Annotated in this window: 45 protein-coding genes (1 of these 45 running past the window's edge); 21 read left to right on the forward strand and 24 right to left on the reverse strand. The window is 68.3% G+C overall.

Going from position 1 to position 57,671, the window contains the following annotated elements; translation table 11 throughout:
- Window positions 1–56: 56 nt before the first annotated feature.
- The gene (locus ACWDR4_RS24820; RefSeq protein ID WP_450411734.1) at window positions 57–1,349 is read right to left on the reverse strand and encodes a helix-turn-helix domain-containing protein; all 1,293 of its coding nucleotides are present in this window, start codon (window positions 1,347–1,349) and stop codon (window positions 57–59) included.
- 377 nt (window positions 1,350–1,726) lie between these two features.
- Window positions 1,727–2,023, reverse strand: a complete 297-nt coding sequence (locus ACWDR4_RS24825; RefSeq protein ID WP_450411736.1) for a hypothetical protein — start codon at window positions 2,021–2,023, stop codon at window positions 1,727–1,729.
- A gap of 382 nt (window positions 2,024–2,405) precedes the next feature.
- Between ACWDR4_RS24825 and ACWDR4_RS24830 the strand changes: the two genes are divergently transcribed.
- Window positions 2,406–2,933, forward strand: a complete 528-nt coding sequence (locus tag ACWDR4_RS24830; protein ID WP_105974383.1) for a universal stress protein — start codon at window positions 2,406–2,408, stop codon at window positions 2,931–2,933.
- A 326-nt stretch (window positions 2,934–3,259) separates the two neighbouring features.
- Here the strand turns inward: ACWDR4_RS24830 and glmS are convergent, their stop codons facing one another.
- Complete coding sequence (gene glmS, locus ACWDR4_RS24835; protein ID WP_450411738.1) at window positions 3,260–5,077, reverse strand: glutamine--fructose-6-phosphate transaminase (isomerizing); 1,818 nt, start codon at window positions 5,075–5,077, stop codon at window positions 3,260–3,262.
- 17 nt (window positions 5,078–5,094) lie between these two features.
- A complete protein-coding gene (locus ACWDR4_RS24840) occupies window positions 5,095–5,352 on the reverse strand; it encodes a hypothetical protein (protein WP_450411740.1) in 258 nt (85 codons plus the stop codon).
- Between the two features lie 164 nt (window positions 5,353–5,516).
- Between ACWDR4_RS24840 and ACWDR4_RS24845 the strand changes: the two genes are divergently transcribed.
- Window positions 5,517–7,088, forward strand: coding sequence for a purple acid phosphatase family protein (locus ACWDR4_RS24845; protein WP_450411891.1), 1,572 nt, complete (start codon window positions 5,517–5,519; stop codon window positions 7,086–7,088).
- Window positions 7,089–7,170: 82 nt separating this feature from the next.
- On the opposite strand, the gene ACWDR4_RS24850 is transcribed toward ACWDR4_RS24845, so the two are convergent.
- The 8 genes from ACWDR4_RS24850 to ACWDR4_RS24885 form a co-directional block, all read right to left on the reverse strand.
- Complete coding sequence (locus ACWDR4_RS24850) at window positions 7,171–8,064, reverse strand: DUF4429 domain-containing protein (RefSeq protein WP_450411741.1); 894 nt, start codon at window positions 8,062–8,064, stop codon at window positions 7,171–7,173.
- A gap of 101 nt (window positions 8,065–8,165) precedes the next feature.
- Window positions 8,166–9,944, reverse strand: a complete 1,779-nt coding sequence (locus ACWDR4_RS24855; RefSeq protein ID WP_450411743.1) for an IucA/IucC family protein — start codon at window positions 9,942–9,944, stop codon at window positions 8,166–8,168.
- Window positions 9,941–10,501, reverse strand: coding sequence for a GNAT family N-acetyltransferase (locus ACWDR4_RS24860; protein WP_450411893.1), 561 nt, complete (start codon window positions 10,499–10,501; stop codon window positions 9,941–9,943). Before ACWDR4_RS24860 ends, ACWDR4_RS24855 begins: the two co-directional genes overlap by 4 nt.
- A 5-nt stretch (window positions 10,502–10,506) precedes the next feature.
- A complete protein-coding gene (locus ACWDR4_RS24865) occupies window positions 10,507–11,796 on the reverse strand; it encodes a lysine N(6)-hydroxylase/L-ornithine N(5)-oxygenase family protein (RefSeq protein ID WP_450411745.1) in 1,290 nt (429 codons plus the stop codon).
- Between the two features lie 10 nt (window positions 11,797–11,806).
- Window positions 11,807–13,294, reverse strand: coding sequence for a lysine decarboxylase DesA (desA, locus tag ACWDR4_RS24870; protein WP_450411747.1), 1,488 nt, complete (start codon window positions 13,292–13,294; stop codon window positions 11,807–11,809).
- Window positions 13,295–13,472: 178 nt separating this feature from the next.
- Window positions 13,473–14,351 (reverse strand): siderophore-interacting protein, encoded by an 879-nt coding sequence (locus ACWDR4_RS24875; RefSeq protein WP_450411748.1) that lies wholly within the window; start codon window positions 14,349–14,351, stop codon window positions 13,473–13,475.
- A gap of 136 nt (window positions 14,352–14,487) precedes the next feature.
- Entirely contained in the window at window positions 14,488–15,549 is a 1,062-nt protein-coding gene (locus ACWDR4_RS24880) for an ABC transporter substrate-binding protein (RefSeq protein WP_450411750.1), read from the reverse strand.
- Window positions 15,550–15,915: 366 nt separating this feature from the next.
- Complete coding sequence (locus ACWDR4_RS24885) at window positions 15,916–17,172, reverse strand: glycosyl hydrolase family 28-related protein (protein ID WP_450411752.1); 1,257 nt, start codon at window positions 17,170–17,172, stop codon at window positions 15,916–15,918.
- A 121-nt stretch (window positions 17,173–17,293) separates the two neighbouring features.
- On the opposite strand from ACWDR4_RS24885, the gene ACWDR4_RS24890 reads away from it, so the two are divergent.
- From ACWDR4_RS24890 to ACWDR4_RS24905, 4 genes are all read left to right on the forward strand, one after another.
- A complete protein-coding gene (locus ACWDR4_RS24890; protein ID WP_450411754.1) occupies window positions 17,294–17,647 on the forward strand; it encodes an SCO4225 family membrane protein in 354 nt (117 codons plus the stop codon).
- A gap of 391 nt (window positions 17,648–18,038) precedes the next feature.
- Window positions 18,039–21,671 (forward strand): LamG-like jellyroll fold domain-containing protein, encoded by a 3,633-nt coding sequence (locus tag ACWDR4_RS24895; RefSeq protein ID WP_450411756.1) that lies wholly within the window; start codon window positions 18,039–18,041, stop codon window positions 21,669–21,671.
- A gap of 78 nt (window positions 21,672–21,749) precedes the next feature.
- Window positions 21,750–28,370: an RHS repeat-associated core domain-containing protein gene (locus ACWDR4_RS24900; RefSeq protein WP_450411758.1), complete on the forward strand. Its 6,621-nt coding sequence runs from the start codon at window positions 21,750–21,752 to the stop codon at window positions 28,368–28,370.
- Window positions 28,360–28,728: an SCO4402 family protein gene (locus ACWDR4_RS24905; RefSeq protein WP_450411760.1), complete on the forward strand. Its 369-nt coding sequence runs from the start codon at window positions 28,360–28,362 to the stop codon at window positions 28,726–28,728. Before ACWDR4_RS24900 ends, ACWDR4_RS24905 begins: the two co-directional genes overlap by 11 nt.
- Before the next feature lie 543 nt (window positions 28,729–29,271).
- Here ACWDR4_RS24905 and ACWDR4_RS24910 read toward each other — a convergent pair.
- On the reverse strand, window positions 29,272–30,162 hold the full coding sequence (locus ACWDR4_RS24910) for a hypothetical protein (protein ID WP_450411761.1): 891 nt from the start codon (window positions 30,160–30,162) through the stop codon (window positions 29,272–29,274).
- 266 nt (window positions 30,163–30,428) lie between these two features.
- Here ACWDR4_RS24910 and ACWDR4_RS24915 point away from each other — a divergent pair, with 266 nt between their 5' ends.
- Both ACWDR4_RS24915 and ACWDR4_RS24920 read left to right on the forward strand, forming a co-directional pair.
- Entirely contained in the window at window positions 30,429–31,589 is a 1,161-nt protein-coding gene (locus ACWDR4_RS24915) for a polyprenyl synthetase family protein (RefSeq protein WP_450411763.1), read from the forward strand.
- Window positions 31,586–32,257, forward strand: a complete 672-nt coding sequence (locus tag ACWDR4_RS24920; RefSeq protein WP_450411765.1) for a biliverdin-producing heme oxygenase — start codon at window positions 31,586–31,588, stop codon at window positions 32,255–32,257. Before ACWDR4_RS24915 ends, ACWDR4_RS24920 begins: the two co-directional genes overlap by 4 nt.
- Here ACWDR4_RS24920 and ACWDR4_RS24925 read toward each other — a convergent pair.
- The 4 genes from ACWDR4_RS24925 to ACWDR4_RS24940 are packed head-to-tail and all read right to left on the reverse strand — an operon-like array spanning window position 32,214 to window position 37,932.
- Entirely contained in the window at window positions 32,214–33,386 is a 1,173-nt protein-coding gene (locus ACWDR4_RS24925; protein ID WP_450411767.1) for an acyl-CoA dehydrogenase family protein, read from the reverse strand. The genes ACWDR4_RS24920 and ACWDR4_RS24925 overlap by 44 nt on opposite strands.
- Window positions 33,387–33,392: 6 nt before the next feature.
- Window positions 33,393–34,352 (reverse strand): hydroxymethylglutaryl-CoA lyase, encoded by a 960-nt coding sequence (locus tag ACWDR4_RS24930; RefSeq protein ID WP_450411769.1) that lies wholly within the window; start codon window positions 34,350–34,352, stop codon window positions 33,393–33,395.
- The gene (locus ACWDR4_RS24935) at window positions 34,349–36,301 is read right to left on the reverse strand and encodes an acetyl/propionyl/methylcrotonyl-CoA carboxylase subunit alpha (protein ID WP_450411771.1); all 1,953 of its coding nucleotides are present in this window, start codon (window positions 36,299–36,301) and stop codon (window positions 34,349–34,351) included. Before ACWDR4_RS24935 ends, ACWDR4_RS24930 begins: the two co-directional genes overlap by 4 nt.
- A 14-nt stretch (window positions 36,302–36,315) precedes the next feature.
- The gene (locus ACWDR4_RS24940; protein WP_450411773.1) at window positions 36,316–37,932 is read right to left on the reverse strand and encodes a carboxyl transferase domain-containing protein; all 1,617 of its coding nucleotides are present in this window, start codon (window positions 37,930–37,932) and stop codon (window positions 36,316–36,318) included.
- A 143-nt stretch (window positions 37,933–38,075) separates the two neighbouring features.
- Here ACWDR4_RS24940 and ACWDR4_RS24945 point away from each other — a divergent pair, with 143 nt between their 5' ends.
- From ACWDR4_RS24945 to tesB, 3 genes are all read left to right on the forward strand, one after another.
- Window positions 38,076–38,675, forward strand: a complete 600-nt coding sequence (locus ACWDR4_RS24945; protein WP_450411775.1) for an SACE_7040 family transcriptional regulator — start codon at window positions 38,076–38,078, stop codon at window positions 38,673–38,675.
- Between the two features lie 97 nt (window positions 38,676–38,772).
- A complete protein-coding gene (locus ACWDR4_RS24950) occupies window positions 38,773–39,930 on the forward strand; it encodes an acyl-CoA dehydrogenase family protein (protein WP_450411777.1) in 1,158 nt (385 codons plus the stop codon).
- Window positions 39,931–40,020: 90 nt separating this feature from the next.
- Window positions 40,021–40,902: an acyl-CoA thioesterase II gene (gene tesB, locus ACWDR4_RS24955; RefSeq protein ID WP_450411779.1), complete on the forward strand. Its 882-nt coding sequence runs from the start codon at window positions 40,021–40,023 to the stop codon at window positions 40,900–40,902.
- Between the two features lie 10 nt (window positions 40,903–40,912).
- Here tesB and ACWDR4_RS24960 read toward each other — a convergent pair whose 3' ends face one another.
- Together ACWDR4_RS24960 and ACWDR4_RS24965 are read right to left on the reverse strand one after the other, a co-directional pair.
- Entirely contained in the window at window positions 40,913–41,755 is an 843-nt protein-coding gene (locus ACWDR4_RS24960) for a phosphatase (RefSeq protein WP_450411780.1), read from the reverse strand.
- 95 nt (window positions 41,756–41,850) lie between these two features.
- Window positions 41,851–43,341, reverse strand: a complete 1,491-nt coding sequence (locus tag ACWDR4_RS24965; RefSeq protein ID WP_450411782.1) for a PucR family transcriptional regulator — start codon at window positions 43,339–43,341, stop codon at window positions 41,851–41,853.
- Between the two features lie 129 nt (window positions 43,342–43,470).
- On the opposite strand from ACWDR4_RS24965, the gene speB reads away from it, so the two are divergent.
- Both speB and ACWDR4_RS24975 read left to right on the forward strand, forming a co-directional pair.
- Entirely contained in the window at window positions 43,471–44,499 is a 1,029-nt protein-coding gene (speB, locus tag ACWDR4_RS24970; RefSeq protein WP_450411783.1) for an agmatinase, read from the forward strand.
- On the forward strand, window positions 44,496–46,181 hold the full coding sequence (locus ACWDR4_RS24975) for a thiamine pyrophosphate-binding protein (RefSeq protein WP_450411785.1): 1,686 nt from the start codon (window positions 44,496–44,498) through the stop codon (window positions 46,179–46,181). Before speB ends, ACWDR4_RS24975 begins: the two co-directional genes overlap by 4 nt.
- Before the next feature lie 10 nt (window positions 46,182–46,191).
- Here ACWDR4_RS24975 and ACWDR4_RS24980 read toward each other — a convergent pair whose 3' ends face one another.
- Both ACWDR4_RS24980 and ACWDR4_RS24985 read right to left on the reverse strand, forming a co-directional pair.
- Window positions 46,192–46,404, reverse strand: coding sequence for a hypothetical protein (locus tag ACWDR4_RS24980; RefSeq protein ID WP_450411787.1), 213 nt, complete (start codon window positions 46,402–46,404; stop codon window positions 46,192–46,194).
- 72 nt (window positions 46,405–46,476) lie between these two features.
- Window positions 46,477–46,899 carry an ATP-binding protein gene (locus ACWDR4_RS24985; RefSeq protein WP_450411789.1) on the reverse strand — a complete coding sequence of 141 codons (423 nt, stop codon included), beginning with the start codon at window positions 46,897–46,899 and terminating at the stop codon, window positions 46,477–46,479.
- A 162-nt stretch (window positions 46,900–47,061) separates the two neighbouring features.
- Between ACWDR4_RS24985 and ACWDR4_RS24990 the strand changes: the two genes are divergently transcribed.
- From ACWDR4_RS24990 to ACWDR4_RS25010, 5 genes are all read left to right on the forward strand, one after another.
- Window positions 47,062–47,934, forward strand: a complete 873-nt coding sequence (locus tag ACWDR4_RS24990) for a helix-turn-helix domain-containing protein (protein WP_450411791.1) — start codon at window positions 47,062–47,064, stop codon at window positions 47,932–47,934.
- A gap of 12 nt (window positions 47,935–47,946) precedes the next feature.
- Window positions 47,947–48,147: a DUF397 domain-containing protein gene (locus ACWDR4_RS24995; RefSeq protein WP_450411793.1), complete on the forward strand. Its 201-nt coding sequence runs from the start codon at window positions 47,947–47,949 to the stop codon at window positions 48,145–48,147.
- A gap of 202 nt (window positions 48,148–48,349) precedes the next feature.
- A complete protein-coding gene (locus ACWDR4_RS25000) occupies window positions 48,350–48,784 on the forward strand; it encodes an NUDIX domain-containing protein (protein ID WP_450411795.1) in 435 nt (144 codons plus the stop codon).
- A 96-nt stretch (window positions 48,785–48,880) separates the two neighbouring features.
- Window positions 48,881–49,573, forward strand: a complete 693-nt coding sequence (locus ACWDR4_RS25005; protein ID WP_450411797.1) for a hypothetical protein — start codon at window positions 48,881–48,883, stop codon at window positions 49,571–49,573.
- Window positions 49,574–49,668: 95 nt separating this feature from the next.
- Window positions 49,669–50,271 carry a hypothetical protein gene (locus ACWDR4_RS25010; RefSeq protein WP_450411798.1) on the forward strand — a complete coding sequence of 201 codons (603 nt, stop codon included), beginning with the start codon at window positions 49,669–49,671 and terminating at the stop codon, window positions 50,269–50,271.
- 35 nt (window positions 50,272–50,306) lie between these two features.
- Here ACWDR4_RS25010 and ACWDR4_RS25015 read toward each other — a convergent pair whose 3' ends face one another.
- Complete coding sequence (locus ACWDR4_RS25015; RefSeq protein ID WP_450411799.1) at window positions 50,307–51,191, reverse strand: LysR family transcriptional regulator; 885 nt, start codon at window positions 51,189–51,191, stop codon at window positions 50,307–50,309.
- A 152-nt stretch (window positions 51,192–51,343) separates the two neighbouring features.
- Between ACWDR4_RS25015 and ACWDR4_RS25020 the strand changes: the two genes are divergently transcribed.
- Window positions 51,344–52,456 carry a M20 family metallopeptidase gene (locus tag ACWDR4_RS25020; protein WP_450411895.1) on the forward strand — a complete coding sequence of 371 codons (1,113 nt, stop codon included), beginning with the start codon at window positions 51,344–51,346 and terminating at the stop codon, window positions 52,454–52,456.
- A gap of 132 nt (window positions 52,457–52,588) precedes the next feature.
- On the opposite strand, the gene ACWDR4_RS25025 is transcribed toward ACWDR4_RS25020, so the two are convergent.
- On the reverse strand, window positions 52,589–53,398 hold the full coding sequence (locus ACWDR4_RS25025; protein ID WP_450411801.1) for an endonuclease I family protein: 810 nt from the start codon (window positions 53,396–53,398) through the stop codon (window positions 52,589–52,591).
- Between the two features lie 245 nt (window positions 53,399–53,643).
- Window positions 53,644–55,938: an ArnT family glycosyltransferase gene (locus ACWDR4_RS25030; protein ID WP_450411802.1), complete on the reverse strand. Its 2,295-nt coding sequence runs from the start codon at window positions 55,936–55,938 to the stop codon at window positions 53,644–53,646.
- 207 nt (window positions 55,939–56,145) lie between these two features.
- On the opposite strand from ACWDR4_RS25030, the gene ACWDR4_RS25035 reads away from it, so the two are divergent.
- On the forward strand, window positions 56,146–57,045 hold the full coding sequence (locus ACWDR4_RS25035; protein WP_450411804.1) for a serine hydrolase: 900 nt from the start codon (window positions 56,146–56,148) through the stop codon (window positions 57,043–57,045).
- A 51-nt stretch (window positions 57,046–57,096) separates the two neighbouring features.
- Window positions 57,097–57,671 carry the 5' portion of an esterase-like activity of phytase family protein gene (locus tag ACWDR4_RS25040; protein WP_450411806.1) on the forward strand. It continues 478 nt past the right edge of the window, so 575 of the gene's 1,053 nt are visible here — the first part of the coding sequence; it begins with the start codon at window positions 57,097–57,099; its stop codon lies off the right edge, out of view.

The following is a 57,671-nucleotide window of genomic DNA, read 5'->3' on the forward strand; positions in this document are numbered from 1 at the left end:
GGGACGGGCCGGGGTACCTGACCCCGGCCCGTCCCACGTTCACAAGTCGCGGACCCTTACGAGCCGCTCCGCTGCCCTGGCAGACTGCTCGCCCGGCTCCCGACATACGGGTCCCGCGCATGCTCCGCCGACAACCCGACCGCGCTGGCCGCAGCCGCCGTACGACGCGCCTGGATCGGGACCGGGCTCTCCGAGTGCGGGGCACGGTCGTGGCCGTGACCCGGGCCGTGCCCGTGTCCCTGGCCGGCCGTGGTCGGCGTACCCATGCCGCCGCCGGGGCCACCCTGCGCCCCACCCACCGCACCGTCCGGATCCTGCACCCGCTCACCCTGCGGCCTGCGCGCCCGGTACGCCGCGCGGTACGCGGCCGGGGACGAGCCCAGCTGGCGGCGGAAGTGGCCGCGCAGAGCCACCGGCGAACGGAAGCCGCAGCGGCCCGCGACCTCGTCCACCGAGTAGTCCGACGTCTCCAGCAGGCGCTGGGCCTGGAGGACGCGTTGCGTGATCAGCCACTGCAGAGGCGCGCTGCCCGTCAACGAGCGGAACCGGCGGTCGAACGTCCGACGGCTCATGTACGCCCTCGCCGCCAGCGTCTCCACGTCGAACTGTTCGTGGAGGTGCTCCAGCGCCCAGGCGACGACCTCGGCGAGCGGGTCGGCGCCGATCTCCTCTGGTAAAGACCGATCGAGGTAGCGCTCCTGGCCGCCCGATCGGCGCGGCGGGACCACCAGTCGGCGGGCCAGCGCACCGGCCGCCTCGTTGCCGTGATCCGTCCGCACGATGTGGAGACAGAGATCGATACCCGCGGCGGTGCCCGCACTTGTCAGTACGTCCCCGTCGTCCACGAAGAGTTCCCGTGGGTCGACGTGCACGGACGGATAGCGCTTCGCCAGTGTCGGCGCGTACATCCAGTGTGTCGTCGCCGGGCGGCCGTCCAGCAGGCCCGCCGCCGCGAGGACGAACGCGCTTGTGCACAGGCCTACGATCCGCGCACCCTCTTCGTGCGCCCGGCGCAGTGCGTCGAGCGCCTCCTCAGGTGGCGGCGCGGTGATCGAACGCCAGGCGGGCACGACGACCGTGCCTGCCCGAGCGATCGCCTCCAGGCCGTTCGGCGCGGTCAGTTCCAGCCCGCCGGTGGTTCGCAGCGGGCCGTCCTCTCCGGCGCACACCAGCAGTCGGTAGCGCGGCACTCCGGCATCCTGGCGGTCGATCCCGAACACCGAAAGTGGTATGGAACTCTCGAAGATGGGGCCGCCGCTGAACAGCAGCACCGCGACGATCTCCTTGCGGCGTCGCCCGGAAAGTTTCCGGGCCGCGGCTTCCGGCGCGGCAGTGGAGTCGTGGCTCATACTGCTAAGCCCCCCTCGGTGGTCGCGGCTCCTCGGTTGTGTCGCTCCTGCACGTTTCCCCTCGGTCCTGCACGAGTCCCCCGCCGTAGACAGTCAAGATCGAATCTACTGTGTCGCATGATGCCGAGGTGACCAGTTCGGTACCCGGCAGATTGTCGACTTGGCAACTTGGCGTAAAGCATTCGATCACGAAGCGTTGCACTCGTGGGCCGTGCAGGGAAGTGCGCCTCGTCGTAGTGGCCAATCCGCGTAGGGTGCGCGGGCCCGTCTGGACCCTTTCAGTGCAGGTGGAACAGGGGTTTGGGGGTTGTTCGGCCAAGGGATGTGCGGTGGCCGGAAGTTGGCTGAAAAGCATCGGGCGCGTGCGCGAAAACAGGTCAGTCGACCGGTGTAGTTCCGCCGGAGTGTCGACCGCCGCGCTGGGTAGTCGAATGGGTTCGGCTGTGCCGCCCCCGGTGCGCGGCGCTCTCCTCGGCCGGCGTCCGGGCCGCGCCGCGCTCGGACTGCCGCAGCAGCACCCGGCACACCCCTGTCACGGCCGCCAGCCCCAGCGCCGTACCGGCCGCGCCGCCCAGCGAGGTGCCGTAGAGGACGAGCACCACGGGGACCAGGACGCAGCTGAAGGCCGCCCAGCGGACGAGGTCGCTCGCGGAGTCCTGCGTCGGTGAGGTCATGACTGCTCCCTGTGACGGTGGGTCACCGGGTTCAACGCTTGTTCGAGCAGTCGGTCACTGGTCGATCGCCGGCCGGTCACTGGCCGATCGCCGACCAAGGGTGTCCGGAAGACGTGCGTGATCGTGATCGACGTAGGCGAGAAGTACGCGAACCCTGTGGAAACAGCCTGTACGTGGCAGCAACCATTGCGTTACGGGCACCCCCTCGTGCATGCTCCCTGGAACCCCGTCCGGGGCCTGTGCGAGCTATGGGCTAAGGAGGCGTGCCGCCGTACCCTTGGGGGTATGGGGTTGGGAAGATGATTCCCGGACACAGCTCCGACGCACACTGTCGTCCCACATCACGTCGTCCCATCACGAGGATCAAAACGCCGAGACACCCATGGCCGGTCACGAATTCCTGGATCCCGCGGACCGCAAGCGCCCCGTCGCCGATCACACGGCGGCCGAGCCCTTGGCGGCGGAAGAATCACGTCAGTCCTGCGACCCCGCGTTCAAGCACGGTGTCGTCGTCGGTTTTGACGGCTCGACGTCGAGTGAGCGCGCCCTCGCCTACTCCATCGGCATGGCCCACCGCTCCGGTTCGGGCCTGATCATCGTGCATGTCGCCAACCGGCTGCCCACCACGGTGTGGGCCGGCTGCGAGCCACCTGTCTTCGTCGACGTGCCCGACCACCGGACCGAGGTCCTCGGGCTCGAACTCGCCTGCGCGGACTATCTGGCCGAAGTGCCCTGGATCCTTGTCGAGCGTGGCGGCGACATCTGCCACGAACTCGAAGAGGTGGGGCGGGAGTACGAGGCCGACGCGATCGTCGTCGGCTCGACCCACGGGATCGTCGGCCGGATCTTCGGGTCGGTGGCGGGGCGGTTGGCCAAGCGGGCGCAGCGGCCGGTCGTCGTCATCCCGTAACTCCCGCTCCGATTACCCCCTTTGGCCTCCGCTCCTTCCGGTGGGACGTGCAAATCTACTTGCGCGTAGATGTGTTTGTGCGCTTGTGAAGGGCATATACCGGTCACCGCACAAGCTGGTTCTTCCGCGGCGTGCTGCCGGCCGGGGTGTGACGGCCACCGGTTAGCTGCGCAGGCTGGGGGTTTGGGCGGCCCTCGGTCATATGGCGAACCCCCCGTGGTTGGTGGCAACACGGGGGGTTCGTTTCTGTTCGTTGGCCTCTGCGGGTGCGTGGGGGCTGGTCGCGCAGTTCCTCGCGCCCCTTTGGGGAGCGTCCCTCTGAACGTCTATTCCACCGTTACCGACTTCGCCAGGTTCCTCGGCTTGTCGATGTCCCGGCCCAGGGCCAATGCCGTGTGGTATGCCAGGAGTTGGAGGGGGATGCCCATCAGGATCGGGTCCAGTTCGTCCTCGTTCTTCGGGACGACGATCGTCTGGTCGGCCTTCTCCTGGTGCTGGTGGGCCACCGCGAGGATGGGGCCGCTGCGGGCCTTGATCTCCTCCAGGGCGGCGCGGTTCTTCTCCAGGAGGTCGTCGTTCGGGACGATCGCGACCGTGGGGAGGGCCGGCTCGATGAGGGCCAGCGGGCCGTGCTTCAACTCCGAGGCGGGGTAGGCCTCGGCGTGGATGTACGAGACCTCCTTGAGCTTCAGCGAGGCCTCGCGGGCCACCGGATAGCCCCGTACGCGGCCGATGAAGAGCATCGAGCGGGCCTCGGCGTACTGCTCGGCCAGCTTCTTGATCCCCTCCTCCTGGTCCAGGATCTCGGTGATCTGTCCGGGCAGCCTGCGCAGGCCCTCGATGATCCGCTTGCCGTCCCGGACGGAGAGGTCGCGGGTGCGGCCGAGATGCAGGGCCAACAGGGCGAAGGCGACCGTGGTGTTGGTGAAGCACTTGGTCGAGACGACGCAGACCTCGGGGCCCGCGTGCACGTACATCCCGCCGTCCGCCTCGCGGGCGATCGCCGAACCGACCACGTTCACGATGCCCAGCACCCGCGCGCCCTTGCGCTTCAGCTCCTGTACGGCGGCCAGCACGTCGTACGTCTCACCGGACTGGGAGACGGCGACGTAGAGGGTGTCGGGGTCGACGACCGCGTTGCGGTACCGGAATTCGGAGGCCGGCTCGGCGTCGGCGGGGATACGGGCCAGCTCCTCGATCATCTGGGCGCCGATCATGCCCGCGTGGTACGAGGTGCCGCAGCCGAGGATCTTCACGCGCCGCACGGCACGCGCCTCGCGGGCGTCCAGGTTGAGGCCGCCGAGGTGGACCGTGGAGAAGCGGTCGTCGATCCGGCCGCGCAGGACGCGGTCGACGGCGTCGGCCTGCTCGTGGATCTCCTTGTGCATGTACGTGTCGTGGCCGCCCATGTCGTACGACTCGGCCTCCCACTCCACGGTGGTCGGCTCCGCCGTGGTGCTGGTGCCCTCCGTCGTGTACGTGCGGAAGTCGTCGGCCTTCAGCGTGGCCATCTCGCCGTCGTCCAACGTCACTATCTGCCGCGTGTGGGTGACCAGCGCGGCGACGTCCGAGGCGACGAACATCTCCTTCTCGCCGATGCCCAGGACGACCGGCGAGCCGTTGCGCGCGACCACGATCCGGTCGGTGAAGTCGGCGTGCATGACGGCGATGCCGTACGTGCCCTCGACGATCCTGAGCGCCTGGCGGACCTTCTCCTCCAGGGTCTCCGCCTGGGAGCGGGCGATGAGGTGGGTGAGGACCTCGGTGTCCGTCTCGGAGAGGAACTCGACGCCGTCGGCTTCGAGCTTCTTGCGCAGGTCGGAGGCGTTGTCGATGATCCCGTTGTGGACGACGGCGACCTTGTTGTCGGCCGACATGTGCGGGTGCGCGTTGTGGTCGGAGGGGGCGCCGTGCGTGGCCCAACGGGTGTGGGCGATGCCGGTGGTGCCGGCGAAGCGCTTGGGGACCTTGGCCTCCAGGTCCCGGACCCGGCCCTTGGCCTTGACCATCTTCAGGCCCGCCGCCTTCGGCGAGGTGACGACGATGCCCGCCGAGTCGTAGCCGCGGTACTCCAGGCGCTGAAGGCCTTCGAGGAGCAGCGGCGCCACGTCACGCCTGCCGATGTATCCGACAATTCCGCACATATATGGGTACCTGGTCCCTAGCCGTAGACGATGCGGCGCAGCTGGCGGAGGGTCAGCTCCGGTGGTGCGACCGCGCGGTATTTCAGGTCCGCCTCGATCCGGTCGAAGATCGTCGCGTTCACCAGGCCCTGGCCCTGGAGTTCGCGGTGGCGGCGACGGACATATTCCTCGGTTGTCTCGTCGAAGTAGGCGAGAACGTCCTGAATCACCCGGAGCGCCTCACCCCGTGCGAGGGGTGTGGTACGCGTCAGATGATCAACGAGTTCGTCGTGCACTCGACGATCCTGAGGTAAAGCGCTGGCAATCGCAAGAATCCTGCCCGATATCGGGCAACGGTCTGTTGAAACTCTTATGGGACCCTGTTCGGGGCCTGTTCATCCTGTGTCCTGCGTAGCGATGGCTGCCCAGAGCACCTTTTTCAGCCATGGACACTCCTCGCATGGGCGTACCGGAGCAGCTCGCCGCGCGCATGAGCATGGCCGAGCAGCACGAGTACCTTCGCGCCAAGTTCTCGCGGCGCACGATGATCAGAAGCGGCGCCGTCACCGTGGGCGCCGTCGCGGGCGGTGCGTTCGTGCCGGGCGCAGCCCAGGCCGCCACGCGGACCTCCGTACCGACACAGACGTACAAGCAGCCCGAGAAGGTCGACGGCGCGCTCGTCGCCCCCTTCGGCCGGCACCTCGCCTGGGGCAACGACCCCCGCACGGAGATCACCGTCTCCTGGCAGGTCCCGGTCGCGGTGAAGAAGCCCTTCATCCGGATCGGCGCCCACCCCTGGGACCTCTCCCACAGGATCGACGCCGAGATCCGCACCCTCTACACCCCGGCCGGCGTCGGCGTCAGCGCCGACCACACCCAGTACTACGTGCACGCCAAGCTCACCCACCTGCGCCCCGGCAGGACGTACTACTACGGCGTCGGCCACGCGGGCTTCGACCCGGCCGAGGCGCATCTGCTGGGCACCCTCGGCACCTTCACCACCGCGCCCGTGCACAAGGAGCCGTTCACCTTCACGGCCTTCGGCGACGAAGGCGTCGGCTACCACGGCCTCGCCAACAACAGCCTGCTGCTCGGCCAGAACCCGGCCTTCCACCTGCACGCCGGCGACATCTGCTACGCCGACCCGTCCGGCTCGGGCCAGACCTCGGACACCGGCTTCGACTCGCGCATCTGGGACCAGTTCCTCGCGCAGACCGAGTCGGTCGCCAAGTCCGTCCCGTGGATGCCGGCCTACGGCAACCACGACATGGAGGCCTGGTACTCGCCCAACGGCTACGGCGGCGAGGACGCCCGCTGGAACCTCCCCGACAACGGCCCGGACCCCAAGAACCTCCCGGGCGTGTACTCCTTCGTCTACGGCAACACGGCGGTCATCTCGCTGGACGCCAACGATATTTCGTACGAGATCCCCGCCAACCTCGGCATCTCCGGTGGCACGCAGACCAAGTGGCTGGAGGCGCAGCTCAAGAAGTTCCGTGCCTCGAAGGACGTCGACTTCGTCGTGATCTTCTTCCACCACTGCGCCTACTGCACCTCCACCGCGCACGCCTCGGAGGGGGGCGTGCGCCAGGAGTGGGTGCCGCTGTTCGAGAAGTACACGGTCGACCTGGTCATCAACGGCCACAACCACCAGTACGAGCGCACGGACGTCATCAAGGCGGGCAAGGTCACCAAGAAGCTCCCGATCGGCGGGACTTCGTACCCCGAGACCGACGGTGTCGTCTACGTGACGGCGGGCGCGGCGGGCCGCAGCCTGTACGCGTTCACCGCCCCGCAGTCCTACGAGGGCCACGAGAACGAGGTCGACTCGGTCGCCTCCTTCATCAACACCAAGGACGGCAAGGTCAACGAGACGGTCACCTGGTCGCGCGTGCGCTACCTCGACTACTCGTTCCTGCGCGTCGACGTCACCCCCGCCTCCCGGGGCCGCCTCGCCACGCTGACCGTGCGGGGCATCGCGGAGATGGGCGAGGAGGTCGACCGCTTCACGGTCGCGCGCCGCGTACGCTGAGCGTGCGCGTATGCCCCGAAGGCAGGGCGTACGACACCAACAGGCGGTTCTTCGGCGCGAGTTGCATGTCTTTCATGTGGCTCTACATGCGCCGGAGGACCGCCTGTTTGGCGAGGGCGAACTCCTCGTCCGTGAGTACGCCCGACTGATGCAGTTCGCCGAGTTCACGGAGTCGGCGGAGCTGGGCGTCGTGGTCGTGTTCGGCGGGCGGTGCGTTGTCGGGTGTTGATGGTGCCGCTGCGGCAAGTTCCTTCGGTGGTACGTCCGTTGCGGGCGCCGTCGGATGCGGCAGGCGGGCCTGGACGGCCGCCGCGACCAGGGCCATCAGCGGGTCCTTCTTGAACCCCCACAGCTCGACGGAGTTGGGGTCGTACTTCGGCGGGGCCTTGGTCGGCGCGTGCCGCACACCGAAGCGGAGATAGCCGTTCTCCAGGCCCACCGCCGGATGCCACTCCACGGCCGCGATGTCGGCGACGGCCAGGGAACGGGGGCCGGCGGCGGCCTTCGCGTCCTCCGTCTTCCAGTTCCACTCCAGCCGGACGTGCTCACCGTCGAAGGTCGCGGTGCCGTCCCCGGCCGACACGGACAGCGGTACGGCGGGGCCGGGCAGCAGATAGCGGTCGACGGCGCCGGCCGGCACCTCGTCGAGCAGCAGCGCGTTGCGGACCTCGTCCACGAAGTACTCGGCGACGCCGTACCGGTCGGACTCGACGTTCAGCAGATACGGGTCGTTGGGCTCCGCCAGCTTGCCGCCGGTCGCCTGGAGCAGTGGGTCGGCGCCGTCGCGCAGCCGGATCCTCAACCGCCCCGACTTTCTGCCCTGTTCGAAGGAGACACCGGCCAACGAGTGGAGGGGGACGGCGAGTTCGCCCAGGGTCTTGCGGAGCAGGCTGACGTTCTTGTCACGTCCAGGGGTGAGCCGGAGGGCGTCGCCGTCGAAGACCCACGTGCCGTCCTTCTGGATGATTTCCGCCATGACGGCAATTGTTCCCGATACGTACGACGACGGGCACCTCGGAGGACCGTACTCCGAGGTGCCCGTCTGTATGGGGGGCGGGTGTTGCGGTGTCGCTACCGCTACAGACCCGCGATGGGGTTTTTCAGGTTGCCGACGAGCTGGAGGGCGCCGGCCGGGTCCGCGAGGTCCACCATCTGCTCGTTGTTGCGCAGTTGGAGGCGGTTGAGGCAGGACAGGGAGAACTCGGGCGCGAACATGTCGTACTGCTTGAACTTGTCGGCGAGTTCGGGGGTGGCCGCCTGGTAGTCGTGGACGGTGTCGGCGACCGTCCGCCAGAAGTCGTCCTCCTCCAGGACGCCTTCGGTGGCGAGGTTCGCGGCCAGGAAGCGGAAGAAGCAGTCGAAGACGTCCGTGAAGATGGACAGGAGCTTCTTCTCCTCCGGGACGTCCACGCGCAGCCGTTCGACCGTCGGCGGCAGGACCGCGTCCGGGTCCATGACGGCGATCTCCTCGGCGATGTCCTTGTAGATCGCGCGCTGCACGGAGCCGTCCTTGAGGACGAGGATGACGTTCTCGCCGTGCGGCATGTAGACGAGGTCGTAGGCGTAGAAGCTGTGCAGGAGCGGGGTGAAGTAGGCCCGGAGGTAGCCGCGCAGCCACTCCTTCGGGTTCAGGCCCGACTGCTCGATGAGCGCCGAGGCGAAGGAGCGCCCCTCGTGGTCGACATGGACGAGCGAGGCCATGGTGGCCAGCGACTCGCCGTCCCCGAGGGACGACACCGGGCTCTCGCGCCAGAGCGCGGCCAGCATCTTGCGGTACGGGGAGTAGCGGTCGGTGGCGGCCTCGTACTCCAGGTGGCGGTAGCCGACGGCCGCGCGCTCACGGATGATCGACAGGCCCGTGGACTTCAACACCGGGTCGTTGTCGATGAGTTGGGCCAGCCAGTCGTTGATGGCCGGGGTCGCCTCCATGTAGGCGGCCGAAAGCCCGCGCATGAAGCCCATGTTGAGGACCGAGAGAGCCGTTTTGACGTAGTGCTTCTCGGGGTTGGACCGGTTGAAGAAGGTCCGGATGGACTGCTGGGCGAGATACTCGTCGTCGCCCTCGCCCAGGCAGACCAGATGCTGCTGGGCGATCTCGGCTGCGAAGGTGACGGTGAGCTTGTTCCACCACTGCCACGGGTGCACCGGGATGAAGAGGTACTGGGCGGGGTCGAGGCCCTGGTCGCTGAGCTTCGTACGGAAGCGGACGACCGTCTCCTGCCCCAACTCCGCGCGCAGGAAGGCCTCGTACTCGATGCCGACGCCCGCCGTGAAGGCGGCGCGCGAGCGGTGCGCGGCCAGCCACACCAGCCGGACCGGGCTCGCGGTCTCGGGTGCGTACGAGAGGTACTCGTGCACGCCGAAGCCGAGCCGTCCGTTGTTGGCGACGAAGCAGGGGTGGCCCTCGGTCATCCCGGTCTCGATCGCCTGGAAGTCGCTTCCGACGAGGTCGGCGACGGGGATCTGCGGCTTGGTGAGTTTGTAGCAGGTGCCGGAGAGGGTGGAGGAGATCTCCTCCAGATAGACCGGGAGGACCTCGTCGCTCAGGCCGAGTGATTTCTTCAGCTCGATGAAGAAGTCGAGGGCGGAGAGCGGGAGTTCGGCCCCGTCGCGGTGCCGGGAGATGGAGTCGGCGTCGACCTGCCAGTGGTCGAGGGCGTGACGTACGGCGGTGAAGCGGTAGCGGGTCAGACCGTCGTCGCCGAGTACGGCGTAGCTGTCCTCCCTGCCCTTCTCGGGCTCGGGGGTGATGAGCCGCTCGTGGGCGAACTCGGCGAGGGCTTTGCGGATCAGGAGGCGGTTGGCCTGTGCCCAGCGCTCGGGGGACAGGTGCGCCACGGCGTCGGACAGGGTCATATCGCTACTCCTCGGGCTGCCGCACGGGCGGTCAGGAACTGTTCGCGGGTGCAGAAGCTCAACAGCGCCCGCTTCTCCGGCTTCTGGATCTCGCGCTCGGCCACGAAGCCGACGGCCTCGTTCAGCGCGTGGACGGCCTTGTTGGTGACGTCGGGCTCGACGACGACCCGGCGGGTGCGCGGGTCGGCGAACAGCTCGTCCATCACGGCCGTGATGACGGCCCGGGTGAAGCCGTGCACGGGTGTGTCGGTCGCCGGCACCAGGAAGTGCATGCCGACATCGCCGGGCTGCGGCTCGTACAGGCCGACCAGTTCGCGGTGGACGGGGTCGTACTTCTCCATCAGGAAGGCGGGTACGCCGTCCCGGAGGCCGAGGAGAGCGTGGTGGTGCTCGTCGGCGGCGACGTCCATGTAGGCACGCTCGACGTCTTCGAGTCTGGCGTCCTGCATCATCCAGAAGGCCGACTTGGGGTGCGTGACCCAGGTGTGCAGCAGCTCGGCGTCCTTGAGGGGGTCGAGCGGCCGGAGGGAGAGATTCATGGATGTCGCAGAGGTCATGGAGGTCATACGGCGAACTCCTGGAAGGCGATGGTCTTCTCGACCGGGTAGTACTCGCTGCCGAGCAGCTCGCCGATGATGAAGCTGTTGCGGTACGCGCCCATGCCCAGGTCGGGCGAGGTGATCGAGTGGGTGTGGACTCCGGCGTTCTGGAGGAAGACCCCGCGTCCGGTGGTGTCGATCGCGTAGTTGCGGCCGATGTCGAAGTTGCCCTGGGTGTCGTAGCGCAGCCGGTCGCGCACCGGCTTCAGGAACTCCGGCTCGGCGTACTTGTAGCCCGTGGCCAGGATCAGGCCCTGGGTGTCCAGGGTGTACTCCTTCTCCTGCTCCTCCTGACGCAGACCGAGCGTGTACGTCCCGCTCCCGCTCTCGTAACTCACGCTGTTGAGCGCGGAGTTGGTGAGGAGCCGGGTGGGGACCGGGCCGCCGAGGTTCTTCTGGTAGAGCAGGTCGAAGATCTCGTTGATCAGCTCGCCGTCGATGCCCTTGAACAGGCCCTTCTGGTCCTGCGTGAGGCGGTAACGGGTCCGCTCGGGCAGCGCGCGGAAGTAGTCGATGTACTCCGGGGAGGTCATCTCCAGCGTCAGCTTGGTGTATTCGAGCGGGAAGAAACGCGGCGAACGCGTCACCCAGTTGAGCCGGTAGCCGTGGACGTCGATCTCGCTGAGGAGGTCGTAGTAGATCTCGGCGGCCGACTGACCACTGCCGACGAGCGTGATCGACTCCTTGGCCTGCAACTCCCGCTTGTGCCGCATGTACTGGGAGTTGTGGATGAAGTCGCCGTCCAGGTCGGCGCACGCGTCCGGGATGTACGGGGGAGTGCCGGTGCCGAGGACGAGCTTGCGGGCCCGGTAGAGGTCACCGGCGACCGTACGGACGACGTACAGCTCGTCCTCGTCCTGGTAAGTCACCTCGGCGACCGTCGTGTTGAAGCGGGCGCTCGTCAACTTGTTGGCGGCCCAGCGGCAGTAGTCGTCGTACTCGACTCGCAGCGGATAGAAGTTCTCGCGGATGTAGAACGAGTACAACCGCCCCGATTCCTTCAGGTAGTTGAGGAAGGAGTAGGGGGAGGTCGGGTCGGCGAGGGTGACCAGGTCCGACATGAACGGCGTCTGGAGATGGGCGCCGTCGAGGAACATCCCCGAGTGCCACTCGAAGTCGGGCTTCGACTCCAGGAAGACGCCGTCGAGTTCGTCGATCGGCTCGGTGAGGCAGGCGAGGCCGAGGTTGAAGGGGCCGAGACCGATCCCGACGAAGTCGTAGGTCCTGTTGCGGGCTTCAGCAGTCTTCTTCATGGCTGCGGCTTCAGGAAGCGACGGAGACGACGGAAACGGCGCGGTCAACGGATTCTCCCAGGTACTGCTCGGCATGGCCGGCGATCAGATCGAGTACGGCGGCTATGTCGTCCGTCGTGGTCTCGGGGTTGAGCAGGGTGAACTTGAGGTAGTGGCGGGCGCCGACCTTCGTCCCCGCGACCACGGCCGCACCGGAGGCGAACAGGGCCTTGCGGGCGTACAGGTTGGCGCGGTCGATCTCCGAGGGGTCGGTGACGGCGGCGGGGATGTAGCGGAAGACGAGGGTGGAGAGGGAGGGCTCGACGACGACGTCGTAGCGCGGGTCGGCGGCGAGCAGCTCCCAGCCCTCCTGGGCCAGGTCGCATACCTCGTCGAAGAGTTGGCCGATGCCGTCGGCGCCCATCACGCGCAGGGTCATCCACAGCTTGAGGGCGTCGAAGCGGCGGGTCGTCTGGAGGGACTTGTCGACCTGGTTGGGAATGCGCTCCTGCACCATGCGACGCGGGTTGAGGTACTCCGCGTGGTAGGTGGCGTGGCGGAGCGTGGCCGAGTCGCGGACCAGCAGGGCGCTCGAACTCACCGGCTGGAAGAAGGACTTGTGGTAGTCGACGGTGACCGAGTCGGCGCGCTCGATGCCGGTGAGGAGGTCGCGGCGCTTGACCGAGGCGAGCAGTCCGCAGCCGTACGCGGCGTCGACGTGCATCCAAGTGCCGTACTGGGCACAGAGTTCGGCGATCTCGGGCAGCGGGTCGATGGACCCGAAGTCGGTCGTACCGGCGGTGGCGACGACGGCCATGGGGACGAGCCCGGCGCGCTTGCAGCGCTCCAACTCATGGGCGAGCGCCACGGTTTGCATCCGCTTGTCGTGGTCGACGGGGATGGACACGACCGAATCGGCGCTCAGCCCGAGCAGTTTCGCGGACTTCTTCACGCTGAAGTGGCTGACGTCGGAGGCGAAGATGCGCAGTTTGGCGAACGAGGCTGGATACTCCCACCCTGCCCGCCCTGGCTTCGCCTCCTCGCGGGCCAGCAGCAGCGCCTGGAGGTTGGACTGGCTGCCGCCGCTGGTGAAGATGCCGTCGGCGGCGGGGCCGAGGCCGATGCGCTCGTTCGTCCAGTCGATCAGTTTGCGCTCGATGAGGGTGCCGCCGGCCGACTGGTCCCAGGTGTCCAGGGAGGAGTTGACGGCGGAGAGGATCGCCTCGCCGAGCACCGCCGGTATGACGACCGGGCAGTTGAGGTGGGCGAGGTAGCGCGGGTGGTGGAAGTAGATCGCGTCCCGCAGATAGACCTCTTCGAGCTCGTCGAGGGCGGCGGCCTCGTCGAGGAGGGGCCGGTCCAGGTCGATCCGGTCGATGTGGGGGGCGAGGGCGTCGACCGTGACGCCGGTGAACGGACGGTCCGTGGTGGCGAGTCTGGCCGCCACCCGCTCGACTCCTTCGGTCACGGAGCGGCGGTACCGCTCCGCGGTCGTGTCATTGAGCAGGTGCGAGCGCATCGGGGGAGCCTCCGGGGGGACAGAGAGGGCAGGTGCAGGTTCGCCATGTCGAACGGATCAACGGATCAGTCGAACGGATCCAACGATCCAACGTGTGGAACTTAGGTTAGCCTAACCTAAGTTGGATTCCTGTGCGATCCTGCCCCACCCGTCACAGCTGTGATCTGGGCCTCCGCCGTCATTCGGACTGCTCGCGCAACTGCTCCTCGCTGAGCCCGCGCCGCCAGTACCCGACGAAGGTGACGGCCCGACGGTCGATGCCACGCTCACGCACGAGATGCCGGCGCAGCTCCTTCACGACGGACGACTCGCCCGCGATCCAGGCGTACGGCCGCTCGGCGGACGGGAGTTGGGTGCCTCGGATCGCCTCCAGGGCCGTGGGCGCACCTGTTCCTCCGCTTCCTCCGCCCGCGCCGCGCACCAGCCAGGTGATCTCGGCGTCGGCGGCGGTCACCAGATCCTGGATGTCCCCGGCGTGCCCGGCCTCCAGCCAGACCTGGGCCCGGGTGCCGGCGGGCAGCGCTTCGAGGATCGCGGAGGCGGCCGGTACGGCGGTCTCGTCGGCCCAGATGACGACGAGATCGGTGCCGGTCGGCGGCCGGAACCGGATCGCGCGGTTGTCGGCGATCGCCGGCCCGAGCAGCAGGACGCGGTCACCGGCACCGGCCCGGGAGGCCCAGAGGGAGGCCGGCCCGGCGGGGGCGGCGGCGCCCGGTTCGACGCCGTGCAGCACGAAGTCGATGTCGATCTCCGTCGTACGCCCGTGGGCGTCGGCACGTAGCGCGCGGAGCGTGTACGAGCGCATCACCGCCCGTACGTCGTCCGGCAGTTCACGCCACCCCTGCCACCACCCGTCCCCGAGTTCGACGGGCACGGCGGGGGCGTCCTGCCCCGGGTGCGGAAGAAAGAGGGAGAGGCTCTGGTCGCACCCGTCGGACAGAAAGGCGCCCAGATCTTCCCCGCCGAAACTGACCCGGACGAGGGACGGACCGAGGCGGACGGTCCGTACGACATGGAGAGCGAAGAACCGGAAGGGGGCGGCTACGGCGGTCGTCATAACTCCTCCTGAAGTGATGTCGGAGGGCGCGACGACGCGCCCCCAAAGGGGCGCGGGGAACTGCGCGACCAGCCACAACGGGCCCGCAGTTCCCCACGACCTAAAACACTCACGGCGCTGATACCGGCGCCCGCTGTCAACTGACCGACTTCGCGTTCTCAATAGCCTCCGCAAGGCTCGTGAGCAGCGGCGTGCACTTGTCGTAAGACAGAATCGGCTCGGGATTACGGGCGATCACCTGGTCCGCCTTCACCGCAGGCAACTGCTTCCACGTCGCCTCGGTGATGTCGGCGGGCTGAATCGCCGACGTCCGGTTGTCCATCATGATGATGTCGGCCTTGTACTTGTCGACGTTCTCCCAGCTCAGGTTCTCGAACCAGCCACCGCTCGCCTTGAGGACATCGGCGGCGGGCTCGACGAAGTTCACGCCGAGGGCCTTGAAGTACTCCAGGTCGACGGAGAGGTTGGAGCCGGAGACGTAGAAGATGTCCTGGGCGGCGGAACCGGCCAGCACCTTGATGTTCGGCTTGGCCTTGGTGGCCGCGCGCAGCCGGGCGGCGGCGTCCTCGAAGGCCTTCTTCGCGGCGGTCACCTTGGCGGAGGCGGTGTCCGCGCCGAGGGTCTTGGCCAGCTCCAGCATGCGCTGCAGCGGCTGGTCCAGCTGGATGTCGTACACGGAGATACCGACGGTCGGGGCGCCGACGCCGAGGATCTTCTCCTTGGACTCCTCCGGGACGTACCAGAGGGTGCCCGCGCTGTCGAACATCGTGGTGACGAGGAGGTCCGGGGCCAGGGCCGCGTACTTCTCGATGTTGAACTGGCCCCACTCGTTGCCGAGGACGGTCACCTTGGTGACGTCCATGTCGCCGGCCTGGACGTCGGCCTTGCCGTCCTTGGTCGTGGTCGGGCCGAAGACGCCCTTGACCTCGACGCCGTAGTCGTAGAGTGCGGCGGCGACACCGGTGAAGGCGACGATGCTGGAGGGCACCTTGTCGGCCTTGGCGGTCGTGCCGCGGTCGTCCTTGAACGTCCAGGGGCCGGCGGCGGGTGTGGCGGCGGCCTTCGACGCGTCCGCGTCCGAGCCACCGCTTTTCGCGTCGTCGTCCCCACAGGCGGCGAGGACGGCCCCGAGGCCGAGGGCGCCGCCTGTGGCGAGTATGCCTCGGCGGGAGAGGTGGGTGGCACGGGCGTTGAACATGAGATGGCTGCTTTCGAACAGGGCGGTTCGGTCCGCCGGACAATTCGAAAGGTAGGTTAGCCTAACCTCAGCTGTTGTCCAGGGGGCGGTTCCGGGAAGCGGGACGCCCGGGGTGACGCGCGCCTGTTTCTGTGAGCAGCCTGTGGATCGAAGGTGTGATGCTTGCGTAGGTGATTATTCAAGTACTCGGATGACACTGGTGCCACGAGGATGAAGGAAGCCCAGGTGGCTCGGAGGTGGCGGCACGGAACGGCCGCAAGGCCCGACCCGGGCGGGATCGAGCCTTGCGAGAGCATGTCGAGCGGTCACCGGCAGCGCGGTTTCCAGCCAGGATGACCAGGGTTACGACAGGACGGCGGACCGGGGCTACGACAGGACGACAGTGGCCGCCTTCTGGAAGACCGTGTTGCCGCCGTCGTCGTGCCAGTCGATCTCCACGCCGTCGACGAAGCCCGAACTCACGACAGTGCAGGCCGAGTTGCCGGCGGACACCCCACGGGCCGGGGAGGCCCCCAGCGAACCGTCGTCGTCGTTCCCTGCGGTGACGACGAGACCGTCGGCGAAGACCTTGGCGGTGGTGTTCCGCACCTTCAGACCGGCGTAACCGCCCCCGCCCGTACCGCCGTTGCGGCCGTCGCGAGTCAGCCGGCAGCCGCTGAGCTGGAGGATGCCCTTGCCGTCGGTGTTCTGCACGTTGATGCCGTCGTAGCCGTTGCGGTCGGTGGAGCAGCCGCTGAACTGGATGATCCCCTGCCAGGTCCGCAGCACGAAGCCCTCCTTGGCCGACCACTCGGCCCGGCAGCTGGTGAACGTCGAGTTGCCGGCCCCCGCGATCCACCAGCCGGAGCCGTTCCCGCCGAGCACGTACACGTCGTGCAGGACGGAGTCCGTGGAGTTGTTGAGCGCGATGCCGAAGGTCCCCGGCCAGAGGACGGAGACCCGGTCGAAGTGCAGACAGAACGGCGCCTGCGGGCCGTTGGGCTCGGTCGAGTAGGTGGTGTTGATGCCGTGCCCGGTGACCTTCCGCACCTGTACGTCCCGCAGTTGGAGATGCTGGACCTGCCCGACGGCCCGGATCCCGTCGACCTCGGCGCCGCCCGCGGGCAACGCGCTGCCGTCGATGGTCAGTTGAAGAATCCGCACCTCGACGGACTTGGTGGCGTACCCGCCGGTGAGCTTGTCGAGCACAAGTACGACGGCCTCACCCGTGAACCCCGGCAACGGCTTCAGCCCGAACGCGGGGTCGGCCGCGCCCCATTCGTTCTCGCCGCCGCCGTGGGTGCCCTGGAGCGTGACGTACGGCGGTATCCTCACCGGCGCGCTCGTACGGTACTGACCCGCCGGCAGATACACCGTGTTGCCGGGCTCGCAGGCGTCCAGGGCCGCCTGGATCGCGAGGGTGTCGTCGGTGGTGCCGTCGCCGGTGGCCCCGTAGCCGCGTACGTCGTGCCACCCGAGGCCGTTGACCTCGGGAGCGTCCCCCTCGGCGGCGGTCGCGGTCGCCGCGCCGATTCCGGTGAGGGCAGCGGTGGTGACGCCGACTGCGGCTCCGCCGAGGAACAGTCTTCGGCTACGGGGTGTGTCGTACCCCGTGCCCCGCATGTTCTTCTGCGTGTCTTCCATGTGGTGAATCCCCCTGAAGCTCAGTTACGGATGAGTAGGTGTACTCATGCCGAGGTGGCCGTGCACGGGCCATCGTGAACGCACTGCATCACACGAGGCACCACCTTCACCGGAGGACCCCATGAACAGCAACCGCCGCACCCGCACCCTGCTCACCCTGGCCACGGACAACTGGCTCTCCCGCGCCTACCTGGCCGTGGTCGCCGCCGCGACGGTCTTCTTCCTGTTCGACACCTTCTTCGTCTCCCACACCGACGCCTCGATGTCGGGCGCGGTCCCGTGGCTCCTGACGGCCCCGCTGAGCTTCCTGTACACACTCCTGCCGGAGGGCACGCTGAACGGTTCGGGCGATGGGGCGTTCCTGGCGCTCTATCTGGTGGGGATCGGGGCGGCGGCCCTGGCGAATGCGGGGTTCATGGGGTTCGCACTGCGGAGGATCCGTCCGGCGTCGGGGCGTGCGACTGCTGGTGCGTGAGCGCTGAAACGGGGCGCGGTGGTGGAGAAAGGGCCTCACGGGGCCCTTTTCTTGTTGATCGAGGCCGAGGGAAGTGCGGGCTGAATGGCGGGAGATTTCAAGCCACTCAGGCTCGTTGCTTTGCTGGGGATGGCTGGAGGTTCCTTATTTGACGGGATGGTGCGCCTGACCAAACATCGATTTTGAGCCTCAATGGGCAGTGGTGGAAGGCGTGTTGGCGGCTGGTCCGCGCGCCTGTGGCAACGATGTATTCAATTTGAAATTGCTTGACCGTGCACGATCAGCTGTGTTGGATATGGGGGCTCATAAAGATCATGTAAAGCGGGGGTGGGAAATGGGTGGGGACTCTTTGCGCTGCCCGCAGCGCGGAAGTGTCGGACGTGCGAGACGGTTGGTCTCCGGCCTGACGGTCACGGCGTTGCTGGCGGCTCTGCCTGCGCTGGGTGTCACGACGTCGGTGGCGCGGGCTGATGACGCGGAACCGACGACGTCCGAGGCATCGACTGCTTCGGAGCAGGCGGCGGCTTCCGGCGAAGCGGTCGAAGTCGTCGGCGCCCGCGAGGAGTACGCCACGACCCACGCCAACCCTGACGGCTACACGTTCACCCTCACCCAGTCCGCCGTACCGGTGCGTGTCGCGCAGCCGGACGGGTCCTGGGCGGAGCCGGACGCGACGCTGGAGCGCCGGACCGACGGCTCGATCGGGCCGAAGGCGTCGGTCGCCGACATCTCCCTCTCCGCCGGTGGTGACGGCGGAAGCCTGGTGAAACTGGCAGAGGACGGCCGGTCGCTGAGCCTGGGCTGGCCCGGCAGCCTGCCGGAGCCGACGCTGGACGGTGCGTCCGCCACGTACGCGGAGGTACTGCCCGGGGTCGACCTGCGGATGACCGCGACGGTGGAGGGCATCCGCCAGGTGCTGGTCGTCAAGTCCGCCGAGGCAGCCGCCAATCCGGAGCTGGAGCGGATCGAGTTCTCCCTCAAGACGCAGGGCCTGACGGTGAGCACCCGGACGGGCGGTGGCCTCGCCGCCGTGGACGAGAACGGCAACACGGTGTTCCGTTCGCCGGCCGCGCGGATGTGGGACTCGGCGGGCGACGCAGGCGGGTCGGGTGCGGCGACCATGTCGCTCGCTGCCGCCGATGACGAGCCCGTCGTGGACGGCCACGGCGAGACGTCCGCCGATCCGGCCGATGGGCCCGGCAGCGGTGACGCGTCCGCCGTACTGCCTGTGGAACTGACCGACGACGCGGTGGCCGTGGTGCCGGACGCGGGCCTGCTGAGCGGCGAGAGCACGGTCTATCCGCTGTACATCGACCCGGATGTGGCGCTGAGCGAGTCCGAGCGCACCGTGCTGTCCTCCGACGGCGACACCTTCTACAACTTCTCCGGCGGCGACGATGGCGAGGGCGTCGGCTTCTGCGACACCTATGTCGCCGGCGGCTACGCGTACTACTGCGGCTCCGGCTACAAGCAGCGCATGTACTTCGAGTTCGGGCCGGCCGGGCTGGCGGGGAAGCGGGTGCTGGACGCGACTTTCCGGGTGACCGAGCGATGGTCGATGTCGTGCGAGACGTCGACGGTCGACCTCGTCCGTACCGGTGGGATCTCGTCCGCGACCAGGTGGCCCGGCCCGACGAGCAATTGGGATCTCCTGGGCGACCGGACCGTGTCCGCAGGCCGTGGAGCGATGTGCGACCCGGATCAGCCAGATGCCCCCATCCCGTTCAACGACGACCCGGACCAGAGCTACGAGAACCTCACCAACACCGTGAAGGTCTTCGCGGCAGGCGGTTTCGATCGCCTCACCCTGATGCTGAAGGCGCACAACGAGAACGACCCGAACGGCTGGAAGCGGTTCGACGACGATGCCGTTCTGGTGGTCAAGTACGTGGGGCTGCCAGCTGTGCCGACGTTTCCCGGCATCGTGCAGAAGAACAGTGTCATCTGCTCGACCAAGTCGACTGATCCGGTCGTCATTGCGGATCCGCAGCCGATGCTGACGGCGCGACCGCAGACGGCAGCAGGCGGCGCAACCTATGCGCACCTGCAGGCGCACTTCTACGTCCAGAGAGAGCAGAACGACGGCACCTGGAAACTGGAGACCGAGCCGGTACGGCCCGACGGCTCCGTGGACAACAACGAGCAAGTGAAGGCCATCACGCCTATCGGGCTCACCCCGAAGAAGACATACCGGATGGCGGTGTCCACCCGGTCGCTCTACAACAACGACAACAGCTATCTGGAGTCGTCCAGCACGGTGACCACCAAGGGCTGGTGCTACTTCAAGATCGACAGCGATGGTCCGATGGCACCGGTGATCACCTTCGGCGGCCCGTACGCCGAGTGCACTGCCTGCGAGCCGGTCGGTGGTCCCGGGATCAAGGGGAAGTTCACCTTCTCCCGGAACCCTGAGGACGACACGGTCAACAGTGGCTACCGCTACAAGCTCTCCACTGACGAGGAATCGTCGCAATGGTTTTCCGGGGACACCGTGACTGTGTGGATCACACCGTCCCGGGCAGGGACGGTGACGCTTGAGGTCCAGGCAAGAGACAGCGCCGGCGAGGGCGACACAGCGGTGGTGGACTTCAAGGTCGCTGAGGGTCAACCGGCGGTCGGCCGCTGGCACTTCGACGAATCGACCGGGACGTCGGCGGCCGACACCGCCACTGAGGGCGTACGGCACGGCATGACGTTGCACGGTGCGGGTTCGGGCCGGTCGGCCCTTGCGCGACGTGGCGATGGGGACCTGTCTTTGTGGCTCAATGGCGACCCCGGTGACGCCACACGGCAGTCGGGATACGCGGACACCTCGGACGCAGTGGTCGACGCGAGGTACTCGTTCACCGTCTCGGCGTGGGTGAACCTGAGCGACGCGTCTTCCTACCGGACGATCCTGTCCCAGACCGGCAGCGACAACTCCGGCTTCTCGCTCTACTACTCGTCGGGCGTGCAGCGCTGGGTGTTCCTGCGGAGCTGGTACGAGAACGGCGTACGGCAGTCCGAGGGCGCCAACGCGAGTGCCACCGGCGTACCGCTCAACACGTGGGTCCACGTGGCGGGTTCCTATGACGCAGAGAACCGGGCGATCCGTTTGTATGTGAACGGTCGGCCGCAGGGCGGGTCTGTCGCCCTGCCCAGCACGTCGGACGCGACGGTCGCGGGCGGCGCTTTCCAAGTAGGCCGGGTCGCGTTCAGTTCGAGCGGCACGTACCAGAACTACATGAGCGGCCGTGTCGACGAAATGGCAGTCTGGCAGCGGCTGTTGACCAACGACGATGTCGCCACCGAGGCTCGGTTGTTGGATGGGAGCAACAACGCCTACGTCGAGCTGGTCGCTGACTGGAACCCGAACGGGAAGACCGTCGGCACGGGCCCGCTGGCGGACACCGTCACCGGCTACAAGCGTTCGTTGGTTCTCGGTAACGGCGCCGCCCTCGACGGCGAGGCGATCGTGCTCGACGGCACGAACGATACGGCGACCACGGCGGGTCCGGTCGTGGACGACTCAGGTTCGTTCACGGTGACGACGGCCGTGGAGCTGGATTCCGAGGCCATGGCAGCCAAGAGTGACGGCCATGTCGCTCAGGTCGTCGGCCAGCGCGGTGCCGATGGCTCGTCCTGGGGGCTGTGGTTCGAGAAGACGGGCAACGAATTCGACCCGGAGACCGAGAAGGAAGTCCCCGTCGGTAAGTGGTATTTCGGTCGGTTGAACGGCGAAGACTGGACCGCCGTGGTCTCCGACGAGGCCGCAACCGTGACATCCAACAGCATCACACGGCTGACCGGCGTGTTCGACGCCGCCGCAGGCACGATCAGCCTGTACATCGGCGCCAACCAGAACGGCCCCGACCTCGCCTACACGGCTGTGGTGGGCACGGGTGACTTCGCGGTCGGCACGGGTTTCGTGGACTCGGCGTGGGGCCACTACCTCGCGGGCCGGATCACCGACGTGCGGATCTGGGCCGGTGCGATGACAGGCCAGCAGCAGATCGTCGACACCGTCGGCAGCACTGGTGCCTGACCCTTCGTTTCCTCGTCCGCTCTCCGCTCTGCCGTCCTCTGTTCGTCTGTTTTCCGTGATCACGTGGGGTGTTGTGTCATGAGTGCCGGGATACGTATCGGAAGACCTGTCGGGCCGCTTGCTGGAATCGGCGCCGGAATCCGCGCCAGGATCAGGCGTGCCGACCTCGGCCGACGCGTGCTGCCCACCTTGGTGATGGCGCTCGTCGCGTCGACCGTTGTCGCTGTCCCCGTCCAGGCGGCGGACAGCGGCGGCGGCCTGGGCAAGCCCAAGGCGCAGGAGCAACTGGTCTCGGAAGTCCACGAGTTCGCCGGGCAGGGCGCCAAGACGGCCCGGGCCCGGGTGGCCGAGACCCGTGCGGAGAACGCCGAACAGGGCAAGCGGGCCCGGGCCGAGCAGACCGCGACCTGGCCGAAGGAGGGTTCGGCGAAGGCCGGGCTCGCAGGCAAGGGCAAGGCCGCTCGCCTGACGGCCGGTGGTCTCCCGGTGACACTGACCGGCACGCGTGACGGAGCCTCGGGTGACACTCGTGTCGAGGTCCGCAGCCGCAAGGCCACCGAGGCCGCCGGCGTCAAGGGCGTACTGCTGACGGCGATGGCCGCTGACCCCGGCACCGCCGAAGTCAGCGTGAACTACTCGGACTTCGCGTCCGCGTATGGCGGTGGCTGGTCCGGCAGGCTGCGGCTGTTCCAGCTCCCGGCCTGCGCGCTGACGACGCCGGACAAAGCGGCCTGCCGCGAACGGACACCGCTCGACTCGCACAACGACATCTCGGGCCAGACTGTCTCGGCCGTGGTCACCCTCGCTGCCTCGACGGCTGAGAAGAGTCCGCAGACCTCCAACTCCACTGCCGAAGCCACCACTTCGGCCTCCGCCGCGGTGACGGTCCTTGCCCTCGCGGCGACCGCGGGTGCCTCCGCCTCCGGCGCGGGCGACTACACCGCGAGCCCGCTGTCCCCCTCCTCCAGTTGGGAGGCAGGCGGTTCGTCCGGTGCCTTCACCTGGTCGTACGACATGGCTGTGCCGCCCGCCGCGGCCGGCCCGTCCCCGTCCCTGTCGCTGTCCTACGACTCCGGCAGCGTCGACGGCCGTACCGCCTCGACGAACAACCAGGCCAACCCGGTAGGCGAGGGCTTCGAAATCTCCTCGTCGTCGTACATCGAGCGTTCCTACGACAGTTGCGACAAGGATGGGCAGACCGACAAGTTCGACCTCTGCTGGAAGTTCGAGAACGCCTCGATCGTCCTCAACGGCAAGTCCAGCAAGCTGGTCAAGGTCGACGCCGATGACAAGACCGACGACGTGTGGCGGCTCAGCTCCGACGATGCCTCCACCGTCGTCCGCTCCACCGGCGGTGACAACGGCGACGACGACGGCGAGTACTGGACCGTCACCACCGGCGACGGTACGAAGTACGTCTTCGGCCAGCACAAGCTCCCCGGCGCGGCCTCCACCGACCTCACCAACTCCGTGTGGACGGTGCCGGTCTACGGCAACGACTCCGGCGAGCCCGGCTACGACAAGGGCTCCGCCTTCGCCGACCGCTCGCTCACCCAGGCCTGGCGCTGGAACCTGGACTACGTCGTGGACATCCACGGCAACGCCATGACGTACTGGTACACGCCCGAGACCAACTACTACGCCAAGAACGGCGCTTCCACCGCCACGGCCAAGTACACCCGCGGCGGCTATCTCACCGAGATCCGCTACGGCCAGAACAAGGACACCCTGTTCTCCGGTGTGACCTCCGACAAGGTCACCTTCTCTTACACCGAGCGCTGCACGGTCTCCGACTGCGGCGACCTGACGGAGTCCACCGCCCCCAAGTGGCCGGACGTCCCCTTCGACTCGATCTGTGCCTCCGGGGCAGACTGCGACGCGGCGAGCCCGTCCTTCTTCACGCGCAAGCGCCTTACCGGCGTCAACACCCACGCCTGGTCGGCCGCGACGAGCGCGTACACGGCCGTCGACTCCTGGGCTCTTGCCCAGGACTTCAAGGACGGCAACGACATCGGTGACACTTCGGACCACAGCCTGGTCCTGGAGTCCGTCCGCCACACCGGCAAGAACGGCACCGACATCGCGCTCGACCCGGTGACCTTCACCTATGAGATGCGGCCGAACCGGGTCCACGCCGACCTCGACAACATCCTGCCGCTCAACCGGCCCCGGATCAGGACCATCACCTCCGAGACGGGTGCCCTCACAACGGTCACCATCTCCGGTCCGGAGTGCGTACGCGGGTCGAACATGCCGGCCGCCGAGGACGACAACTCCAAGCCCTGCTACCCGCAGTACTGGAACATCAACGGATCCTCCACGGCATCCATCGACTGGTTCCACAAGTACCGCGTCACGGCTGTCGGTACCGCCGACCCGTACAGCGGGAGCGCGGACACCGAGAACGCCTACAGCTACGCCGATCCCGCCTGGCACTACAACGACGACCCGCTGACTCCCGAGGCAGAGCGCACCTGGTCGGTCTGGCGCGGCTATGGCAAGGTCACCGCCACCAAGGGCATCGCGGGCGGCACCCAGTCCAAGACGGTCTCCACCTATCTGCAGGGCATGAACGGGGACAAACTCAAGGGCACCGCCACCACGCGATCCGCCTCGGTCGCCGGCATCGACTTCACCGGCCTGGATGTCGCCGACCAGACCGACAGCGACCCGTACGCGGGCTTCCTGCGCCAGCAGATCACCTACAACGGTTCGACGCCGGTCAGCGTGACCGTCAACGACCCCTGGTACCGCACCACCGCCACCCACAGTGCCTCGAACACCAAGTCCTACTACGTCCGTACGGAGAGGGCGTTCACACACACCTACCTGACGGCGAAGGCGTCCTGGCGCACGCGCACCACAGCGACGACCGAGTGGGACACCTACGGCCAGCCCCTGAAGGTGCACGACGCGGGCGACGCGGCCGTGACCGGCGATGAGACGTGCACCCGCACCTGGTACGCGGCCAACGGCACGCTCGGCATCCACTCCCTGGTCACCCGCACCCGAGTGCTCGGCAGATCCTGCACACCCGTCGAGACCGACCTGTCCCTGCCCACGTCATCGGCCACACGCGGCGACGTCCTGTCCGACACCGCGATGGTCTACGACGGCCCGTCCACGACCACCGCCTGGTCCGCGTCCCAGACCCCGACCAAGGGCGAGGTCACCTGGGTCGGCCGTCCCACCGCCTACCCGGCGGCGGCCACGGACGGCGAACGCCACCCGTCCGCATGGCAGACGACCAGCCGGACGACGTACGACACCCTGGGCCGTGTCGCCACGGTCACCGACACCGCCGGCAACGCCACAGTCACGACCTACACTCCCGTCGCAGCCGGTCCGCTGACCCGGACCAAGGTCAGCAACGCCAAGACGCAGAACACCTTCGTATATGCGGACTACGCCCGAGGTCTGCCGATCAAGGTGTACGACATCAACAACAAGATCACCGAGACGACGTACGACGCCCTCGGCCGTCAGACCGCGACGTGGCTGCCCAACCGCTCCCGCGCCAGCGACTACAGCCCCAACTACACGTACGCCTACTCCGTCTCCAACGCCGACAACTCCTGGTCCTCGACCTCGACTCTGAAGGCCGACGGCTCGACGTACAACACCAGCTACGCGATCTACGACTCACTCCTGAGGCCGCTCCAGACCCAGAGCCCCACCCCACAGGGCGGCCGACTGCTCACGGACACTCGCTACAACGACCGCGGCCTGGCCTACCAGACGTACGCCGACGCCTTCGACTCCGAGAGCCTTCCTTCCGGCGAGTACGCGGCTGCTGTGTACGGCCGCACCCCCAAGCAGACGGTGACTGTCTTCGACGGCGCGGAACGGCCCGTGACCAGCACCTTCTTGGCCGTCGGCGTGGAGAAGTGGAGTACCACCAGCAGCTATACGGGCGACTCCACCGCGACGACCTCCCCTGGCGGAGGCTCGGCGGCCCGCACGATCGTGGACGCCCAGGGCCGTACGACGGAAACCCGCGAGTACGAGGGCACCAGCCCGGCCGACACCGGCTTCGGCGCCACGGTGGGCGCGACCTACACGTCCACGAAGTTCACGTACACCCGTGACGGCAAGCAGTCCACGATCACGGGACCGGACAGCGCATGGTCGTACCTCTACGACCTCTACGGCCGCCAAACGTCCGCCACCGACCCCGACATGGGCACGACGGCGATCGGTTTCACGGCCTTGGACAAGGTCTCTTGGACCAAGGACGCGGAGGGCCGGGTCGTGATCAGCGCCTACGACGTGCTCGGTCGCACCACAGGCACCTGGTCGGCCCCCGCCACGGCGGATCTCTCCTCCACCACCGAGGAGCAGGTCGACGCGAACAAACTCACGGCGTACACCTACGACGGGGTCACCAACGCCAAGGGGCAGCGGGACTCCGCCACTCGCTACGTCGGCGGGAATGTGAGCACAGGCAGCAAGTACATACAGAAGGTCACGGCCTTCGACAGCCTGTACCGGGCGACCACCACCGAGCTCGAACTGCCGACGACTGACCTGCTCGTCGACAAGAAGGCCGTCGCGAACAAGCTCACCTTCTCGACGTACTACAACATCGACGGCACCCAGCAGTACATCTCGGAGCCGGCCGCGGGCGGCCTGGCTGCCGAGACAGTCGACTACGAATACACAGACCTGGGCCTGAACACCCAGACCAACGGCGCCAGTGCCTACCTGTTGGACGCGAGTTACACGGCTCTGGGCCAGCCGCAGGTGCTCAGCCTGGGCACCTCGGAGGCTGAGGGCACCTACAACGCGTACATCAACAACCACTACGAGACAGGCACCGACCGCATCCTCAGGTCGTCGGTCACCGACGACACACACGCCTACACGCTCCAGCAGCTGAACTACGCCTACGACGCCACGGGCAACGTCACGTCCATCTCGGACCCGATGACCCTCGGCGGCACCGGCGCGGCGGACAACCAGTGCTTCACGTACGACGGTCACCGCCGCCTGACCGAGGCCTGGACCCCGTCGACGGCGGACTGCACAACAGCCAACCGCACGACGGCCAACTTGGGTGGCGCCGCCCCCTACTGGACGTCCTACACGTACAAGGACTCGGGCCTGCGCGCGACCGAGACCACCAACACCAGCAGCGCGACGACGACCAAGACGTACTGTTACGACAGCACGAAGGTCCACCGCCTCCTCGCGACCACTGTCAACACCTGCACGGGCGCCACCGCGTCCTACACCTACGACGCGACGGGCAACACCAAGACCCGGCCGGACGGCACGGCGAGCCAGACCCTGACCTGGTCGGCGGAGAACAAGCTCGACACCCTCAAGGAGGGCACCAACACCACCGGCTACGTGTACGACGCCGACGGCAGCCTGCTGATCCGCCGCAACGCGTCAGGGGAGACGGTCCTGTATGTGGGGGCCACCGAGGTGCACCTCGACACCTCGACGTCGACGCCGAAGATCTGGGCCCAGCGCTACTACACCGGCGCCGGCGCCACGATCGCCCTGCGCAGCAACAAGACGGGCACCGACAAGCTGACCTGGCTGGCCGCGGACCACCACGGCACGAGCAGCCTCGCCATCGACAACGCGACCCAGGTGATCACGAAGCGCTACAGCACACCGTTCGGCGGCGACCGTGGCCAACCGACGTACGGTCCGTGGCCCGACGACAAGGGATTCCTCGGCGCTTCGGCGGACTCCGCTTCGGGGCTGACGCATCTGGGTGCGCGTGAGTACGACCCGTCGACCGGGCGGTTCATCAGTGTCGACCCGCTGCTGGAACTCGACAAACAGCAGACCCTCAACGGCTACACCTACGGCGGCCAGAACCCGCTCACCTTCAGCGACCCCACGGGGATGGGGCTTGCCTGCGGAGGCGCGGGAGGTATGTCGGAGGCCTGCCCGAAGAGGCCTGACGGCTCGGCTGGCAATGGGCGCCCGGGCGAGGCCGTTGACCATTCCAAGGGGACCGCTGCTGCCTCCAGTTCAGGCGAGACCAACAGCACCGGGTTCTTGTTCGGGGACACCGACCTGGCCACCCCCGGGCCCTATTTCGATCCAAAGTGGGCCGAAGACCCGGTGGTGATGGCCTGGGCGACCAGCAACGAGAAGGATCCGCTTGCCAACGCCCTTTATGGTGTGGGCCTGCCGATCGCCAGCGCTCTCGACATTGTCGGCGCCCTCTTCACACCTGACTGCATCGTGCAGGACGAGTGCCTCGCCGACAAGTACAGGGCCTGGGGCGAGGAGCACGGGTTCAGTGCCGACGGCAACGCGGCTGGGGTCGGGGCCGCGGCCGGCGCCTTCCTGACTGGCGGCGGCAGGGGAGGCGGCGGAAGCAAGGGCAAGCCGGGCACACCGAAGGGCCCAGGATGGTTCCCGTACGGTGTTTCCAAGATTCCGAGCGGATGGTCTGGACCGAACATGACGAGGAAGTACAAAAAGAATCCCGCCAAGGAAGGATTCGTGTGGCGCGCTCCGAAGGGACAGGACAGCGTTCGCATCGACAGAGGAGACCCGGGCTCGCAATGGAGTACGCAGCAAGTTGACCACGTGGTTATCAATTCCGATGGGCGAATCGTGGGCAAGGGTGGAAAATTGCTGCCAGCGGGGGCAAGGATCCAGGACTACCCGAAGGAAGCTCATGTCTCTCTCAGCGAATGGCAGACGTGGAGGAGCTGGAATGCACCTTGATTGCACTGATGTGCAGATGCCCTGGTTGCGCAACCAACTTGTGGAATGGTTGCGTAGGTTGAGCAGTCGAGAATGGCAGGAGAAGAACTGGCTGCCGGTGGCACAGGCTGGGGTTGGGTTCGACGATGCCCTGGACTTCTTCGACGATACCGGAGTGCTCGACGAGCCCTCCGGGCGAATCGGATTCATTCTGCTGAACGACAGGGAGGCTGTTGCACTGGAAGACCTGAATCGCATCCTGGACGGTGCGGTAAGCGGAAGGGGAATGAGTGATGAGGAGATAATTCATTCCGCGGGTTGGGCAGATGTTGTCGCTGCCGCTCAACGCGCGCTGGTTGTGCTGGGGGAGGACCGCTGAAACCGGCTGGACCGACAGGTACGGCGACAGCAAGTGATCTGATGGTCCAGCTCTCGGTAGAATCTAGGAAAGAATATCTGGAATTTTCGCCAGGATTCTCATCCCGCAGAGATCCCGGATGTGGCACATTCCATGGCGCCCCGGCAGGTGGTGTAATGGCGATCTGGTATGAATCCGCTTTGACGGATATTCGAGATCAGAGGTTCCCTCCCGGGAGGATGCCCATCATGGAGAGTTGGTGCAACTTCCACCCCTTGCACAGCAGCTGCCGGGCTATTGCGTGTTGATCGCGTGATCGTTCTCATCGGGGTGCCGCTTACTGTCTATCTCGTGCTGGTGACGTGGTTGTGCGTTGCCGTCGGGGATCGGACGTCGTGGCGGGTGGGGTGGCTGATGGCCGCCGGCGGGGTGTTTCTGCCGCTCGCCCTCTTCGTCGCCATGCTTGTCCCTTGACCTGAACTGACTCCTGAACCCCGGCCCATGAAACGGGACGAGCCGCGCCGCCGGTGAACTGCGGTGGCGCGGCCTTGCCGGTACCCGGGGCTATGCCTGGACGAACAGTTCCTCCGTGTCGGCGGCTGTGAGTGACCGGTCGAGCCAGGTGCCGAGGGTGTCCAGGTCGGTGCATCCGGTGATGCGCTCGCGGGCGGCTTCGGGGATGTCGATTCCGCGGAGGTCGAGGATGCGGAGGATGTCCTTGGCCCGTCCTTCGGCCTCGCCCTGGGTGAAGCCCTTGATGCGGTACTCCTCCACGATGGTGCCGCTGCCCGGGAAGCGGCTGGGACGCATGGCCACGAGGTTCCTCCAGAGTGCGCGGGCCGGGGTGTCACCCAGGCCGATTTCGGTGTATTCCGCCCAGTCGTCCAAGACATTGCCGCCGACACTAGCCAGCGCCGTCGCCAGTGCTTCCAGTATCGCAGGGAGGGCCGGGTCCTTGGCGTGGGCGAGTGCGGACAGGACCGCCAGGGGGATGTCCTGTTCCGCCTCGTCCGGGTCGATGATCGTGGGTAGGTTGTCGGGGCCCAGGACCAGAGGGAAGATCGCGATGCTGGTGTGGGCCGGCAGTCCGATGCGGATCGGGTTCGCGGCCCAGGACGCGGTGTTCTTGTCCCGGCAGAGCACCAGCAGGATCGGGGGCACCTTGTACGTGGCGTAGAGGTACGCCAAGTAATACGTCCAGCTGTTGTGCTTCTCCTGGTCAGGCTTGCCCTGGGACTCGAGGGCGAGCAGGTAGCCGTCATCGTCCGCCGTGCTGATCCGTAACAGGGTGTCCACGCGTCGTGCCAGTGGCTTGATCTCGGTGAGATCGGTGTCCAGGAACTGGATCGAAGTGGGTTCGGGGAAGGCGATACCGGCCTTCGGGAGGGCTCGGGCAAACAGGCCCGGGTCCTCCCTGAAGATCTGGTGCATCGCCTCGTGCGGTGAGCTGACCATGCGATGGAACGTAATGGGGTGAATACGTTGCCGTGGCGCCAAGACGACGCGTTCAGTCGTACGAGTGGCTTTTGCTTCTGGAATTTGCCAAGGGGGCATGCTCCTGAGCTTGGGCAGGCCTGGGTGGCGCGCTCGGTGGCCTGATTTCGCCATATAGGCCGCCGCACTGTCCTCGAACTCCCTTGCGAAGTGCGCCAGTTGCGATCACGCTTCTGTGTGTCGACGGGGGTCGGGGGCGGGAGCGGGAAGCGGAGGCTGGGGCGGGTATGGGTGCCACGGAGAGGGTCGCTGACGCGGCAGCGGGAGTGGTGGACGCGGTAGCGGCGGTGGTGCGGAGCGACGCCGCTCTGCTGGAGGACGATCTGGCCGAGTTTCTCGGCTCGCTGACCGCCCCCGCGGCGGTCTCCTCGCAGTCCGTGTACGAGGCCGCCCTGCGGCGCTCCCTCTATGAGCCCGTCGCCGATGCCGTCGGGTCCAAGGTGGGCCAGGAGGCGCTGCCCCCGACCGCCGGGGCGCCCGGCGGCAACCGGGCCCCGCTGCGGCCCTCGATGGTCTACTGGGCCTATCGCAACTACCGGGGCTTCCCCGATGAGTTGGGGGACGGTGGCGCCGAGGCCGACCTGGCCCTCGTCCGGCGGGCCGCCGTGGCCGTACGCGTCATGCTCAAGGCCTTCGTCGCGATCGACGACATCCAGGACGGCAGCGACGTCCGCTACGGCGAACCCGCGCTCCACGTCACCCACGGCGTACCGCTCGCTCTCAACACCGGTTCCTGGCTGATCGCGGCCGTCCTGCGGCACGCGGACGATCCGGCTGTCGTGGACAGCCTGGTGCGCGCCGTCGAGAGCGGCTTCACCGGGCAGGCCGTCGACCTGTCCACCCGTACGGCCGAGACCCGCGCCGAACTGATCGCCGCGCCCCTCGAAGAGCGCCTCGCCTACTGGGAGTCGCTGGCCGCCCTCAAGACCGGCACCCTCTTCCGGATGCCGCTGGACTCGGCGCTCGCCGGTCTGCGCGTTGTCGAGGACGAGCAGGACATCCTGGACGTCGCCATGCGTCAACTCGGCCTGGCCAGCCAGCTGTTCAACGACCTCACCGACTTCGTGCCCGAGTTCGGCGGCGGCCGGATCCACGAGGACTACGACGGGCTCAGCAACCGGGTCTTCCTCGAACTCCTCGACCCTGAGTCGCAACTGGCGCTCTCAGGGGAGCAGCTCAAGTCGTACGTCCTCGGTCATCCCAAGCTGGAGTCCACGCTCCTCGCCCTCGCCGCCGAAGCCGTCGAGCTGAAGCGCGACGCCAAGGAGAGCGTGTACCGCGTGTGCCGTTCCGATCGCAGTGCCGCCTACTTCGACCTCACCATCGAACGCAAGGGCCACCTCATCGACCGTCTCCACGAGACGCTCCAGCAGCGGAGTGGTACGTGACGGCCGCCACCGTTGTTGAGCGGCTGCGTGCCAGTACCCGCGACTGGCATGACGCCCTGGAGGCCACCCCCTTCGCGAGCGCGATGATCGCCGGGACCCTTCCCGTCGAGCGGTACGTCGGCCAACTCGCCGCCTATCGGGTGGTGTTGGAGGCGCTTGAGGGGGAAGTCGCTCGCGTCGCGGACCCCTCCTCCGATGCCGGTGACGCCGTTTGGTCGCCGGACCTCGTCAAACTCCCCCTCGTCGAGCGCGACTTGGCCTATTTCGCCGGCCTCGGTACCGTCCCGGGTCCCTGGGCTGCCGAGGAAGCCGATGCGTTCGCCGCCGACATACGGCAGCGGGCCGCCGACTCCGACCTCCCGGCCCTCCTCGGGTACCTCTACGTCATGGAGGGCTCCACGCTCGGCGCCCTCTTCCTTCATCCGTACGTAACCGCCGCCTACCGCCTCCCCGGTACCGACGGCGTCGCCTATTACACGAGCGGCGACCGAGACCGCTGGGCCCGCTTCACATCCCGTATGAACCAGGCTCTCGCCGCCCCGGAGGCGCAGGAGCAGGTCATCGCGGCGGCCCGGATCGCCTACCGGCACACCGCCGCGATCACCGGGGCCCTGTCCGTGGGGCTCAGCCCGCCATCTCCATCCCCAGCCCCAACTCCCGTGCGATGAGCATCCGTTGCACCTCGCTGGTGCCCTCCCCGATCTCCAGGATCTTCGAGTCGCGCCACATCCGGGCCACCGGGTACTCGTTCATGAAGCCGTAGCCGCCGTGGATCTGGGTCGCGTCGCGGGCGTTGTCCACGGCGATCGTGGACGAGTACAGCTTCGCCAGGGCCGCCTCCTTCTTGAAGGGCTCGCCCGATACGAGGCGGGAGGCCGCGTCCCGCCAGGCCAGGCGGGACGTGTGGGCCTTCATCTCCATGTCCGCGATCTTGAACTGGATCGCCTGGTTCGCGCCGATCGGGCGCCCGAACGCGTGCCGTTCCTTCGCGTACTTCACCGACTCGTCCACACAGCCCTGGGCGAGCCCGGTCGCCAGTGCCGCGATCGCGATCCGCCCCTCGTCGAGGATGCGCAGGAACTGGGCGTACCCGCGCCCCTCCTCGCCGACCAGGTTCGCCGCCGGGACCCGCACCTCGGAGAAGGCCAACTCCCTTGTGTCCGACGCGTTCCAGCCGACCTTCGAGTACGGCGCCGCCACCGTGAACCCGGCCGTGCCCGACGGGACGAGGATCGCCGAGATGTGCGGCCTGCCGTCCGGCTTGCGGCCCGTCACCGCCGTCACTGTCACGAAGCCGGTGATGTCCGTACCCGAGTTGGTGATGAAGCACTTCGTGCCGTTGATCACCCATTCGTCGGTGTCGGGGTCGAGGCGGGCCGTCGTCCGTGTCGCACCCGCGTCCGAGCCGCCGTCCGGTTCCGTCAGCCCGAACGCGCCCAGGATCTCCCCGGCGCAGAGGCGCGGAAGCCACTCCCTCTTCTGCTCCTCCGTACCGAACAGGTGGATGGGCATCGCGCCCAGCGAGACCCCTGCCTCCAGGGTGATCGCCACCGACGAGTCGACCCGCGCCAACTCCTCCAGCGCGATGCCCAGCGCCAGATAGTCGCCGCCCATCCCGCCGTACTCCTCGGGGAACGGCAGCCCGAACAGGCCCATCCGGCCCATCTCGCGGACGATCTCGTACGGGAACTCGTGCCGCTCGTAGAAGTCACCGATCTTCGGAGCCACGACATCGTGCGCGAACTGCTCGACCGTACGGCGGAGTTCTTCCAGTTCGGGGGAGAGCTTGTGGTCCATGGTCGTTCACTGCTCCTGAGAATCCTGTGAGGCCTGCGAATCCTTGTGGGACAGGGCTCGTACGGTGCGGGACGGGCTCGGGCGGCCCAACTGGTCGGCCATCCACGTGCTCGTGGCGACAAGGGCGGCGAGGTCGACGCCGGTCTCGATGCCGAGGCCCCGGAGCATCCACACCAGGTCCTCGGTGGCCAGGTTGCCGGTCGCCGACCTGGCGAACGGGCAGCCGCCGAGGCCGCCCGCGGAGGCGTCCACGGTGGTGACGCCGTGCTGGAGCGCGGCCAGGGTGTTGGCGAGCGCCTGTCCGTAGGTGTCGTGGAAGTGCACGCCGAGCACGTTCGTCGGCACGTGCTGTTCGTTGAGGGAGGCGAGCAGCTCCAGGACATGCCCGGGGGTGGCGACGCCGATCGTGTCGCCCAGGCTCAGCTCGTCGCAGCCCATGTCCAGCAGTGCCCTGCACACCCGTACGACCTGGTGGAGCGGGACCGCCCCCTCCCAGGGGTCGCCGAAGCACATCGACACATAGCCGCGTACGTGCGCGCCCTCGTCCTTCGCCCGCCGCACCACCGGCTCGAACACCGCGAGCGACTCGTCGAGCGTGCGGTTGAGGTTGGCCTTGGCGAAGGACTCGGTCGCGCTGGCGAAGACGGCGACCTCCCGTGCGCCGAGCGCCAGGGCGCGGTCCAGGCCGCGTCCGTTCGGGACGAGCACCGGCAGCCGTACGGGGAGATCGCTGACCTGGGGGAACAGGTCTTCCGCGTCCGCGAGTTGGGGCACCCACTTGGGGTGGACGAAGCTCGTCGCCTCGATCGTCGTCAGGCCCACGTCGGCGAGTCGGCGGATGAACTCCGCCTTCACCGCCGTCGGCACGGTCGTCTTCTCGTTCTGCAGCCCGTCACGCGCGCCGACCTCGTGGATCCTGACCCGCGCGGGCAGTCCCGGGGCCGGTACGACCATGGGGAGCGTCATTTCTCCTCCTCTGCCGAGGACTCTGCGGGGGTGATCACGGCGAGCACCTGGTCCATGGCGACAGTCGTCCCCGGGGTGACGTCCAGCTCGGCGACCGTGCCCGCGTGCGGGGCGGCGATGACGTGCTCCATCTTCATCGCCTCCACGACCAGCAGGCTCTGACCTGCGGTTACTTCGTCTCCCACGGCCACCTTCACGACGGTGACCGTTCCGGGCATCGGGGCGGTCAGCGAACCGGCTCCCGCGTGGCCGGCGCCGGTGAGCGAGGCCGCCACCGGGTCGTGGTCGCGCACCTGCCACGCGTCGCCGTCCCGGCCCAGCCAGTGGCCGGCGCGGTGGAACGTGTGCCGGACACCGTCCAGGACCACGGACACCTGGTCGTCGGTCACAGTGTGGGTGCCCTGTCCCACGTGAGTGACGGGTTCAAGTCCCGTCACTCGCAGCTCGAAAGTCGGCGGCTTCGGCGTACCGCCCAGCCGCCAACCGCTGGGCACCGAGAAGGGATCCGTCCAGCCGCCCCCCTCCGCCTTCGGCCGCAGCGCCTCCAGTCGTACGGCCGCCGCCGCCTCGTACACCTCCTCCGGTACCCCGTCCGGTACGAGGGAGTCGACCTCGCGCTCCACCAGCCCGGTGTCCAACTCGCCCGCCACGACCGCCGGATGGGCCAGCAACCGGCGCAGGAACCCCGCGTTGGTCGGCACGCCCAGCGTGACCGTCTCCGCGAGGGCGGCGCGGAGTTTCCGGAGCGCGGTCGGGCGGTCGGAGCCGTACGCGATCACCTTGGACAGCATCGGGTCGTACAGCGAACCGACCTCCGTGCCCTCGGTCAGTCCCGAGTCGGTGCGTACGCCGTCGCCGGAGGGTTCGCGCAGGGCGAGCACGGTGCCGCCCGACGGCAGGAAGCCGCGGGAGGGGTCCTCCGCACAGATACGGGCCTCGACGGCGTGGCCGGTGAGAGTGATGTCCTTCTGCTCGTACGGGAGTTGCTCGCCCGCCGCCACGCGCAGCTGCCATTCCACCAGATCGAGGCCGGTGACGAGTTCCGTCACCGGGTGCTCCACCTGGAGGCGGGTGTTCATCTCCATGAAGTAGTACGAGGCGGGGTCGCTGCCCGGGACGATGAACTCGACCGTGCCCGCGCCCTCGTACCCGCAGGAGCGTGCCGCCTGGACCGCCGCCTCGCCCATGGACGCGCGCGTGCCTTCGTCGAGGAGGACAGAGGGCGCCTCCTCGATGATCTTCTGGTGCCGCCGCTGGAGCGAGCACTCGCGCTCGCCCAGGTGCACCACGTTCCCGTGGCCGTCGGCCAGGACCTGGATCTCGATGTGACGGGGCCGGTCCACCCACCGTTCGACGAGGAGCGTGTCGTCCCCGAAGGAGGCGCGGGCCTCGCGGCGGGCGGCGGCGATCTCCTCCGTCAGCGCGCCTGCTTCCCGCACCAGCCGCATGCCCTTGCCGCCCCCGCCCGCGCTGGGCTTGAGCAGCACCGGCATGCCGATCTCCCGTGCCGCGTCGGCCAGTTCGGCGTCGGTGAGGCCGCTGCCGCTCGACCCGGGGACCACCGGGACCCCGGCCGCGCGGACCGTCTCCTTGGCGCTGATCTTGTCGCCCATCAGGGAGATCGCGTCGGCGGGCGGCCCGATGAAGACGAGCCCGGCGTCGACGCACGCGCGCGCGAAGCCCGCGTTCTCCGCGAGGAAGCCGTACCCCGGGTGCACGGCCTGGGCGCCGGTGCGGGCGGCGGCTTCGAGGATGCGGGGGACGGACAGATAGCTCTCCGCCGCTGCCGCCGGTCCGATCCGTACCGCCGTGTCGGCCTCCCGGACGTGCCGGGCGTCGGCGTCCGCGTCGGAGAAGACGGCCACCGAACGCACACCCAGCGCGCGGAGGGTGCGGACGACCCGGACCGCGATCTCGCCCCGGTTGGCGACAAGCACTGTGTCAAACATGGGTCCTCAGATCCTCACATCCGGAAGACGCCGAACTGGGGGTCGCCCAGTGGCGCGTTGGCGCAGGTGGTGAGTGCGAGCCCCAGTACCTGGCGGGTTTCGAGGGGGTCGATGACACCGTCGTCCCAGAGCCGGGCCGTCGCGTAGTAGGCGTTGCCCTGGCGCTCGTACTGCGCGCGGATCGGGTCCTTGAAGGATTCCTCCGCCTCCGTCGGCCAGGACCCCCCACGGGACTCCAACTGGTCCCGCTTCACGGTCGCGAGGACGGAGGCGGCCTGCTCGCCGCCCATGACCGAGATCTTGGCGCCGGGCCACATCCACAGGAAGCGCGGCGAATACGCCCGGCCGCACATCGAGTAGTTCCCGGCGCCGTACGACCCGCCGACCACCACCGTCAGCTTGGGCACGCGCGTGCAGGCCACGGCCGTGACCATCTTGGCGCCGTGCTTGGCGATGCCGCCCGCTTCGTACGACCGCCCCACCATGAACCCGGAGATGTTCTGGAGGAAGAGGAGCGGGATGCCGCGCTGGTCGCAGAGTTCGATGAAGTGGGCGCCCTTCTGGGCGGATTCGGAGAACAGGATGCCGTTGTTGGCGATCACCCCGACCGGGTGGCCGTGGATGCGTGCGAACCCGGTGACGAGGGTCTGCCCGAACTCGGCCTTGAACTCCGAGAAGCGGGAACCGTCGACCACGCGCGCGATGATCTCCCGTACGTCATAGGGGGTGCGGGGGTCGACGGGCACCGCGCCGTACAGCCCGTGGGGGTCGACCTTGGGCTCGATGGACGCCCGGACGTCCCAGGGGAGTGCCCCGCGCGCGGGAAGGGTCGCGGCGATGTTCCGCACGATCCTGAGCGCGTGCGCGTCGTCCTCCGCGAGATGGTCCGTAACGCCCGACACGCGCGCGTGGACGTCCCCTCCGCCCAGCTCCTCGGCGGTCACGACCTCACCGGTGGCGGCCTTCACCAGCGGGGGCCCGCCCAGGAAGATGGTCCCCTGGTTGCGGACGATGACGGCTTCGTCGCTCATGGCCGGGACGTAGGCCCCACCGGCCGTGCAGGACCCGAGCACGGCGGCGATCTGCGGAATCCCGGCGCCGGACATCCGGGCCTGGTTGAAGAAGATCCGCCCGAAGTGGTCGCGGTCAGGGAAGACCTCGTCCTGCATGGGCAGGAAGGCGCCCCCGGAGTCCACGAGGTAGATGCAGGGGAGCCGGTTGTCGAGGGCGACCTCCTGCGCGCGGAGATGCTTCTTGACGGTCATCGGGTAGTACGTGCCGCCCTTGACGGTGGCGTCATTGGCGACGATCACGCACTCACGCCCGTTGACCCGCCCGATCCCGGCGATGACGCCGGCGGCCGGCGCCTGGCCCTCGTACATCCCGTCGGCGGCGAGCGGAGCCAGCTCAAGGAAGGGCGACCCGGGGTCGAGGAGCCGGTCGACCCGCTCCCGGGGAAGCAGCTTCCCGCGCGCGGTGTGCCGGGCCCGGGCCTTCTCGCCGCCGCCCAGCCGGGCCACGGCCAGCTTGCCGTGCAGCTCCTCGACCAGCGCACGGTGAGCCGCCTCGTTGGCCCGCCAGGCCTCCGACGCGGGGTCCGCCGCGCTGTGCAGCTCCGGTGCCTCCTGCATCCTGCGGTCCCCTAACCCAGTGGTCGTACAGCCTGGTCGCCCGGCGATCTGCCGATGGTCTGCCGACGATCGGCCGGTTAATGAGCGTTAACGCATTTCCTTCAGGTTAACGACCGCTAACCTCCGTGTCTAGAATCATTTGCATGGCCACGAGAACCGACGCCCCGACCCGCCGCGAGCAGATCCTCAAGGAGGCTGCCCGGCTCTTCGCCGAGCGCGGTTTCCATGGCGTGGGCGTGGACGAGATAGGGGCGGCGGTGGGCATCAGCGGCCCCGGCCTCTACCGCCACTTCCCGGGCAAGGATGCGATGCTCGCCGAGCTGCTGGTGGGCATCAGCGGCCAGCTCCTGACGGGCGGCAAGCGGCGGGTCGCGGAGTCCGACGGGAACCCCGAGACAGTCCTCGACTCCCTCATCGAGGGCCATATCGACTTCGCCCTGGACGACCGCCCCCTGATCACCCTCCACGACCGCGAACTGGACCGCCTGCGCGACAGCGACCGCAAGCTCGTGCGCCAGCTCCAGCGGCAGTACGTCGAGCTGTGGGTGGAGGTGGTGCGGGAGGTGTACCCGGAGCTGACCGAACCGACGGCCCGCTCGGCCGTCCACTCGGTCTTCGGCCTGCTGAACTCGACCCCGCACCTGGGCCGCCCGGGCGCCCTCCCGGGCCGGGGCGTCACGGCGGCGCTGCTGCACCGGATGGCGAGGGGGGCGTTCGCGGCGGTGGAGGCGGCGGGGGAGTGATGAGCGTTACGGTCCAACTCCTCTGGACGGGGCTTCGTACTCGCCGGTACGGTTGATCTGAGCAAGCGCTTAGGTAAGTCGAGTCGAGGAGGCGGCGGTGCGCCGTACTGTGTTCAACGAGGATCACGAGGCGTTCCGGGAGACCCTTCGCGCCTTCATCGAGGCCGAGGTCGTGCCCGTCTACGACGAGTGGTTCGCCGCGGGCCAGGCGCCGCGCGACTTCTACTACAAGCTCGCCGAGCTGGGCGTCTTCGGCATCCGCGTCGACGAGGAGTACGGCGGCGCCGGCATCGACTCGTACAAGTTCGAGGCCGTCCTGTACGAGGAGACCGCGCGCGCGGGTGTGTCCTTCGGCGGCTCCGGCGTGCATGTGCTGCTCGGTCTGCCGTACATCAAGCTGCTCGCCACCGACGAGCAGAAGAAGCGCTTCCTGCCGAAGTTCGTCTCCGGCGAGGAGATGTGGGCGATCGCGATGACCGAGCCGGGCACCGGCTCCGACCTCGCGGGCATGAAGAGCACCGCCAAGCTCTCCGAGGACGGCACGCACTACGTCCTCAACGGCTCCAAGACCTTCATCACCGGTGGTGTCCACGCCGACCGCATGATCGTCTGCGCCCGTACGGACGCGCCCAGCGCCGAGGACCGCCGCCACGGCATCTCCCTCTTCGTGGTGGACACCAAGGCCGCGGGTTACTCGGTCGGACGGAAGCTCGACAAGCTCGGGCTCAAGACCTCCGACACCGCCGAGCTGGCGTTCGTCGACGTCAAGGTGCCCGTCGAGGACCTCCTCGGTGAGGAGAACAAGGGCTTCTACTACCTCGGCCACAACCTCGCCTCCGAGCGCTGGGGCATCGCCTACGGCGCGTACGCGCAGGCCAAGGCCGCCGTCCGGTTCGCCACCCAGTACGTGCGGGAGCGTGTCGTCTTCGGCAAGCCGGTCGCGCACTTCCAGAACACCAAGTTCGAGCTGGCCGCCTGCCAGGCCGAGGTGGACGCGGCCGAGGCCGTCGCCGACCGCGCGACCGAGGCCCTGGACCTGGGCGAGCTGACCCCGGCCGAGGCCGCCAGCGCCAAGCTGTTCTGCACCGAGGTCGCCCACCGCGTCATCGACCGCTGCCTCCAGCTGCACGGCGGCTACGGCTTCATGAACGAGTACCCGATCGCCCGCCTGTACGCGGACAACCGCGTCAACCGCATCTACGGCGGCACCAGCGAGATCATGAAGTCGATCATCGCCAAGGACATGGGCCTGTAAGGACCGAAGGACATGGGCCTGTAAGGACATAGTCCCGTACGACACGGACCCGTAAGGTTCCGGAAATTACTTGCCAGTAGAAATGACTGCATGAGTCAGGCACTTCAGTCTCTCCTCGATCTGCTCGACCTTGAGCAGATCGAGGAGAACATCTTCCGCGGCCGGTCCCGGCCCGCCATCGTCCCCCGCGTCTTCGGCGGGCAGGTCGCGGCCCAGGCACTCGTCGCCGCCGGGCGTACGGTCCCCGCGGACCGTCCCGCCCACTCGCTCCACTCGTACTTCCTGCGCCCCGGCGACCCCGGCGCGCCGATCGTCTACACCGTCGACCGCATCCGCGACGGCCGTTCCTTCACCACCCGCCGCGTGGTCGCGATCCAGCACGGGCAGCCGATCTTCCACCTCTCCGCGTCCTTCCAGCAGCACGAGGACGGCCTCGACCACCAGACCCCGATGCCCGCCGCCCCCGACCCGGCGACCCTCCCCACGGCCGAGGAACAGCTTCCCCGGTACGCCCATCTGGACCCGGCGATCGTCGAGAAGTTCCTGGAGTCCCGCGAGGCCGTCGACATCCGCTACGTCGACGACCCGCCCTACGGCAGGTTCGGCGAGCCCCGCGAACCGCGCTCCCAGGTCTGGTTCCGTACGAACGGCAAGCTCGGCGGCGCCGTCGACGAACCGCTGCTCCACGTCTGCCTCGCCACGTACGTCTCCGACTACACGCTGCTGGACTCGATCCTGCTCGCGCACGGCCGCGGCGGCTGGGCGGTGAACGACGTGGTCGGCGCCTCCCTGGACCACGCGATGTGGTTCCACCGCCCGTTCCGCGCCGACGAATGGCTGCTGTACGACCAGGAGTCACCGTCCGCGTCCGGCGGCCGTGGCCTCGGCCAGGGCCGCATCTACACGCAGGACGGACAGCTGGCCATCACGGTCATCCAGGAGGGCGTGATCCGGGTCCCCCGCACCCCCTGACCAGACGTTTCTACTCGCTGTCGCTGTCGCTGTCGCTGTCGCTGTCGCTGTCGGTTTCGCTCTCGCCGAGCAGCCCGGCCTCGTTGAGCAGGAACGCCGTCAGCGGATCGTAGAAACGCGGGCTCGTCACATGGTCGTCGAGCGGAACGGCCACCTGGAGGGTGCCTTCCGCCTCGGCCAGGAACAGCGCGGGGTCGTTGCAGTCGGCGTACCCGACGGAGTCGATGCCGTGCTGTCCGGCGTACCCCGCCCAGCCGTGGTCGGCGACGACCAGGTCGGGCAGCGGGCGGCCCTCCCGCTCGAGTCCCGTCAGGATCGCGCGCATCGGCTCGCCGGAGTGCGTGTGCCACAGCGTGGCCCCGTGCTCCAGCACCGCCACGTCCGCGAACTGGAAGACGTACCCCTCGTCCGTCGTCAGACCGTCCGGGATGACGACGATCTCGCAGCCGGCGGCCCGCAGCGCGTCGGCCGTGGCGCGGTGCACGTCGAGGAGCCCGCCCGGGTGGCCGGTGGCGAACAGCACCCGCTGCCGGCTGTCGGCCGCCTTGCGCAGCCGGGCCGCCAGCCGCTCCAGCGCGGCGACCGTCAGTTCGGGGTCGATGGTGTCCTGGCCGTACCGGTGTTCGGGATCGTCGTTCACACCGACCCGCTCGGCCATCACCGCGAGCACGTCCTGCTCGTCGGTCCAGCGGTCGCCCAGCTCCAGCCCGAGCCAGTAGTGCCGTTCGCCGTTCGCCAGCTTGCGGTAGTGGGAGAGGTTGTTCTCGCGGGGCGTGGCGACATCACCCGCTATACGGGTTTTCACAAGGTGATCGACAAGCTCGGCGCGGCTGGGAATCCCGGGTATCGGCATGCCTCCCATTGTGAGGCAGACAACAGCCCGCGTGCCCGGCGTCCCGACCGCTGGGACGCAGGTCACGCCACCTCAGTACTTGCTTCATTACTCCCTCAGTACTGCTTCAGCGCGAACCACAACTCCATGCGTACGTCGGGATCGTCGAGGTCCGTGCCGAGCAGGGCCGTGCAGCGCGCGATCCGCTGCCGGACGGTGTTGCGGTGGACGGCCAGCGCGACCGCCGTACGGTCCCAACTCCCGTGCAGGGAGAGCCAGGTGCGCAACGTCTCGACCAGCGCCGGGGCCGTGGCGATCGGCGCGAGGAGGGTACGGGCGTGGGCCGCCGCGTCGGCCCCGGGGACGAGGTCCGACAGCGCGGCCCGCTCGCCGTGGCGGATCAGGGGGCTGCGGGTGGCCCTGGCGCGGGCGAGTGCGCGGGCCGCCTGGGTGTCGGCGGCGGGCCAGTCACGCGGACCGGACGGCGCGCTCACCCCGCACGTCCAGCCGGGCTGCGGGGCGACCTCACGATCGGCGGGCAGCAGGACCCGTACGACATCCCCGTCGACGTCGACCAGCGGCGAACCGAGCGCCGTACCGAGCGCCGAGGCCGCCACGGGATCGGGGGCCGGTCCGTCGGGCTGTGCATGGATCACCGCCCAGCGCTCGTCCGCGCCGAGCAGCGGCGCGACCGTCTCCGGGGCTGCCCCCAGCAGCAGCCGTACGAGCGCCGAGGAGCGGGCGGCGCCGGTGCCGCTCTGGTGTTCGCCGGTGAGGAGGGCGAGGAGTACGGCGGCCACGGAGGCGATCGTGTGGTCGCCGGACGTACGTTCGGGTGCCGCGACGGCGAGGACGAAGCCCTGGCCGGTGCCGAGGGCGTAGGCGGCGAGATGGGTGCCGGCGGTGGTGTCGGTGGCGGAGGCGGGGCCGCGGGCGGGTTGAACGACGGCCGCGAGGTGGGAAAGGGAACGGGCCGCGTCCGTCTTCCGCCCCGCAGCCGCGATCTCCGCCCCGTCCGGCCCGTACAGCACCGCCCGGCCGCCCACCCGCTGGGCCAGCTGGCGCAGGACGGAGGGCACCGGGTCCGGGCGGGACGCGGCGGCGGCCAGGCTCTGCTGGGCCTCCGTCACGCGGCGGAGTTCGGCCAGCCGGGCCTGGGCCATGAGCTGCCAGACGGCGCGGGCCACGCCCGAGAAGGTCGTCCGCGGCGGGACCTCGACGAGCGGCAGCTCGTACGCGTCGCAGGCCTCGACCAGCGCCCGCGGCACGCTGTCGTGCACCGGCGCGACGCCGAACCCGAGTGCGACGCCACCGGCCGCCACGATCCTGGCCACGTAGTCGTCGAAGTACGTCCCCGAGCCGGCTGCCTCCGGAATGTGCACCCCGGCCGTCAGCACCAGCTCACCACCCAGCAGATACGGGTACGGGTCCGCCATCTCCGACGCGTGCGCCCAGTGGATCGCCGGGTCGGGGGCGGTCGGGCCGGCGATCTGGCGCAGGGCGAGGTCTTCGCGGGCGAGGAGGGCGGAGAGGGGGACGGGGGTGGTGGGCGGTACGGGGGGAGCGGGCGGGACGGGTACGGGTACGGAAGGGTCCGGGTCCGGCATGGTGGATGTTCCATCCGTATGAGGCGCTGAGGGTGGATGAAACGTACACTTTCTGGGTCTGTCCCGGCCACCTAGTCTGGCGCCAGCGGCTCGCCGGTCACGCCCGGCGCGGAGAGAAGGCAGAACGGTATGACCAGCAGCTACCAGACGCCCCGTGGCCCCGTCGACTCGTCGCGCATCCCGAGATTCGCCGGTCCCGCGACCTTCGCGCGCCTGCCGCGCCTCGACGAGGTCGGCGGACGTGCCGATGTCGCCGTGGTCGGGGTGCCGTTCGACTCGGGGGTCTCGTATCGCCCGGGCGCGCGCTTCGGCGGCAACGCGATCCGCGAGGCGTCGAGACTCCTGCGCCCGTACAACCCGGCGCAGGACGCGTCTCCGTTCGCGTTGGCGCAGGTGGCGGACGCCGGGGACATCGCCGCCAACCCGTTCAACATCAACGAGGCCGTGGAGACGGTGGAGGCGGCGGCGGACGAACTGCTGGGAACGGGCGCGAGGTTGATGACCCTCGGCGGCGACCACACGATCGCGCTGCCCCTGCTCCGCTCGGTGGCGAAGAAGCACGGTCCGGTGGCGCTGCTCCACTTCGACGCCCATCTCGACACCTGGGACACCTACTTCGGGGCCGAGTACACGCACGGGACGCCGTTCCGGCGGGCGGTGGAGGAGGGCATCCTGGACACCTCCGCCCTCTCGCACGTCGGCACGCGCGGCCCGCTGTACGGCAAGCAGGACCTGGACGACGACGCGAAGATGGGCTTCGGCATCGTGACGTCGGCGGATGTGATGCGACGGGGCGTGGACGAGGTCGCCGACCAGCTCCGCCAGCGCATCGGTAGTCGTCCCCTCTACATCTCCATCGACATCGACTGCCTCGACCCGGCGTTCGCACCCGGCACGGGTACGCCGGAGGCGGGCGGTATGACGTCGAGGGAGCTGCTGGAGATCCTGCGGGGCCTGGCATCCTGCAACCTGGTCTCGGCGGACGTGGTCGAGGTGGCCCCCGCGTACGATCACGCCGAGATCACGTCGGTCGCGGCGTCGCACACGGCGTACGAACTGACGACGATCATGTCCCGACAGATTGCCGGACAGTTTGCCCAACAGAACGCAGAGGCCCGCGGGGACAAGGGCGAGAACGAGGACGGCGTAGCGAAATGACCCACGACCACGACCTGGTGCTGAAGCCGACCGCCGCACAGACGGAGGCCGCCCTCAACCCGCCCCCCGGCCGCAACGGCGGAGACCTGGTCGTGGAGACGCTGGCCGGCCTCGGCACGACGACCGTCTTCGGCCTGCCCGGCCAGCACGCCCTGGGCATGTTCGACGCACTGCGCCGCTCGGACCTGCGGTACATCGGCCTACGGGTGGAGAACAACGCGGGGTTCGCGGCGGACGCGTACGGCAGGGTGACGGGAGAGGCGGCACCGCTCCTGCTGTCGACGGGCCCGGGCGCGCTGACGTCACTGGCGGCACTCCAGGAGGCGGCGGCGGCTTCGGCCCCGGTGCTCGCGATCAGCAGCCAGGTCCCAACTGCCGGGCTGGGCGGAGGCCGACACGGCTATCTGCACGAACTCCCGGACCAGCAGGCGTCGTTCAGGGGCGTGGTGAAGTCGGTTCACACGGTGCGTACGCAGTCCCAGATCCCGTCGGCGATCGAGGCGGCCTGGAAGTCGGCACTGACGGCTCCGCACGGCCCGGTGTGGGTGGAGATCCCGCAGGACGTACTGCTGGCGGAGACCCCGATCCCGGTGGTGACGGGCGGCGACGCCTTCCCGGACGAACTCCCCCCGCGCCCCGAACTGACGGCCCTGGCAGCCCACTTGCTGTCCAACGCCGAGCGCCCGGCGATCATCGCGGGCGGGGGCGTCGTACGGGCGGACGGGGCAGGGAAGTTGAGGGCACTGGCGGAGCGACTGCGGGCGCCGGTGGTGACGACGTACGGCGGAAAGGGCGCGTTCCCCTGGACACACCCCCTCTCACTCCAGTCCTGGATGGAGGACCGGCACATGACGGACTTCCTTGAGGACGCGGACGTGTTGCTGGTGGTGGGCTCGGGGCTGGGCGAACTGTCCTCGAACTACCACACGTTCAAGCCGCGCGGCCGAGTCATCCAAGTCGAGGCGGACTTGGGCAAGTTGGAGTCCAACCACCCGGCGCTGGGCATCCACGCGGATGCGCGGCTGGCGTTGCAGGCGCTGCTGGAGACGGTGGGGGAGCGGGAGGACGAGTCGGGGGTGGAGCGGGTGCGGGGGGTGCTGGACCGGGTGGAGGACCGGATCGCGTCCCAGGAACTCACCCTGGAACAGGGCTTGTTGAGGTCGATCAGAGCGGCGTTGCCGCCTCGCTCCCTTTCCTTCTGGGACATGACGATCCTGTCGTACTGGGCCTGGGCGGGCTTCGACCCGCGCGGCACGAACACGATGCACTCGGCTCAGGGTGCGGGCGGTCTGGGCTATGCCTTCCCGGCGGCACTGGGAGCGGCGGTCGCGGATCCGACGTACCCGGTGCTCGCGGTCTCGGGGGACGGCGGTGCGCTGTACGGGATCGCGGAGTTGGCCACGGCTCGGCAGTACGACCTGAACGTGACGTGGCTGATCGTCGATGACGGCGGCTACGGCATCCTGCGCGAGTACATGACGGACGCGTTCGGGGAGGCAACGGGGACGGAGCTGGCGCGGCCGGATTATGTGGCGCTGGCGGAGTCGTTCGGGGTGCCGGGGGTGCGGACGTCGGCGGAGACGCTGGAGACGGATCTGGCGAAGGCGTTGGGGGAGGCGGGGCCGTCTGTGGTGGTGCTTCCGGCGGTGTTGCGGATGTTCGCGGCGACGCATTTGGAGTGACGGACAGGTGCTATCCGGCGCTGGAAGCCAGGTCGGAGGGCCTGTCGAACATCGCACGTCTGAGCACGGCCATTGCCTCGGAGTCCTCGCCGAGGGAGGTCGAGAAGGACAGCGGAATGCCTCGCGCCATGTGATCGAGCGCCGCTTCTTCTAGAGTGCACCCTTCCAGAAGGGCCAAGGTACGCAGGACTTCGGCTTCGCTTCCCGTGTACGTGACTGTCATCGGGCATCTCCGCGGGTGTGCTGTTCGGTGCGATGTGCGGCGATTCTGGCAGTGCCGTCGCGCGGGCGGCGCTCATTGTGGAAGCGACAGTTCCACCCACGTCGCCTTTCCGATGCCGTGTCGGCGAGGACAGCAGCCCCAGCGTTCAGCGAGGGCCTGTACGAGGGTGAGGCCGCGGCCTCCTTCGTCCTCGGGGCTGGCCTGCCGGGGCGTAGGCCAGCCGTTGTTCGCGTCGGCGACCTCCAGGCGCAGGCATCCGTCGTACGTGGCGAACCGGACGCCGATCTCGCGGCCGGGCGGGGTGGAGGCGTGGCGGAGGGAGTTGGTGACCAGCTCCGAGAGCAACAGCTCGGCGGTTTCGGCGACTTCGTCGTCGATCTTCCAGGTGGTGAGCTGGGTGCGGAGGAGTTCGCGGGCGTGGGGGGCGCTTCGTGGGGTGTGGGGGAGTTGCCAGGTGGCTTCGGTGGCAGGGGAGTTGGGGGCGGTTTCGGGCATGGGGGTCCCTCGCTTCCTCAAGTGCGATGCGTGTGCATCACATTGCTCTCTGTAGCTTGAGGTGCATGTCGAGAATGGTGCAAGTTAAACACTCAAAGTTCAGTGCACCGTGTCATGGCTGGCTACTGTGGTGCCTCACAGCTCGCGACCGAGGGGTCAGGAATGGCGGTTGAACAGCATCCGACGGTGCGGCGCCGTGTGTTGGGCGCCAATCTGCGGCGGCTGCGGGAGAAGCAAGGGTTGCTGCTCGAAGATGCTGCGGAGCACCTGAGTTGCCACGCCGCGAAGGTCAGCCGGATCGAGTCGGGACGCAGCGGCATCCGGCAGCTCGACCTGAGAGTGCTGCTCGACCTCTATGGGATCAGTGACTCCGCTGAACGCGAAGGATGGCTCTCGTTGGCCCGGGAGGCGCGTCGACAGCGGTGGTGGCGGGCGCTGGAGGACCAACTTCCGCGTGATTTCCTCGACTTGATGGGTCTGGAGGAGGATGTCTCTCGGTGCCGTGGATTTCAGCCCAGCATCGTTCCCGGTCTGTTCCAGACCGAGGCGTATGCGACCGCAGTCATTCAGGGCGGGCTGGCCGGCTCGTTGACCGAGGAGCAGAAGACCAAGGTCAAGATCCGACTTGAGCGGCAGAAGGCGCTGACGCGCGAGGACCCGGGTCCTCTGGACGTGTGGATGGTCCTGGGGGAGGCGGCGCTACGGCAGTGCATCGGCGGAGCTGACGTGCTGCGCGATCAGCTCCTGCATCTTGCCGAGTTGGCGCAGCTTCCGAACGTAACTGTGCAGGTACTACCCTTCGCAGCAGGAGCTTGTAAGGGCGGGATGCTTCCCTTCCTGCTCTACAGCTTCCCGGCTCCCGCGGAGTTGGAAGTCGTTCTCCTGGAGAACTTCACGAGCCACGCGTACCTGGAATCGGCCGAGGACACGACGCACTACAACAGCGTCTTCGACCATGTCCGGGCCACAGCGCTGAGTCCTCTGGAGTCGGAGTCGGCCATCATGCGGGCGGCCAGGGGGTTGGCCCGCGTCTAAGGAAGAGAGCAGATGCCGTCGTCGCTTGCGTCCGAGTGGTTCAAGAGCAGCTACAGCCAGCAGAACGGCGAATGCATAGAAGTCCGCCTCCGGACGGCCGGTATCGATGTCCGTGATTCGAAGAACCTACCCGGCCCTGTCGTCGCTGTCGGGGCTGTGGCATGGCTGTCGTTCCTTGTTGGGGTGGAGCGGGTCGCGTCTAGCGGTTCGTAGCCCTGGTCGAAGCGCAGAGTCTGCTGCTCTGTCGAGATTGCAGGAACATTGCGGCCGCGAGGCCTGCCTTGGTCCGGGTCGGCTGCTTCCACCGCTGTTCCCCGCTCGGCCAGGTGCGTCAGTGGTGCGCACAGGTACCATCCCCGTGCCGGTCTGCTCGGTTCGGGCCCCTTGCCGGGGTGGGCACGTTAGCGTCGCGCATATGAAGGTCCGTCACAATGTTCGTGCAGTTCTGCTTGATGGCGGTCAGTTGGTGTTCCTGCGCCGAGGTTGGCCGGGTGGTGCCCTCTATTACACGACCGTCGGCGGGGGCGTCGAAGCTGAGGACGCCGACTTCGAAGCGGCTCTACGTCGCGAGGTGATGGAAGAGATCGGCGCCACGATCGGCCCTGCGACCGAGTTTCTGACCTTGACTGAACCAGGCGAAAAGGCCACCGTCGTACAGCACTTCTTTCGCGCAGAGGTGCTGGACATGGATCCAGGTCACCGTAGCGGCCCTGAACTCGACGATCCCGATATAGGCGACTTCTCGCCGGTGCGAGTCGCGTTGGACGCGTCAGCCGTGCGAGCGCTCGAACTTCATCCGCCCGAACTCGCCAACTGCCTATGGGAGCACGCCGAGAATTGGGGTGCCTGAGAGGATGGCGTCACTCGGCGGATCTCGTAGGGGCGTCCCTCAGTCTGTTGCGAGGTCGGTCCTCATCCATGAGACGGCGCGTGCCACCATCCTCATGTGCTGAAGATCCCTGGATACGAAGGCGGCCCTCTGGTCCGGGGCGCTGCATACCTGGACGATCCTTTGTTCTGGCCCGTGCACCTCGGTACCTGTTTGCGCGGTGAGCACGCGCAGCGAGCCGCGTTCGGTGCTGACTGGGACGCGGCCATGGAGCTGTATCGCGTGCTGTCCGCCGAGAGTGAGTGGCCGGTGTTCAGTGTGTCTCTGCTCTCCGGGCACATCATCCATGTCGTCTACCGCAACATCGAGGGCGACCAGGGAGTGGACTATCTGATACATCATCCGGTGTGGTCCGCAGCGGAAACCCTTGCTGTGGATGACGGGCACTTCATGGGGCCTGGCATGGCCTGGCCAGAGTTGCTGTCCGTTGCCCGCCAGTCGGCAACGGAGGACGTTGAGGACCCCGATACCCGTCTGTTGCTGCTCTTCCCGACACTCGGCGATGCGCACCTTCCCGACGACGCAACCGTTCCTCTCACCACCGCGCTCACCGCTCTCACCTCGATCGAAGAACCCGCCGAAGTGGCGAGCATGCTCCTCGAGAACCAGGGCCAATGGAATCCTGCCCGCTGGAGGCTGGCCGGCGGCGCCTGCATCAATGACGGTGGGCATTCGTACCGAAATCCCGGCAATGTTTTCGCTCTGCCCGAGGGCCGCCTTCGGGAAATCAGCGATGCGCTGAACGGCTGATGGCGGCTCTTCGCCGGCAGAGGGTAGGGAAACCGAGACGGAGTTCGCTGCAAACTCAGGTGCCGATGTGCCCTCCTCGGCGTTAGCGTGCGTCGGTGATCAGTGAAGTGGGGACGCGGCTGGGTGCGGATGCCGCATTACGTTTGGCGCAGACAGGTCTTCATGAGTTCGAACCGGGGCTGACCGACGCCGAGTTCGCGCGTATCGAGCGCGAGTACGGCTTCGAGTTCGCGGACGATCATCGTGCGTTCCTTGCCGCCGGGCTTCCTGTCAATGTGCCGCCCGAGGAGGGGCAGACCTGGGCCAAGCCGTGGCCCGAGTGGCGCAGCGGGGATCCGGTCGAGCTGCGTGAGCAGCTCAACTGGCCGGTCGAGGGCGTCCTCTTGAGTGTCGAGAGCAACAGGTTCTGGTACGAGGCCTGGGGTGAGCGGCCGGCCGATGACGTGGACGCCCTGGCCGCCGCACGACTCCAGCTCGCCGATGTGCCGGTGCTCGTACCGGTGTACGCCCACCGCTACCTTCCCGCCGGCCGGGGAAGCTCCGGGCATCCGGTGCTCTCGATGTGGGGGACCGACATCATCTACTACGGGCTGGACCTGGCCGACTACATGGACCAGGAGTTCGACGAGGCACGCGGTCACGGTGACGAGAGTTGGGACCCGCGAGCGACGGTTCCCTTCTGGCGGGACCTTCTCTGACGACTCGGGGTTCGTGGCAGCGACCAGAGGATCGTTCAGCCAGCGGCCCCTCGCAACAGCTCCCCCAGTTTCAACGCCGCCGGCAGCGGTACGGCAGGCAGTGCCATGTGCACCGTCCGGCGTAGCGGGGGATCGGCGAGGCGGCGCAGGGCCAGTTCCGGCGGGATCGCCCATGTGGCCAGCGAGGGGACCAGTGCCACTCCCAACCCCGCTGCCACGTAGCCGAACTTGCCCGTCCACTCCGCGATTCTGATGATCTTCCGTGGGGTGAAGCCGGCCCGGGCGCAGGCGTCCGCGAGCATCGTGGGGCGGTCGCCGTACGCGTCCTGGATCCAGGCCTCGTCGCGTAGGTCGCGGAGGTTGACCGAGTCGGCTTCGGCCAGGGGGTGTTCGTGGTGGAGGGCTACGAACAGTTCGTCTTTCAGGAGTGCGGTCGTTGTGGTGCCCTCGGCCGAGGGGAGGCCGGAGGGGTAGTCGCTGACCACGGCCAGGTCGAGTGCGCCCGCCGCCAGGCGTTCCATCAGCGTCGCGCTCCTGCCTTCCACCGCGACGATCTCCACCTCCGGTCTGGCCCGCCTGAACTCCCTCAGGGCGGCGGGCAGCAGGGAGATGTTGGCCGTCGCGAAGGCTCCCACTCGGAGCATCCCGCCGTGGCCCGCGTGGATCACGGTCAGCTCCTGCTGTGCCCGTGACAGACGTTCCAGTACGTCCACGGCGTGGCGGTGCAGGGCTTGGCCGGCCGGGTTCAGGCGTACTCCCCGGGGGAGCCGCTCGAAGAGCGGGCCGCCTGCCTGCTGTTCGAGGGTGCCGATCCGGCGGGACACCGCCGACTGTGTGTAGTTGAGCTGGATCGCCGCTGCGGTGAACGATCCGGTGTCCGCCACGGTCACGAGTAGGCGCAGCGCGTCGGTCTCGAACATGTTCCCCCTCCCCTCCCATTCCTATGGTGCATGGGTTCCATGCAATCTAGTCGCTGGTGGAATGTCTTGCCCCTTCGTAACTTCTCATTACGTCGTGAATCCGTAGTCCGCCGTCCGTCGTTCGAGGGGGAAACGTGATCGCTCTGCCCGCCATGCTTGCCGATCTTGAGGAACTCGTGCTCTGCGAGTCCTTCTCCGCCGACCATGCGGCTGTGGCCCGCAGCGCCCAACTGGTCGGCGCCCTTGGCGCGCGGCTGCTGGGCGCTGTGCCGGAGACGATCGTGGTCGGCGGTGTGACCCATCTGCGGTGGACCTTCGGGACCCCTCGCGTGCTGCTCGTGGGGCATCACGACACGGTGTGGCCCGGGGGCTCGCTGGAGACCCATCCCTGGTCGGTCGTCGACGGGGTCGCCCGTGGCCCGGGGGTTCTCGACATGAAGGCGGGGCTCGTGCAGATGTTCCATGCGCTGGCGTCGCTGCCGTCGCCGGAGGGCGTGTGCGTGCTGGTCACCGGGGACGAGGAGGTCGGTTCCCCTACCTCCCGGGAGCTGATCGAGGAGTCTGCGCGTGGCCTCGCTGCCGCCTTCGTGCTGGAGGCGTCCGCCGATGAGACGGGTGCGCTCAAGACCGCCCGCAAGGGCACTTCACGGTACGAGGTCGTCGTGCACGGCAAGGCCGCCCATGCCGGGCTGGAGCCGCACAAGGGGATCAACGCCGCCGTCGAGGCCGCTCACCAGGTGCTGGCCATCGCCGGTTTCGGGGTCTCGGCCGGTCCCGACAGCGCCGACGGCGAAGCCCCCTCCGCTCTCGGCGCCCCGACCATCACGCCCACCCTTCTGTCGGCCGGCAGCACCCTCAACACCGTGCCCGCGCTTGCCAAGATCTCCGTGGACGTACGCGTGCCGACGGCCGCCGCGCAGGACCGGACCGATGAACTCATGCGGGGGCTCACCGCCCGGACACCCGGCGCCCGGCTGACCGTACTGGGCGGCAGGAAACGGCCGCCCATGGAGCCCAGTTCCTCCGCCGGACTGTTCGGCCTGGCCTCCCGTATCGCGTCGGAGCTGGGCCAGGAACCGTTGCGGGGAGTTGCCGTCGGGGGCGCCTCGGACGGCAACTACACGGCTTCCGTGGGCTGTCCGACGCTGGACGGTCTGGGTGCCGTCGGCAGCGGCGCCCACGCAGACACCGAGCATGTACGGATTGCGACGATGGTCCCCCGTACTCAGCTGCTTGCTGAACTCGTCGCCCGGGCACGGCGGTAGCTCGCCCACGCGGCAGTAGCCCGCCCAATCGCCGTCGCCCTGGGCGGAGCAGAGGCTCGTCCGGACGCACTGAACGCCCCGTGCATCACGGGGCGTTCAGGGCAAAGCGGCGTACGTCCGTCGCCGGACCGTCTACCAGATCGCCTCGACCCACTCCGGGTGGTCGATGAACGGGTTGCGGTTGCCCTGGTAGTTGGTGTAGATGAGGTCGTTGCGGCGCTCCTCGAAGGCGTTGGGCGGGTCCGCCTCGTTCCACGCCTTGAGTACGGCGAGTTTGCCCATGTACGGGTTGCTGCCGTTGCCCACCTTCTCGTTGGGCTCCAGGTCGGCCCAGCCGTCGTCGCCCTCGTAGCGGACGGTCATGTAGAGGATCATGCGGGCCACGTCGCCCCTGTCCGCGGCGCGCGGTGCGAAGGAGTCGGAGTCGACGGTGCTGCCGCCGCCGTTGGTGACCGTGCTGCCGCCGTTGTCGAAGTCCAGGTTGCCGCGGGTGCTGTTGACTTGGACGTCGCAGGCGCGCAGGTGGTGCAGGTCCGTGCCGGGGCCGATCGCCTCGCCGAAGTCGCCGTGGGACTTGGCCCAGGTGTGCTCGCGGTTCCAGTCGCCGACGTCGCCGCCGTTGAGGGTCTTGCTGCGCGAGACGCCGCTGTACAGCAGGATCACGTTGCTGGTGTTGTTCGGGTCCTGGTCCGTCACCTTGAGCGCGTTCCAGACCGCGGAGTACGAGATCTTCGTCTGGCTGCTGATGATCGTGTGCAGCGAGGACTTGAGGCTCGTGCCGGTCTTGCCGATCGCGTTCTTGTAGTACGTGGCGTCGTACGCGGTCGTCGTCGCGCCGGCCGGGGTCGCCGTCATCGTGGGGATGGCGAGGGCGGCCAGAACCGTCGACGTGGCGAGCGCCACGGCCTTCCAACGGCGGGTGCGTATCTGCGTCGCGGGCATCGGGGGTGTCCGTTCTACGCGTGTCGATTGAGCGGGACATTCGGGAGCGTGACATGGACATGCGTTTCGGGCAATGAACTGCACGTGTCTGTTGGGTGACGGAGTCCGGCAACTCGGTTGATTTCGCATCGATTTGACGCGCGTAGAGCCAAGAGGGGGTCATGGAGCGGTCTGCAAATGGGTGTTGCCCCTGACCGGAACTCCGGTCAGGGGCAACTCGGTTCACATGGTTCAGCCGGTCGGGTTCAGCTGACGTCCGACGCGTCCAGTCGGTAGATCGACGACGTGGACGTGGACTGCGTACCGCTGCTGCTCGACTCGGTCTCCTCCGTCGTCGCGCTGCTGCTGTACTCGCTCTCCTTCACCGCCGTGCCGTGCTCCTGCACCCACGCCGTGACCTCCGAGCTGAGGCTGGAGCCGCCCATGCCGCCCCCGCCGCCCGTGCTGCCGAGCTGGATGTAGTGCAGCTCGCCCTTCTTCACCAGCTCCTTGAGCTTGGCCAGGGTCATCGCCTTGTCGGTGCCGGTCCAGCCCCACATGGAGATCACCGGCTCGCCGCTGCTCACGATCAGCTGCGCCGCGCCCTGTGAATTGGACACCGCCAGCAGCCACTTGGCGCCGTCCTGGTGCTTCTTCAGGTAGGTGATCAGCTCGGTGCTGGCGCCGCCGCCCATACCTCCGCCGCCACCGCCCATGCCGCCGGGCTGACCGCCCTGCTGCTGACCGCCGGCCTCGCCGGTCTCACCGCCGGTGCCGCTCGTGCCGCCCGGGGGCGTACCCGTACCGCCGCCCTGCTCACCAGTGCCACCGGGCGCCCCGCTGGGCATACCGCCACTGGGCGGCGTACCCATCTGACCGCCCTGCTGGCCGCCTTGCTGCTGACCACCCTCGGCCTGGCCGCCCTGCTGCTGGCCCTGCTGACCGTTCTGCTGGCCCTGGCCGCCGCCGGGGAAGCCGCCGCCCGCACGATTGCCGCCACCCCCGCCTCCGCCCGGACCGCCCATGCCGCCACCCGTCGACGGGCCCGCCGTCGGGTTCGTACCGCCCATGCCGCCGCCCGTCGCCGACGTCTCCGCGAAGGAGTACGCGGCCGGGCCGGCCACCGCCGCGACGATCGCCGCCACCACGGAGGCCGCCAGCAACTGGACTCGGCGGCCCGTGCGGAAGACCAGCAGACCCGTGATCGCCAGCGCCATGAGCACCGCGATCGTCGGCCACAGCCAGGCGTTCCAGTCGGACGTCCGGCGCAGCAGCACGATCGACCAGATGCCCGTGATGCCGAGGGCCAGCGGGAGTACCCACACCCAGCGCTTGTCGGTGCGGAACGCGCGCAGCAGGAGCACTCCGCCGCCACCGCACAGCGCCGCGATACCGGGCGCGAGGGCGGTCGTGTAGTACGGGTGCATCGTGCCTTCGGCCATGGCAAAGGTGAGGTAGTGGAGCAGTGTCCAGCCGCCCCACATCAGCAGCGCGGCGCGGGTCGCGTCCGTGCGCGGGGCGCGGCCGATCAACACCAGCCCGCCGACGAGCGCGATGCTCGCGAAGGGGATCAGCCACGAGATCTGGCCGCCCAGGATCTCGTTGAACATCCGGCCGATGCCCGCGGTCCCGGAGAAGCCGCCGCCTCCGCCACCGCCGCCCCCGCCGTTGCCCTCGCCGCCGAGGACGCGGCCGAGGCCGTTGTAGCCCATGATCAGGTTCCAGGCGCTGCCGTCCGTCGAACCGCCGATGTACGGGCGTTCGTCGGCCGGGACCAGGGAGACCGCCGTGGCCCACCAGAAGCTGGCGACCGCGAGCGCGACGCCCGCGAGCAGCAGGTTCACGATCCGCTTCACGAGGCCCAGGTTGGCCGCGAACAGGTACACCGCGAAGACCGCCGGAAGCGCGATGTAGCCCTGGAGCATCTTCGTGTTGAAGGCGAGACCGAAGCACACCGCCGAGCCGAGCAGCGGCAGCAGTTTGCCGTCACGCGTGGCGCGCAGGGCGAGTGCCGCGCCCGCCACCATCAGGCAGACCAGCAGCGTGTCGGGGTTGTTGTCCCGGTTGATGGCCACGGTGATCGGGGTGAGGGCCAGGACGAGTGCGGCCACAGTCGCAGCCGCGTGTCCGAACACCCGCTTCACGGAGGAGTGCAGGATCCAGATGGTGCCGAGCGCGGACGCGATCAGCGGCGCCATCATCTGCCAGGTGCCGAAGCCGAACACCCGGCAGGACAGGCCCATGACCATGAGGACGAAGGGTGGCTTGTCGACGGTGAGGAAGTTCCCCGCGTCGAGCGAGCCGAAGAACCACGCCTTCCAGCTCTGCGTGCCGCTCAGCACGGCCGCGCTGTAGAAGCTGTTGAGGCCGGAGGAGGAGAGGTTCCAGGAGTACAGGACTCCGGCCAGCACCATGATCGCGAGCAGCGCCGGCAACGACCAGCGCGGCGCCTTCTCGGGCGTGCCTGACTCGGCGGGGACCGGTGGAGTCTCGGGGGCCGCGGGATCGGCGGCTGCGAGGGTCTCCGGAGCGTGGGGGTGTGGGTCGGTGGCAGATGTCACCATCGAATCGTCTGGACGGGGGGTGGGTGAGGGCTGTGGTGCAGCTGGGGGCCACCTGTGAATACGGGCAACAGTGCGTTACGTGCGGTGCATGCTTTACCCAAAGGAAATCGGGCAGGCGTACAACCATTCGTACGTGCATGTGAGTCAAAGGAGACCAGCGTGCCGGGGGGCCGCTGACGTCTTTCACGGGGATGGGAAACCTCCATGACTCACCACATAGTCAGATCCGCGACATCCAGATCCGCGACATCCGGATCCGCCAGATCCGCGCGTGTCCGCCTACTCGGCGGCGCCGCCGTCTGCGCCGCGACCGTGTTGTCGCTGCTGGCCACCGCCACACCCGCCAACGCCGCGACCGCAGCGGTCAGTTGTACGTCCGCCAAGCCCGCCCTCGCCGCCAAGCTGAAGCGGGACATCACCTCCGCGCTCGCCGGGCGCCAGGGTTCGATCGGCGTCGGCGTCTTCGACCGGTCCACCAAGACCACCTGCGTCTACCGGGCGCAGACCGCCTTCGACTCCGCCAGTGTCGTCAAGGTGACCGTCCTCGCGACCCTGCTCTGGGACGCCCAGAAGCACGGCCGCGCCCTGACCGCCCGCGAGAAGAGCCTCGCCACGGCCATGATCACCAAGTCGGACAACGCCGCCACCACCAAGCTGTGGAGCCAGCTCGGCCTGACGAAGATCAAGGGCTTCCTCGCAGCCGCCACGATGACCCAGACCAAGCCCGGCGCGAACGGCTACTGGGGGCTCACCCAGATCACCGCCCGCGACGAGCAGAAGCTCCTCGCGCTCACCACCGTCCACAACGCGGTCCTGACCGACAACTCCCGTGCGTACATACTGAAGTTGATGAATCAGGTCGTCGCGTCACAGCGCTGGGGTACGCCGAAGGGTGTGCCCTCCGGTGTCTCCGTGCACGTCAAGAACGGCTGGCTGCAGCGCGCCTCGCACGGCTGGCGGGTGCACAGCGTCGGCTCGTTCAAGGGCGGCGGCCACGACTACATGATCTCGGTGCTCACACACGGCAACAGCACCTGGAACTACGGCATCACGACCATCGAACGCGTCGCCAAGGTCGTTCACAGGGACCTCGCAGCGAGCTGACTTCACCGCAGCGCCTCCCGGCCGTCACCGACCCGACCTACGGTGATCGCCATGCGCCTGCGACGACACCCGCGATCTCTGCGAACCGTTCTCACCACCCTCACCGCCGGACTGGCGGCGGCCACCTGCCTGACCGCCGCCGGACCGGCCACCGCCGACCCCCTTGCCACCAACGCCTGTTCACCCACCGTCTCCCTCGACCGCTTCTCCGACGCCCTCGACAAGACGACGTACGACGGCACCTTCGTCGGCAACTTCTCCGCGCTCGCCGTCGACCGGAACGGCGACCTCGCCGCCCTCTCCGACCGCTCGTCCCTCTTCACCCTCGACCGGCGGACCCTGAGCCCGACGAGCGTCGTCCCCCTCGCCGACGAGACCGGCGCCGCGCTCGACTCCGAGGGCCTGGTCGTCGACCGGGACGGCACCCGGCTCGTCTCCTCCGAGACGGAACCCTCCGTACGCCGTTACTCCCGCGACGGCCGTATCCTCGACCGGCTCCCGGTGCCGGCCGCGCTCCAGGTCACCCCGGCCGGCCGCGCCACCGCCAACCAGACCTTCGAGGGGCTCACCCTTCTCCCCGGCGGCCGTACGCTCCTCGCCTCCATGGAGTACGCGATCTCCGGCGA

This window comes from Streptomyces sp. NPDC000878 (genome assembly GCF_053599695.1).

Bases quoted from the DNA above. Each gene is read 5' to 3' on its own strand.
- ACWDR4_RS24820 (WP_450411734.1), bottom strand. From the start codon at position 1,349: ATGAGCCACGACTCCACTGCCGCGCCGGAAGCCGCGGCCCGGAAACTT.
- ACWDR4_RS24825 (WP_450411736.1), bottom strand. From the start codon at position 2,023: ATGACCTCACCGACGCAGGACTCCGCGAGCGACCTCGTCCGCTGGGCG.
- ACWDR4_RS24830 (WP_105974383.1), top strand. From the start codon at position 2,406: ATGGCCGGTCACGAATTCCTGGATCCCGCGGACCGCAAGCGCCCCGTC.
- glmS (WP_450411738.1), bottom strand. From the start codon at position 5,077: ATGTGCGGAATTGTCGGATACATCGGCAGGCGTGACGTGGCGCCGCTG.
- ACWDR4_RS24845 (WP_450411891.1), top strand. From the start codon at position 5,517: ATGGGCGTACCGGAGCAGCTCGCCGCGCGCATGAGCATGGCCGAGCAG.
- ACWDR4_RS24850 (WP_450411741.1), bottom strand. From the start codon at position 8,064: ATGGCGGAAATCATCCAGAAGGACGGCACGTGGGTCTTCGACGGCGAC.
- ACWDR4_RS24855 (WP_450411743.1), bottom strand. From the start codon at position 9,944: ATGACCCTGTCCGACGCCGTGGCGCACCTGTCCCCCGAGCGCTGGGCA.
- ACWDR4_RS24860 (WP_450411893.1), bottom strand. From the start codon at position 10,501: ATGACCTCTGCGACATCCATGAATCTCTCCCTCCGGCCGCTCGACCCC.
- ACWDR4_RS24865 (WP_450411745.1), bottom strand. From the start codon at position 11,796: ATGAAGAAGACTGCTGAAGCCCGCAACAGGACCTACGACTTCGTCGGG.
- desA (WP_450411747.1), bottom strand. From the start codon at position 13,294: ATGCGCTCGCACCTGCTCAATGACACGACCGCGGAGCGGTACCGCCGC.
- ACWDR4_RS24875 (WP_450411748.1), bottom strand. From the start codon at position 14,351: ATGACGACCGCCGTAGCCGCCCCCTTCCGGTTCTTCGCTCTCCATGTC.
- ACWDR4_RS24880 (WP_450411750.1), bottom strand. From the start codon at position 15,549: ATGTTCAACGCCCGTGCCACCCACCTCTCCCGCCGAGGCATACTCGCC.
- ACWDR4_RS24885 (WP_450411752.1), bottom strand. From the start codon at position 17,172: ATGGAAGACACGCAGAAGAACATGCGGGGCACGGGGTACGACACACCC.
- ACWDR4_RS24890 (WP_450411754.1), top strand. From the start codon at position 17,294: ATGAACAGCAACCGCCGCACCCGCACCCTGCTCACCCTGGCCACGGAC.
- ACWDR4_RS24900 (WP_450411758.1), top strand. From the start codon at position 21,750: ATGAGTGCCGGGATACGTATCGGAAGACCTGTCGGGCCGCTTGCTGGA.
- ACWDR4_RS24905 (WP_450411760.1), top strand. From the start codon at position 28,360: ATGCACCTTGATTGCACTGATGTGCAGATGCCCTGGTTGCGCAACCAA.
- ACWDR4_RS24910 (WP_450411761.1), bottom strand. From the start codon at position 30,162: ATGGTCAGCTCACCGCACGAGGCGATGCACCAGATCTTCAGGGAGGAC.
- ACWDR4_RS24915 (WP_450411763.1), top strand. From the start codon at position 30,429: ATGGGTGCCACGGAGAGGGTCGCTGACGCGGCAGCGGGAGTGGTGGAC.
- ACWDR4_RS24925 (WP_450411767.1), bottom strand. From the start codon at position 33,386: ATGGACCACAAGCTCTCCCCCGAACTGGAAGAACTCCGCCGTACGGTC.
- ACWDR4_RS24930 (WP_450411769.1), bottom strand. From the start codon at position 34,352: ATGACGCTCCCCATGGTCGTACCGGCCCCGGGACTGCCCGCGCGGGTC.
- ACWDR4_RS24935 (WP_450411771.1), bottom strand. From the start codon at position 36,301: ATGTTTGACACAGTGCTTGTCGCCAACCGGGGCGAGATCGCGGTCCGG.
- ACWDR4_RS24940 (WP_450411773.1), bottom strand. From the start codon at position 37,932: ATGCAGGAGGCACCGGAGCTGCACAGCGCGGCGGACCCCGCGTCGGAG.
- ACWDR4_RS24945 (WP_450411775.1), top strand. From the start codon at position 38,076: ATGGCCACGAGAACCGACGCCCCGACCCGCCGCGAGCAGATCCTCAAG.
- tesB (WP_450411779.1), top strand. From the start codon at position 40,021: ATGAGTCAGGCACTTCAGTCTCTCCTCGATCTGCTCGACCTTGAGCAG.
- ACWDR4_RS24960 (WP_450411780.1), bottom strand. From the start codon at position 41,755: ATGCCGATACCCGGGATTCCCAGCCGCGCCGAGCTTGTCGATCACCTT.
- ACWDR4_RS24965 (WP_450411782.1), bottom strand. From the start codon at position 43,341: ATGCCGGACCCGGACCCTTCCGTACCCGTACCCGTCCCGCCCGCTCCC.
- speB (WP_450411783.1), top strand. From the start codon at position 43,471: ATGACCAGCAGCTACCAGACGCCCCGTGGCCCCGTCGACTCGTCGCGC.
- ACWDR4_RS24975 (WP_450411785.1), top strand. From the start codon at position 44,496: ATGACCCACGACCACGACCTGGTGCTGAAGCCGACCGCCGCACAGACG.
- ACWDR4_RS24980 (WP_450411787.1), bottom strand. From the start codon at position 46,404: ATGACAGTCACGTACACGGGAAGCGAAGCCGAAGTCCTGCGTACCTTG.
- ACWDR4_RS24985 (WP_450411789.1), bottom strand. From the start codon at position 46,899: ATGCCCGAAACCGCCCCCAACTCCCCTGCCACCGAAGCCACCTGGCAA.
- ACWDR4_RS24990 (WP_450411791.1), top strand. From the start codon at position 47,062: ATGGCGGTTGAACAGCATCCGACGGTGCGGCGCCGTGTGTTGGGCGCC.
- ACWDR4_RS24995 (WP_450411793.1), top strand. From the start codon at position 47,947: ATGCCGTCGTCGCTTGCGTCCGAGTGGTTCAAGAGCAGCTACAGCCAG.
- ACWDR4_RS25000 (WP_450411795.1), top strand. From the start codon at position 48,350: ATGAAGGTCCGTCACAATGTTCGTGCAGTTCTGCTTGATGGCGGTCAG.
- ACWDR4_RS25015 (WP_450411799.1), bottom strand. From the start codon at position 51,191: ATGTTCGAGACCGACGCGCTGCGCCTACTCGTGACCGTGGCGGACACC.
- ACWDR4_RS25020 (WP_450411895.1), top strand. From the start codon at position 51,344: ATGCTTGCCGATCTTGAGGAACTCGTGCTCTGCGAGTCCTTCTCCGCC.
- ACWDR4_RS25025 (WP_450411801.1), bottom strand. From the start codon at position 53,398: ATGCCCGCGACGCAGATACGCACCCGCCGTTGGAAGGCCGTGGCGCTC.
- ACWDR4_RS25035 (WP_450411804.1), top strand. From the start codon at position 56,146: ATGACTCACCACATAGTCAGATCCGCGACATCCAGATCCGCGACATCC.